The organism is Methylobacterium sp. XJLW (assembly GCF_003254375.1).
GTDB lineage: Bacteria > Pseudomonadota > Alphaproteobacteria > Rhizobiales > Beijerinckiaceae > Methylobacterium > Methylobacterium fujisawaense.
The window spans coordinates 4,358,355-4,413,738 of sequence record NZ_CP016429.1 but is presented as its reverse complement, the minus strand read 5'-3'; the positions used below and the strand labels follow the sequence as shown (position 1 = coordinate 4,413,738).

The window sequence follows — 55,384 nt, the reverse complement described above, 5'->3', positions numbered from 1 at the left end:
CTCGGCGGCAGCGACCTTGCTGTCGGTTCCCATCGGCTGCGGCGCCTCGTCGGCGATGTGGGTGCCGATGGCGAGCGGATGGGCCATCACCTCGTTGAGCTTGGCCACGTCGAGCTCGCCTTCCCAGCGGCTGACCACCACGCAGGCGACGCCGTTGCCCACGAGGTTGGTGAGCGCGCGGCACTCGGACATGAACTTGTCGATCCCGAGCACGAGGGTCATGGCGGCCACCGGGACCGGGCTGTTGGGGATCGCCGAGAGGGTCGCCGCCAGGGTGATGAAGCCCGCGCCGGTGACGCCCGACGCGCCCTTCGAGGTCAGCATCGCCACCAGGATGATGGTCGCGTACTGGCTGATCGACAGGTCCACACCCACGGCCTGCGCCAGGAACAGCGTGGCCAGCGTCATGTAGATGTTGGTGCCGTCGAGGTTGAACGAGTAGCCGGTCGGAACGACGAGGCCGACCACCGAGTCCGAGGCGCCGAGCCGGCGCATCTTGGTCATGAGCTGCGGCAGCACCGTCTCGGAGGACGAGGTGCCGACCACGATCAGCAACTCGTCCTTGATGTAGGCGAGGAAGCGCAGGATCGAGAAGCCCGCGATCCGGGCGATCGTCCCGAGCACCACGAGCACGAACAGCAGCGCCGTGATGTAGAAGGTGCCGACCAGCCACGCGAGATCGTAGACCTTCTGGATGCCGTACTCGCCGATCGTGAAGGCCATGGCGCCGAAGGCGCCGACGGGGGCGAGCTTCACGATGATGCCGATGATCCGGAAGAAGATCTGGCCGGCGGTGTCGATCGCCCGGTTTACGCCGGCCGCCCGCTCTCCGAGGTTCGTCACCACGACGCCGGTGAGGATCGAGATCAGCAGCACCTGAAGCAGGTCGCCGGTGGCGAAGGGATCGAGGAAGCTCTTGGGGATGATCGCCAGGATGTGGGCGACGGTGGAATCGGCGGCCGCCTTGCTGGCGTAGGTCGCGACCTTGCTGGCGTCGAGCTTCGACGGGTCGGCGTTGAACCCGGCGCCGGGCCTGATCACCTCGCCGACGATGACGCCGATCAGGAGCGCGATGGTGGAGACCACCTCGAAATAGACCAGCGCCTTCAGCCCGACCCGGCCGACCTTCTTCAGGTCGCCGATCGACGCGATGCCGTGCACGATGGTGCAGAAGATGATCGGCGCGATCATCATCTTGATCAGGCCGATGAAGGCGTCGCCGAGCCACTTCATCGATTTGCCGGTGGCCGGGTCGTACCAGCCGAGCAGCACGCCGAGCGCGATGGCGATCAGGACCTGGATATAGAGCACCTTGTACCAAGGCTCGCGGGGCGCTGCGGCGGGAGCCGGCGCGTGGATTGCCTGTGCCATGTCCATCCCGTGCGACGACCGCGCACCCTCCCATTGTGCCGGCACGCTAGCGATTATCATCCGGCGCCTCAACGCCTGCACGGTTATGGGCCGGGAACCATCCGTGACAAAAATCTGTCGATCCCGGCCGAAGTCACTTCTCTCGTCTGACAAGTGCGCGCAGGCTGAGAAGCGTGGCTGTTTCTGGTCTCCGGCGGACTGAGCCGGCCAATCGACGGCATCCGGTGATCTCTGGAGAGTGTCCGTGGCTGGATTCCACCGGGCCCGAACGGCGTTCCTGGGCGTGCTGCTCACCGGCATCCTGATCGAGCCCGCCTCGGCCGGCGTCGTCGCGCGGATCGACCAGTCGCGGCAGCGCATGCGCGTCTATGTCGACGGTTATCCGGCCTATGAATGGCCCGTGTCCACGGCCCGTCGCGGCTACGTCACGCCCAGCGGACGGTTCCGCGTCGGGCTGATGGCGCCGATGTGGCGCTCCCGCAAGTATCACGGCTCTCCGATGCCGCACGCGATGTTCTTCCGCGGCGGCTACGCGATCCACGGCACCTATGCCACCGGAGCCCTCGGACGCCGGGCGAGCCACGGCTGCATCCGCCTGTCGCCCGGCCATGCCGCCGCCCTGTTCGGCCTCGCCCGCAGCCGCGGCGGAGCGACGGTGGTGATCCGCGATTGAGCGACCGGGCCGCCTCACCCCTGCCCCAGGCCTGAGCGGAGATGCGGCTTGCGTCGCAAGCCGTCGGCACCCGGCACAGAGGCCCGGATCCCCCGGGACCGCCCGAGGAGGGCCGGGTCCCGAAACGCGGACGGGCCGCAGCGCGATCTGCGCTGCGGCCCGTTTGCTTGACGCCTTATCGTGGGCTCAGGTCTGCTGCTGGGTCCGGCGGGGCCGGACGGTCCAGCGCTCGAACATCGAGGCGGGATCCTCGCTCTTCGCGTCCTTGTTCTCCGCCGCGTGATCGGGCTGCTGGTGGATCGCAGCACCGAGCGCCTGGGACAGGCTCTCGATGACGTCGTCGATGCGGGCATCCCCGTGCAAGGGGTCCCCCGGGCCGGTCGGGGCGGCGGGCGTCTCGGCGGGCGCGGCCGCCTCCGGCGCGGGCTCCGGCTGAGGCTCCGGCTCGGGGTGATGCTCGGGGGCCGGTTCGGGCGGGCGCGCGGCCGCAGCCGGCTCCGGGGCCGGAGGCGCCGGAACGACCGGCGCGGCGGCCGGGGCAGCCGCGGCGGCCGGCGTCACGGCCCGGCGCATGGCGCTCGTCGCACCCTCGTCGGACTCGGCGTTCCGGCTGCTGCTGCCGTAGCGGCCGAAGCCGAACCGGGGCTCGATCAGGTCCAGCACCGCGTCGAGCGCGGCGTTGCTCAGCGCCACCTCCTCGGCGGCCGGCACGCCCTGGATCGCGAGGGCCTGCCGCTCGAAGGCCGGCTCGTTGCTGACCTCCCGGCCGAACCAGCTCGGGGCATGGAAGGCCGCGGCATCGCCGTCATTGTCGAAGGTGATGCTGATCAGGTCCAGGCTGCCGGGTGTGACGTAGCGGTCGATGGCGATCTCGCGGCCGCCGGCATTCAGGGTGGTGCGGTCGTAGGCGGCCTTCCCGGGGCAGACGTCCAGCAGGGCGTCGCCGTGGGCGCGCGGCACGTCGGTGCGCTCCTCGACCGGGATGCCGTCCGCCCCCTTGTTCACCAGGACCAGCTGGCAGACTTGGCCGTCGACACGCACATAGGACGCGCGGCCACCCTGCGGGGCGAAGTGCCCCTCGGTGATCCGGGCGCCGCCCCGCTCCTTGCGGATCAGGCGGACCAGGGACGGTGCGACCAGAAATCGGCGAACGGTGCTCATGAACTCAAAACCCCTCCCGCTTGGTCGGCAGTGCGCCGATCCGGCGGACAGCCCTCAGCGCCGCCGGGCCGCACGGAAGGGTGCAAGTGGAACCGACCCGCACGGCGTATAAGCTGGACTGCCACACCGTATTCGTCAGAGCCTGACCGCTTCCGTCGCCAATCACCGGACAGCGACAACCTGAGACTATAGAGCGCTAAGCAAAAACGCGACGAAATCAAGACCGGATCGGGTCGAGGCTCCGGCCGCGGCGCCTTCTATCCCCGATATCCCGGCTTTTGAGCCCGAATTCCGAACCCAGGTTAGGCCGGAACGCGCCTCATTCCGCGGGCTCGAAATTCATCGCCGCGCCGTTCATGCAGTAGCGCAGGCCGGTCGGAGCCGGGCCGTCGTCGAAGACGTGGCCGAGATGGCCCTGGCAGCGGGCGCAGTGGACCTCGGTGCGGACCATCCAGTGGCTGCGGTCCACCGTGGTCTCGACGGCGCCCGGCAGGGGCTCGAAGAAGCTCGGCCAGCCGGTCCCGGATTCGAACTTGGTGCCCTGCTCGAACAGCGGCTGCCCGCAGCCGGCGCAGGTGAAGGTGCCGGCGCGCTTCTCGGCGAGCAGGCAGCTCGTGCCGGCCCGCTCGGTGCCGTGCTCGCGCAGGACCCGGTACTGCTCCGGCGTCAGCGTCGAGCGCCATTCCGCGTCGCTGCGGGTGTCCGGGCTGGTGGTCGGCGTGTCGGCCATGGCGATCTCCCTTTTCGCGAGGCTATATAGGGATTGCGCACGGTTTTCGGCAGTCCCGGAGCGTATCGCAATGCCGCGTCCGGCACCGGCGAGGCCGCGGTCAGGCGGCCGCGCCGACGGTGTCGGCCATCCGCGCCCGGCGCAAGCCCATCGGCAGCGGCGCGCCCGTGGTGGTGTCGCGGGCGGTCTGGTGCTCCAGCTCGGCGTTGATCTCGCCGCCGAGCAGCACGATCGTCGAGGAGATCCAGATCCAGGTCATGAAGCCGATCACCGCGCCCAGCGAGCCGTAGGTCTCGTTGTAGGTGCCGAAGCTGGCGACGTACCAGGAGAACAGGAGCGAGGCGATGAGCCAGAGCAGGCCCGCGACCACGCTGCCGACCCCGACCCAGCGCCAGCGGGCATGTTCCCGGCTCGGCCCGAAGCGGTAGAGCACCGACAGGCCGCCGAGCAGGACGATCAGGATCGCCGGCCAGCGCAGGGCCGCGAGCAGCCACGCGGTCGAGCCGAGGCCCAGGAAGTTCAGCACCACCGGCACGACCACGATCACGTTGAGCGCGATGATGATGAACAGCAGAGCCCCCACCGTGAAGGTGAGGGACCGGAGGTTCAGCCAGAAGAAATTGCGCTTCTCCTCCTCCTCGTAGACCACGTTCAACGCATCGAACATCGCCTTCATGGCCGCGTTGGCGCTCCAGAGCGACAGCAGCAGGCTGGAGAAGAACGTGATGCTGAGGGATCCGCTGCCCTTGGCGGCGATGCGCTTGACCTGATCGCCGATGAGTTCGACCGCGCCGGACGGCAGGACCGCGTGAAGCTGGGCGAGGTGATCGTTGATGACGGTCACGTCGGCGAACAGGCCGTAGCAGGAGACCAGCGCGGCGATGGCGGGAAACAGCGACAGCAGCGAGTAGAAGGTCACCCCGGCGGCGACCGCCAGCACCCGGTCCTTGTTGAACTCCAGGTAGACCCGGACGGCGATGTCCTTCCAGCCGGACCGCGTCATCTCGGTGGGGCTGTCGGCGGCGCGGCCCCGCTCGGCCTGCGTCGCGGCGGTGAGCTGCGCGGCGCGCCCCGAGATCGAGCGCGCGCCCGCGGCCACACCCTTCTGCAAACCCCGATCGTCGGCCGTCGGCTCGCGGTCGCTGGGCGGTTCGCTCGCGGGGGGAGCCGCCGACACGCCGCGCCGCGCCGGCGCCGCCGCGAGGGCGACCAAAGCCGAGCCGAGCATCAGGATCCAGAGGATCGAGCCGGTCTCGGATGGTCCGGTCGAACGCGACGGTGACGGAGGCATATATCGGGGCCAGTGCGCGGAACTGCCGCGCTCGGGACTCCCAACGTCGTCGTGCCGTGGCCGTTCCGCGCATTTGGCGGGGACGCTGCGGCCCTCCGCGCGTTGTGCCCGTTATGCACGCTCAGCCCCGCCTCGGATTCTGCTGCAAGTTTGTCCTGGACGAGCCTCCCGGCACCCACGCCACCCTCAAGGCGGAGCGGGAGGCCACGCTGCACATGAACCTCACCAGCGTGACCATGGCCCATCTCACCAAGCTGGAGCCCGCCGCCCGGCGGGCCAAGCTCGCCGGCCTCGTCGCCCACAACCTCGCCGCGCTGGCCCGCCAGATCGCCTGGGTCGGGGCCCGGCCGCCCCTGGAGCGCCTCCTGCGCATGGCGAGCAACGTCCTGCCGGGCTACACCCACCCCATCGCGCAGGCGATCTACGCCGAGCCCGAGATGGCGGCGCTGGTCGAGCGCGGCCTCGCGGAGGCCGGAGCCCTCGCACGCCGGCTCGGCGTGCGCCTGAGCTTCCATCCGGGGCCGTTCTGCCTGCTGGCGAGCCGCAACCCGGCCGCCATCGCGAACGGCCTGTCGGAACTCGACTACCACGCCGAGATCTTCGACCGGATGGGCTACGGCGGCGGCTGGCACCCGCACGGCGCCCACATCAACATCCATGTCGGCGCCGGCGACCCCGGGGTCGCGGGCTTCCGCGAGACCCTGCCCCGGGCGAGCCGGGTGGCGCGCGACCTCGTCACCGTGGAGAACGACGAGAACGTCTTCGGCCTCGACGCGGTGCTGCAACTCGCCGACATCGTGCCGGTGGTGCTCGACCTGCACCACCACTGGGTCGAGAGCGGCGGCGCATACCTCGAACCGGACGATCCCCGGATCGCCCGGGTGACGGAGTCCTGGCGCGGCGTGCGGCCCGTGGCCCATATCAGCGTGTCGCGCGAGGCGGTCTCGTCCGACTGCGATCCGGACGCCCTGCCCGACTTCCCCGCCCTGCGCGGGGCCGGTCACGCGGTCCGGGATCTCGCGGCCCATTCCGACATGATGTGGAACCGGGCGGTGAACGATCTCGTCGCCCGCCATCTCGCCTGGGCGGATTTCGAGATCGAGGCCAAGGCGAAGAACCGCGCCTCCATGCAGATCGCCCGTCACATCCAGGCGCTGGAGCAGGCCGCGCCGATCGCGGCCGAATGACGGGGCGGTCTCGACGTCTCCGCCGGTCCGCTCTAGGCAATCCGACATGAAGACCGCCGATTGCGACATCCTCATCGTCCCGGGGCTTGGAGGTTCCGAGGAAGACCATTGGCAGGCCCGCTGGGCGGGCCGCCTCGCCACGGCGCGGGTGGTGGAGCAGGACCAGTGGCACGCCCCGACACCGGAGGCGTGGTGCGGGCGCATCGCCGAGGCGGTCGCAGCGGCGACCCGGCCGGTCATCCTGATCGCCCATAGCCTCGGCGTCGTGGCCTGCGTCGAGGCGGTGCCGCACTTCCCCGCGGGGGTGGTGCGCGGCGCCCTGCTGGTCTCCGTCCCGGACGTGGAGGAAAACCCCGACGTGCCCGCGGCGGCGCGCGTCTTCGCGCCGGTGCCGCGGGACCCCCTGCCCTTCCCGTCGCTTCTGGTCGCCAGCCGGACGGATCCCTATTGCCGCTACGAGCGGGCCGACGACTTCGCCCATGCCTGGGGCTCGCTGACGGTCGATGCCGGCGAATCCGGCCATATCAACGTGGCGAGCGGGCACGGGCCGTGGCCCGAAGGGCTGATGCGGCTCGCCGGGTTCCTGAAGGGTCTGTCCGTGTGACGGACCTGAATGGCAGGGCTGCACGGAACCCGCGGACGACCAGGCTCCGATCCCCGACGCGGCCACCGCATTAACGCGCTGTTTACCACCGCCCCCTTCAGTGGCGGTACGGGCGGTCCTTCGTCCCGAAGCCGCCCCTGGAGAGCACCGTGACGCGCAAAGAGCTTCTGGAACGACTCGAAGCGGTGCAGACCGCCCTCGGCCCCCGGGCCCAGAGCAACTTCAACAGCTCGCTGTTCAACGACGTGACGCTGCTCAAGCGGATCGAGGCCTTCGAGGCCAAGCTCGGCGAGCCCGAGAAGCCGAAGACCGCCGACTATACCGGCAACATGTTCTCCCGCATCGCCAACCGCCGCGCCGCCGCGGGCGCCAAGTAGCCCGCTACGATTTCGGCTCGGCCTCGGCCGAGCGCAGCAGCTCGCCGGCGACGTCGGCGAGCCGCGGCGGGGCCTCCCGCACGAAGGGCAGCGGACGGCAGACATTCAGGGCCGCGAGCCCGAACCGGGCGGTCATCAGCCCGTTGAGCACGCCCTCGCCCAGCTTGGCCGAGACCCGGGCGGCGATCCCGAGCCCCAGAACCTGCTGCATGACGCTCTCGCCCACCGCCATCCCGCCGGTGACGGTGAGATGCGCGAGCGCCGCGCGCCCCAGCCGCAGGAAGCCCAGGAAGCCCGGCCGGCCGCCGTAGATCGCCGCGATCCGGCGCAGCAGCCGCACCGCCGCGAACACCACGAAGGCCACGTCGACGATCGCCCGCGGGCTGAGCGCGGTCACCGCCGAGACCTGCTTGGCCGTCGTCGCGATGGCGTTGCGCGCCTGCCGGTCCAGCCCGGCCAGCAGCTCGTGCTCGGCGAGCCCGATCCGGTCGTCCACGTCGAGGATCGCGTCGGCGGCGGCGTCGATCCGGGCGCGGCCCGCCGACAGCGTGTCGCGGTCGGCGTAGAAGGTCGAGAGCGCCTGCACCACCGCCTGCGCGCCGGTGTGGTCGCGGGTGGCGAGGGCGTCCAGCGCCGACTGGCGCAGGCGCTCGATCTTCCGTTCGCGCCGCAGGCCGGCGAGTTCCCGGACCACGATCGCGAGCAGCGCCAGCGCGGCAAGTCCCAGAAGCGCGAGGGCCACCCAGCCGAGCCAGGGGGCGGCCTGGAACAGGTCGGCGATCATCCGCTCGACCGACAGGCCGACGCCGAGGGAGACGAGGCCGCCCACCGCCGAGAGGAACAGGGTGCCCCAGGGCGAGCGCGACCGCGGCGCCACCGGCACGGCGACGCCGTCGGCGGCATCGACGATCTCGAAGGGCTCGTCCACGATCCGGGCCTGGGGCGGCCGGGCGGCGAGCGGCGTCGTGATGACGCTCGGCTCGGCGGCCAGCTCGGGCGTGATCCGGAAGGCGCGGGGTTTCTGGCCGGAGGTCATGCTCGAAGGCTCCGCGGAGTCGCACACATCGTCACGCCAGACGGTCGCCGATCAGGAACTGCATCGCCCGGTCCAGGCGGATCTGCGGCAGGTGGCCGGGGCGGCCGAGCCCGTCGGGCCTGACCAGCGGCGGCCGGAAGCGCGGAAAGCGCAGCGAGCCCGGCTCCACCGCGCCCTCCAGCACCGCCTCGGCGCGGGCCGGCAGCTCGCCCGGGAAGATCGCGGCCTCGCTGTTGCCGTCGAAGACCTCGTCGCCCACCACCTCGCCGGCTTCCGGGGTGCCGGCCACCGCCCGCAGCGTGTCCGACCCGTCATGGACGGTGGTCTCGCGGGTGGCGCGCACGGAGGCCAGCGCCACCGTGCCCACCCGGGCGCCCGCCGCCTCCGTCCGCCGCATCGCCCGGGATACGAGAAGCCGCAGGAGGGCGTCGAGCCGGTCGTGGCTCGTCTGGTGGAGGTGGTCGGCCTTGGTGGCGGCGAACAGCACGCGGTCGGCCCGCGGCGCGAACAGCCGCGACAGCACCGTGTTGCGGCCGATGTTGAGGCTGAGCAGCACCGCGTCCAGCGCCTCCTCCAGCTCGGCCAGGGCGGTGGGGCCGGCATCGACCGCCGAGAGCACGTCCACCAGCACGATCTGCCGGTCGACCCGCTGGAAATGGTCGCGGAAGAACGGCGTCACGACCTTGGTCTTGTAGGCCTCGAAGCGCCGCTCCATCAGCCCCGCGAGGCTGTCGGGCGCGATCGCCTCGGGGAGCCGGTCGAGGGGCGCGAAGGTCAGCGCCGGGGAGCCCGCGAGGTCGCCGGGCATCAGGAAGCGGCCGGGCGGCGTCGTCGCCACCGCTTCCGGGCCGGCGCGCAGGCCCGCGAGGTAGGTCTTGAAGGCGTCGCTCGCCCGCTCGGCCGCGACCTCGTCGAGGGGGCCGTTCGGATCGAAGCCCTTCAGCGCCGCGAGCCAGGGCGCCGCCACGGCGGCGCGGCCGGGGCGGCGGGTGCCGCCGATCGTGGCCCGGGACCACGCCGTGTAGCTGGTCTCGATCAGGGCGAGGTCGAGGAGCCATTCGCCCGGGTAATCGACCACGTCGAGCATCAGGGTGGCCGGGCCGGTGCGCCAGCCGGCGGCACGCTCGTAGGCGATCTCCAGGCGGAACTGGCTGATCCGGTCGGTGGAGCGCGGCCAGCACCGCGCCTCGGTGAGCGTGGCGAAATGCTCCTCGAAGGGGAAGCGCGGCACGTCGTCGTCGGGTTGGGGCACCAGCTTGGCGCGGCGCAGGCGGCCCTCCTGCGCGGGGGCGAAGGCCGGCAGCGCGTGCGTCTCCACGAGGTGGTGGATCAGGGCCGTGGTGAAGACGGTCTTGCCCGAGCGCGCGAGCCCGGTCACGCCCAGCCGCAGGGTCGGCTGGACCAGCAGGTCGTGCGAGGCTTCGGCGAAGGCTTTGACGGCCGAGCCGGCGCGCGCGGCAAGGTCGATCAGGGGCACGGGCGGGCTCGTCGTGAGGGGAACAGGCCGGGCAGAGGTGGCGCGGCGGGGGCCGAACCGCAAGGCTTGACGCTAAGGCGTTGCACCGATGGCGGCGGGCGTGAGCGGCCTCAGCCGTGCGATCGCTCCGGCGACGAGGTCCGGGCCGGCCCGGAGCGTGCCGAGTTCCACCGCCGACATCACCTGCATCACCGGGGCCAGATTGGCGCGCGGCGTGCCGTCCGGCCCGAACAGGTCGAGGTCGTCGCCGGGCTTCAGGCCGACGCTGGCGCTGATCCGACCGGCATAGGCCTGGATCCGGACCTCGTCGCCGGTGCAGAGCGGGGCCGGCAGGCGCAGGTCGAGGACTGGCAGGCCGGCGGCGATCGCCGGCAGCAGCGCGGATTCGGCCACCATCCGCTCGGCACTCGGAACCCGGCTCGCCGTCTTCCGCTCGAGGAGCGCCGTCGGATCGGCGACGCTCCGGGCCGGCCGCGCCGGCTCGGCCGACGAGGCGATCCCGGCCGCGATGTCGGGCACCGGCTGAAGCATCGCCACGCGCGGCACGGCAGCTGGGCGGCGGGCGGGACGGCCGGCCATCCGGGCGAGGGGTGACCAGGGCTGCACCCGCAGGGCCGCTCGGCCCCGTGGCGCCCCGCCGGGGCGGTGCGCGGCGAGATAGCGGGCCCGGAGGGTCCGCCCGAGGCCCCGCGGCGCGAGGGCCGCCGAGACAGCGGGGGTCACGGCCGAGCGCCCCGGCCGCGCGGGTGCGGACGCGACGCGGCACTCCGCCGGCGCCCAGCGGCGCACGATGGCCAGCGCCGTACGCCGGCCGTAATCGCGGTAGTAGCGCCGCAGCAGGCTCGCGGCGGCATCGGCGCCGTCCTCGAGGGTGGCGAAGGCGGTGTGGCCCTCCCCGTCGGCGCCGATCTCGCCGGACCAGCGGGCGGACTTGATGCACCAGCCGTTGTTGAGCCGCACGCAGCGGGCGACGTAGGGCGGATCCTCCGCCAGCGAGGCCGTGACCGCCAGCGCCCGCGGCATCAGCTGCGCGCCGGTCTGGGCGTGCCAGTTTGAGACCGAGCGGGTGGCGGGATCGAAGCGCGGGGGCGGGCTTTCAGCCGGGGCGGAGGCCGCGGCGAGGGGCGGCAGGGCGTGCGCGAGGCCTGCCGCGCCGGCCTCGGCTCGGGGGACCAGGGTCGTCAACAGGATCAGCGCGTTCAGCAGCACGCGGATGGATCCTGTCGGCGGATCGGAGTCCCCACGCGCTCCCGCCCCCTGCACAGGGGCGCGGGAGAGCGCGTGCCTCCGACCGCGGCGCGCCCGTCCGTTTCCCCGCTCAAAGACATGGCCGTGCGCCGCCGCCGCCTCACGGGTTCAGCACCTTGAGCGCCGCCTCGTGCAGCCGCGGGTCGCCCGCCGCGATCACGCGCCCGCCGCCCGCGGCGGGACCGCCGTCCCAGGCCGTGACACGCCCCCCGGCCCCCTCGACGATCGGGATGAGGGCGACGATGTCGTAGGGCTTCAGCCCGGCCTCGACGACGAGGTCGATCTGGCCGGCGGCCAGCATGCAGTAGGCGTAGCAATCGGCGCCGTAGCGGGACATCCGCACCTGCCCCTCCAGCGACCGGAAGCGCTCGGCCTCCGCGCCCGCCGCGAACAGGCGCGGATCCGTGGTGGCCAGGATCGCCTGGGCGAGGTCCGCGCAGCGCCGTGTCCGCAGTGTCCGCTCGCCCGACGGCGCACGCAGGCGCGCGCTGCGCCCGTCCCCGGTGAAGCGCTCCGCCAGATAGGGTTGGTGCATCATTCCGCGCACCGGGACGCCGTTGCGGCTCAGCCCGATCAGCGTGCCCCAGGTCGGCAGGCCTCCGATGAAGGCCCGGGTGCCGTCGATCGGGTCGAGGACCCAGACGCATTCGGCGTCGGTGCGCTCCGAGCCGAATTCCTCGCCGAGGATGCCGTGGCCCGGAAAGGTCTGGCCGATCATCGCCCGGAGCACGACCTCGGCGGCCCGGTCGGCCTCGGTGACCGGGTCGAACGGCGCTCCGCCGCGGGACTTGTCGTCGAGGCCGAACTGGGCGCGGAAGAAAGGCAGGATCGCCTTGCCGGACGCGTCCGCGAGGTCGTCCATGAACCGTCCGAGTTCGACGACGCTCATCCGTTCCGTTCCCTGCTGTGCCCGAAGGCCGCCCGACCGACTGCCCGATCGACTGCCCGATCCCGACGAAACCGGGGCGCCCCCCCGCCCGTCAAGCCCCCCGGGCTCATGCGTCGGCCGAGGCCGGCAGACGCGGCGCCCCGCGTTCCGGGTCCGGGGCGCCGTCCGGCGCCGCGCCGGTTCCGGCTGCACCGGTGGCGTCCGCCTGCGCCAGGACCGCCTCGACGGCCTCGCGCAGCGACCCCACCTGCCCATCGGCCTCCGCGGCGCCCCCCGGTCCGCCGGCGAGGCGGCTCGCCCCGTCATCCTGGGCGAGCCACAGGCCGAGCAGGATCGGCACCCCGGGCAACCGACCCTTCAGCCGGCGGATCAGCCGGCGCAGATGGGTCGGCTCGCCGTCGAGGGCGAGGGAGACCACGCAGACCATGCGCGCCGTCCCCGGATCGAATCGCCCGATCCGCGCGGAAGCCGTCTCGGCGAAGGGGATCGTGCGGACGCCGAGGCCGCGCTTCTCCAGGATCTGTGCGAGGATCGCAGCCGCGGCCTCGTCCAGGAAGCCGCGGCCCGCGACGCACAGGACCGCGCCCGCGCGGGTCCAGTCCTCGGAGAGCGCCTCTGGGGTCGGACCCATCGGCAGCGCGCTGCAGGCGCCCTCCTCCCCGTCGCCGGACGCGGCCGCGACGGCGTCGCTCCGGTCGGAGAGGTCGGCGATCAGCTCGGCGAGGGCCGCGCGCATCGCCGCCTTCTGCCGGGCGGTCAGCACCCCCCGGGCCGCGTCCTGGGCGGCGAGTTCGAGGGCCTTGAGCACCACGTCGTCGTAATAGGACGAGAGCGAGCATTGCTGCAGGATCAGCTCGGCATGGCCCAGCACCTCCTCGGCATCGCCCGCCAGGACCCGCTGATAGAAATTCTGGACGGGGGTCAGGGCCGGCCGGTCGCCGAACAGCACGTCCAGGAATTCCAGACGCTCCACGTAGCGACCGAGCACGACGAGGCAGACGGTGAGCGGCGTAGAGAGCAGCAGGCCGACCGGTCCCCACAGCCAGGTCCAGAACAGCGCCGAGACCAGGACCGCGAAGGGTGAGAGCCCGGTGGATTGCCCGTAGACGATCGGCTCGAAGACCTGGCCGGTGAGCGGCTCCAGCACGACGAACAGGATCGCCACGGCGATCATCATGTTCCAGCCGGGATCGACCGCGGCGGCGAGCGCCATCGGCAGGAGGGCCGACAGGACGGCCCCCAGATACGGCACGAAGCGCATCAGGGCCGCGAAGATCGCCCAGAGCACCGGATTCGGCACGCCGATCACGTAGAGGCCGATGCCGATCACGATCCCGAAGGCGGCGTTGAGGGCGAGCTGCACCACGAAGTAGCGGCTGAGCCGCTTCGCGGCGTCGTCGATCGCCACGGTGGTCCGGTGCAGGTCGCTCGATCCCGCCAGCCGGATCATGCGGTCGCGCAGATCCTCGCGCTGCATCAGCACGAACAGCAGCACCACGAAGACGATGCCGACCGTCGCCAGCGGATGCATCACCGGCGAGAGCACGGTGGACAGCATCTCGATCGGGCCCGGCGGGCTCGCGGCGACCTCGACCAGGACGGGTTTCGGCGCGGCCTGGGGCTGCTCGGGACCCGGCGGCGTCGGCGGCGGTGTCGGCGGCGCGGGCGGCTGGCCCTCCGGGTTGTTCACCTCCTTGGCGCCGCCATGGAGCGCCCGCCCGATATTGGCGACGTATTCCGTGGCGTGTCCGACGGGCGAGTCGCGCAGCCCGTTGATCTTGCGCTCGATGGTGGCCCGGTAGCGCGGGACGTCGCCCGCGAGATCCGCCGCCTGGATGCCGATCAGGGTCGCCAGGGCGGCCACGATGCCCAGGGTCAGACCCACGCTGACGCCGACCGCCACCAGCCGGGGCAGCCGGAGCCGCCGCAGGCGGTTCACCAGCGGGGTGAGCACGAACGACAGGAGCAACGCGATCGCGATGGGGATGAAGATCTCGCGACCGAAATACAGGGCCGCGATGATGGTCGCCCCGACAACCACGGGCGACGCCATGGAGGCCCGCGGCGTCTCGGCCGCGGCGACGCGGGTCGGCCGCGGCGGAAGCAGAGGCGCCCTGGACCGGGCTGCCGGTTCGACCCCGACCGGGGTTTTGGTACCCATACGCTGATCCGCATCCCGTACGCGACGTGCGGGCCTCCGCCGGGAGCAACGGAAGCCACGCGCACGGGGAACGGCACGGGGGCTGAAAATGATCCCGCGGGCTGCGCCGGCCGTCTACGCCCCCGACACGCCGGCCCGCGCCACGTCGCCCGCATCCTTCAGTTCGGGCAGCGACCGGCACAGCTGCATCACCCGCTTGGCCTGCGCCTCCGGGAGGATTCCGGCGGCGAGATCGGCGAACTTCGCGTCCAGCTGCGCATCGGACATCGGCTTCTCTACGCTGCCGATGGCATGCTCGATGTACCGGTGGACGGTCCGCCCGTCGTTCAGCGTCACGGTCATGTCGACCTGCGCGGGCTCGATGCCGGGGGTGATCACCGGGACCACCTTCTGGCGCAGCGCCACCACGCGCGGATCGTTCACCGCCCGGTCGCTGAACTGCTTCTCGCCGCCCGCGCCCTCCACGAAGGCCACCGCCGCCGCGTGGTAGATGCTGAACTTGCCTTCCAGGCCTGTCTTCGGCGCGGTCTTGCCGGTCAGCTCCAGCACCAGCGGATGGACCTTCAGGTCGACGCGCTTGATGTCGTCCGGCCGGACGTGGTCGGCGTCGCGGATCTGGATCGCCGCGTCGATCGTCGGGTGCATGACGATGCCGCAGGCGAAGGGCTTGTAGGTGTTCAGCTGCGCCTCGTAGCGGCTGCCGAGGCCGTCGGTGATCTCCGACCAGTCCTGCTTGGTGGAGATCGTGTTCGCCCAGCCGCGCTTCGCCTCGATCATCCCGTCCGACGAGGTGAAGCCCTTCGCCGCCAGGATCGCGGCGAACAGGCCGTTGGAGGCTGCCCGGCCCGGGTTGAAGCTCTTGTTCATCGAGCCGAACGATTCGCGCAGGCCCACGGGCTGCGAGGCGGCGAGCCCCAGCGCGTAGACCATCTGCTGCTCGGTGAGGCCCATCAGTTTCCCGGCGGCCGCCGCGGCGCCGAACGGCCCGCAGGTGCCGGTGATGTGCCAGCCCGCATCGTAATGGTTCGGGTAGACGGCATTGCCGATCCGGCACTCGGTCTCGATCCCGACCACGAGGGCGTCGAGGAAGGCCCTGCCGGTGACCGGCTTCATCTCCGCATAGGCCAGGATCGCCGAGGCGACCGGGCCGGCGGGGTGGATGATCGTCTTCAGGTGGGTGTCGTCGAAGTCGAAGATGTGGCTCGACACGCCGTTGAGGAAGGCGGCGTTCAGGATGTCGAACCGCTCGGTCCGGCCGAACAGCCCGGCCTGGGGCGGACCCGAGAAGGGCTGCAGCGCCGAGACCGCCACGTCCACGGTCTCATGGTGCGAGCCGCCGATCGCCACCCCCACCCAGTTGAGGACGCTGCGCACGCTCTCGCGGCGGACCGGATCGGGCAGCGTGTCGTAGGACGACCCCAGGATCCATTGGGCGAGGATCTTCGTGACGTGCGGCGGCGGCGTCTTGGCGGCGGGCTTTGCCGCCTCGGCGGCCTCTCCGGCCTGCAGCGCGGGCGTCGCGAGGGCGAGCCCCGCGGCCCCGATGAGCGAGCGGCGATTCATCGACATGGCGTTCTCCCAGGCAGGGCCGCTCCCGGCGGCTCCGGTTGGTCGACATGATAATGAATTCGATTGTGTCCGGTCAGCCGGGGCGTTTCATCGCGCCCGGTCTGACACCGCTCTCAGACCAGCACCGGCAGCGCCTCCTGCTCGCCCACGCCGAAGACCCGCCGGTAGCGGGCGACCTCGTCGGCCGGGCCCTGCGCCTTGGTGGGATTGTCGGAGAGTTTCACGGTGGGTCGGCCCTTCGCCTCCGTGACCTTGCAGACGATGGAGACCGGATCGAGCTTGCCGTCCGGCAGGAGGCCGCGGAAATCGTTGGTGAGCAGCGTGCCCCAGCCGTAGCCGATGCGCATGCGCCCGTGGAACCGGGCGTGGATGCGCTCGATCTCGTCGATGTCGAGCCCGTCGGAGAAGATCGCGAGCTTGTCCCGCGGATCGTGCCCGCGCGCCTGCCAGAACCGGATCACCTCCTCGCCGCCCTCGATCGGATCCTTCGAATCGATGCGGATGCCGGTCCAGTCGCTGACCCAGTCGGGAGCATTGGCCAGGAATCCGGTGGTCCCGTAGGTGTCGGGCAGGATCACCAGCAGGTTGCCGCCGTAATCCTCCTGCCAGTCGGCCAGCACCGCGTAGGGCGCGGCGGAGAGCGCCCCGTCGTCCTCGGCGAGGGCGGCGTAGACCATCGGCAACTCGTGGGCGTTGGTGCCCACCGGCTCGACCTCCTGCCGCGCGGCGATCAGGCAGTTCGAGGTGCCGAGGAACGCGCCGCCCAAGCCTTCGGCCATGGCCTGCACGCACCAGTCTTGCCAGAGGAAGCCGTGGCGGCGGCGCGTGCCGAAATCCGCCACCGACAGGTCCGGCAGCTTCTGCAGCCGCTCGATCTTCTCCCAGACCCGCGTCATGGCCCGGGCGTAGAGCACCTGAAGGTCGAGCTTGCCGAGGCCCCGCAGCACGGCGCGCGCCCGCAGCTCGTTGAGGATCGCGAGCGCCGGGACCTCCCACATCGTGGTCTCGATCCAGGGACCGTGGAAGGTCAGCTCGTACTGGCCGTCATGGACGGCGAGCTCGTAGTCGGGGAGCCGGAAGGTCTCGAACCACGCCACGAATTCCGGCCCGAGGATGCGCCCCTGGCCGCGGAAGACGTTGCCGCGCAGCCAGGTGATCTCGCTCTTGCTCAGCCGCAACGTCCGGGCGTGATCGAGCTGTTCGCGCAGCAGGCCGGCATCGACCTCATCGGCGATGCGGATGCGCCGCGTGCGGTTGGTGATGCCGAAGGTGGTCTCGATCGCGGGGTGCCGGCGCAGGATCGTCTGCGCCATCAGCAGCTTGTAGAAATCGGTGTCGAGCAGCGACCGCACGATCGGGTCGATGCGGAAACTGTGATCGTAGACCCGCTTCGCCAGATCGAGCATTCTTTTCGCACTCTGCCGCGCTTCGATGGCGCAGAGCGCATGCCGAGCCCGCGCCCGTCAAGAAGACGGGCGGCCTCCTCCCGGAAGCCGCCCGTGCGAACGCCTGTCCTGAAGACCGATCCTCAGGCGAGGTCGACCTTCTTGGTCTCGGTCTTGGGGCTCTCGCCGGTGAGGGAGGCCTTCACGTAGCCGTAGAGGTGCAGCATCGTGCTGTTGGGGCTGTCCCAGTACTCGCCCTTCTCCGGATGGACGCGGATCAGCGCCACCTCGGGATCATTCTTGCCGTTGGGGAACCACGTCTTCAGGCTCTCATTCCACTTGGCGTCGATGATCGCCTGATCGCGGACGATCTCGGCCTTGCCGGCCACCGAGACGTAGTTCTGGCTCGACGGGTCGGAATAGGCGAGGTTGATCTGGTTGTCGCGGCTGATCTCCGTCGTCTTGGGCGAGTGCAGCTTGGTGAAGAACCACAGGTCGCCGTTCTCGTCGGCATCGTTGTTCCACATCGGGCGGCTGTTGAGCGTGCCGTCGGAATCGACGGTGGTCATCATGGCGATCTTCACGTCCTTGATGAGCTCGAACAGCTTCTTCGCGCCTTCGTGGTCGCGGTGGTTGCCCTGATGCATGAAAATGGTCTCCTACGCGTCGTGTCGGTCCCGGCGGGCCTCACCGAGAGGGGGGCCGCCGAAGGCTGCCCCGACAACGGATCAATCTCCCGTTGGTTCAGCTTGCCCGTGCGGTGACGGAGGTTCGGATGAAACGCGTTCGGATGATCGTCCGTGCGGCGGTGCCGCTGGTGCGGGTCACCCTCGGCCTCAGCCTGCGGCCGGCCGCGGCCGAGGTGCGCTTCGGCCCGGGCGTGCGCATCGGCGGGCATGACTTCTCGCACCGGCGCTATGGCAGCGTCCATATCGAGCGCGTGAAGCGCCTGCGTGGCCCCCTCGGCTGCCGCCGCCTGCGTCACGGCGTCTACCGGCGCGGCGACGGGACCGTGGTGCGCGGACCCATGGAAGACTGTAACCTCATCGCTCGACCGCGATGACCGAAGACGACCGCGGAGCGGCGTGAGGCCGATCCGGCCGGGACGGGCGTCGGGACGCAGGCGATCGGGCCGGTCGTCGATTGAGGACGCGGGGTCTGGTGTTCTCGGCCCGCTCGGTTACATGCACGGGCATACTTGTTTGCCCGCTGGAGGACATCTTGGCGATTACCCGCGACGACGTGCTGAAGGCGCTCGCCAGCGTCACCGTCGATGCCGCCGGCACCACCCTGCCGGGCTCCGGCCGGCTCTCCCAGGTCGTGGTCGATCCGAACAACCGGGTGATGTTCTCGATCCTGGTCGATCCCAGCGAGGCCGAGCGGTTCGAGCCGGTGCGGCGGCAGGCGGAAGGGCGCGTCCTGCAGATGCCGGGCGTCTCGGGCGTGTTCGCGAGCCTCACCTCCGAGCGGAGCCAGAGCCATCCGGCGCAGAGCAGCGCCGCCCCGCGCCCCGTGACGCCGCCGCCGGTCGCCCCGCCGCGGCCCGGCGCGCCGCCGAACCAGGGTCCGCAGATCGCGGGCGTGCGCCACATCGTGGCGGTGGCCTCCGGCAAGGGCGGCGTCGGCAAGTCCACCACCGCCTGCAACCTCGCCCTGGCGCTCCAGGCCCAGGGGCTGAAGGTCGGCCTCCTCGACGCCGACATCTACGGCCCGTCGGTGCCCAAGCTGTTCGGCCTCTCGGGCAAGCCCACCGTCGTGGACAACAAGGCCATGGAGCCGATGGTCGGCTACGGGCTCAAGGTCATGTCGATCGGCTTCCTGATCGAGCCCGAGACGGCCATGATCTGGCGCGGCCCGATGGTCCAGTCGGCCATCACCCAGATGCTGCGGGACGTGCTCTGGGGCGAACTCGACGTGCTCTTCGTCGACATGCCGCCCGGTACCGGTGACGCGCAGCTCACCATGGCGCAGGCGACGCCGCTCTCGGGCGCCGTGATCGTCTCCACACCCCAGGACCTCGCGCTGATCGATGCCCGGCGCGGCGTCACCATGTTCAAGAAGGTCGCGGTGCCGATCCTCGGCGTGATCGAGAACATGGCGACCTTCGTCTGCCCGAATTGCGGCCACGCCTCGCACATCTTCGGACATGGTGGCGCGCGCATCGAGGCGCAGCGTCTCGGCGTGCCGTTCCTCGGCGAGGTGCCCCTCGACATGACCATCCGGGAGACCTCGGATTCCGGCCGGCCCGTGGTGGCCACCGACCCGGACGGGCCGCACGCGAAGGTCTATCGGGAGATCGCCGCCCAGCTCTGGGCGAACCTGTCCGGTGCGCCGGCCGGGCGGACGGCGCCGAAGATCGTCTTCGAGTGAGACCGTGCCCGCCCCTCCGGTCCTGGGCCTGATCCTGGCCGGCGGGCAGGCGCGGCGGATGGGCGGGGGCGACAAGCCGCTGCTGCGCCTCGACGGGCGGACCCTGCTGGAGCGGGTGGTCGAACGGCTCGGGCCGCAATGCGGGGCGGGGCTCGCCCTCAGCGCCAACGGCGACCCGGCCCGGTTTTCCGGGTTTCCCGGGCCGGTCCTGCCGGATCCGCTGCCGGATCAGCCGGGCCCGCTCGCCGGCATCCTCGCCGGGCTGGAACACGCCGCAGGACATGGGATGGCGCGGGTGGTGAGCGTGTCGGGCGACGCGCCCTTCCTGCCGGAGGATCTGGTGGCGCGGCTATGCGCGGCCGGCCCTGAATCGGGCATTGCCCTGGCGGCCTCGGGCGCGCGGCGGCACTTCACGATCGCCCTCTGGCCAACGATTCTGCGCGACGACCTGCGGGACTATCTGGGGCGCGGCGAGCGCCGCGTCGGCGCCTTCATCGACCGCCATGGCGCAGCGGTGGCGTCCTGGCCGGTCGAGCCGGTGGACCCGTTCCTTAACGTCAACACGCCAGAGGATCTGGCCGCGGCGGAAGCGCTCGGACTCAGGTCAGGATCTGAAGGCCATGTTTCTGGACGATCGTCAGGAGCTTGAGCGCCATGCCGCTGGGCTTCTTGGCGCCCGTCTCCCACTTCTCGACCGTGCTCTCGCTCGTGTTGAGATAGCGGGCGAAGACCGGCTGACTCACGTTGAGGCTTTCGCGAAGCCGCTTGATCTGAGCTGGCTCGATCGCGGGCGGCGCGGTGAGGCATGCTTCGTCGAATCAGCGCATCGTCGCCATGTCGGTCACACCAGCCTCATGGAGGGCTGCGGCGGTCGCGTGAATCGACTCGAGGGCGTCACTTTTAAATGTCCGCTTCCCCACCATCGCAGATCTCCGTGATGTGCCCGGTCGAGACGAGGCGGGCGATATCCGCCTCCGAAGTCTTCTCAAGTGCCTTGGCTAGCTGACGGAAGGCTCTCAGCTCATCGTCATCGATGTTGGCGCGATCTTTCTTGGCGAAGAGGTACTGAGACAGCCAATAGGAGCCGACCTTGGTCAGGATGATGCTCCGGTGTCGGTTCCGGTTCAGGCGCTTCTTGAAGACACCGCCGCCCCGGTTGTCGGCTTGGCCCTTCACGACGTCTTTGATTGCCGCGCACAATTCCCGGTCGGCAATGCCGGCCTTTCGTGTCGCCTTGGCAAACCAGGCCGGCTTGAAGGTGCGCATTCCGGTATCGGACTCGGACACCGCGCGAGGCTGGCATCCGGGTCTTGCGCGGGGCTCACCCGCGCGCCTTGCGGGGCGCGCGGGTGAGGGACGATCAGGCGGCGCCGACGGTCGCCTTCACGATCTTGTCCGGCGAGCGCGGCGGCTCGCCCTTGTTGATCGTGTCGACCACGTCCATGCCTTCCACGACCTTGCCCCACACCGTGTACTGCTTGTCGAGGAAGCGGGCGTCGTCGAAGCAGATGAAGAACTGCGAGTTCGCCGAGTGCGGGAAGTTGGTCCGCGCCATGGAGCAGGTGCCGCGCACGTGCGGCTCGGCGTTGAACTCGGCCTTCAGGTCCGGCAGGTCCGAACCGCCCGAGCCGGTGCCCGTCGGGTCGCCCGTCTGGGCCATGAACCCGTCGATCACCCGGTGGAACGGCACGCCGTCGTAGAAGCCCTGGGCGGCGAGCGTCTTGATCCGCTCGACATGGCCCGGGGCGAGGTCGGGACGCAGCGCGATGACGACGCGGCCCTTGGTGGTCTCCAGTACGATGGTCTCGTTGTCGGCCATAGTCTTTCCTTCCGGTTGGGGGAACTGTATCGGCGCGCGCCGGATCCGGCCAGCGCCCGTAACGGGTGCGACGGCCCTCAGGCCGGCGGGCGGTAGACGAAGCGGAGCGCCACCGGCCGGCCCGCGATGGCCCGGCCCAGGCCCGCCGTGATGTGGACCGGGGTGCAGCGCGCCAGGGCGTCGAGGGTGCCGCGCACCAGAGCGGTCCGCTGATCGCCCGCGGTGCCCGCCGCGTATGTGACGCGCGGCGGGCCGATCAGGCTCCCGTCGCGCCGCAGCGCGAGCCGCACGGTGATCTCGATATCGCCGGCCCCGTCGCCCGGGCGGGCGAGGCCGCCCGGCGCCTGCCAGCAGGCGGCGAGCGCCGGATAGAGCTCGGCCAGGGTGTCGGCGGGCCGCGTCGCCATCCGCGACACCGGCACCGCGATCGTCGCGCGCAGGGTCTGGGGTAGGCTCAGCGGATAGCCGCCCCCCGGCTCGTCGGCGTAGCCGTAGAAGGGGGCGCCGTCATAGGCCGCGGCGGCCGCCGGGATCAAGCTCACCAAGAGGAGCGAGGCGGCGCGCCGACCCGGCATGCGGCCGCTACTTGGCCTTCTCGGCGAGGGTCATGCTGACGATCTTGTCGGGGTCCTGCACGGCGCCCCCGGGCGCGCCGGGGGCGGCCTTCTTGATCTTGTCGAGCACGTCGAGCCCGTCCGTGACGTTGCCGACGATCGTGTACTGGCCGTTCAGGAACGCCGCGTCGCCGAGGCAGATGAAGAACTGCGAGTTCGCCGAGTTCGGATCCTGCGAGCGGGCCATGCCCACGGTGCCGCGGCGGAACTGGGCCGATTGCGTGAATTCCGCCGGGATGTTCGGCAGGCTGGAGCCGCCGGTGCCGTTGCCCTTCGGATCGCCGGTCTGGGCCATGAAGCCGTCGATCACCCGGTGGAACTTGAGGCCGTTGTAGAAGCCCTGCGAGACCAGCGTCTTGATCTGCTTGACGTGCTTGGGCGCCAGGTCCGGCCGCAGCTCGATGGTGATCCGCCCGTCCTTGGTCTGGAGGTAGACGGTGTTGGCGTCGGCAGCCCAGGCCGCCGGGGCCGTGCCGAGCGTGAGGGCGAGCGCGAGGAGGGCGTGGCGTCGGTTCATCGAAGTCCTTCCAGTCTCAGGAATGGGCGGCGAAGCGCTGCCGGAGGCGCGCGGCCACGGCGGCGGGCACGAAGGGCGAGACGTCGCCCCCCATGCCGGCGATCTGGCGCACCAGCGTCGCGGTGATCGGGCGCACCTGGATCGAGGCCGGCAGGAACACGGTCTGCACCTCCGGCGCCATGGCGCCGTTCATGCCGGCGAGCTGCATCTCGTAGTCGAGGTCGGTGCCGTCGCGCAGGCCGCGGATGAACAGCGCGGCACCGCAGCGCCGGGCGGCCGAGACGGCGAGATCGTTGAAGGTCACGATCTCCAGCGTCGCGCCCTCCTCCTGCGCCACCGGCCCGCAGGTCTCGGTCAGGAGCGCCGCCCGCTCCTCGGCGGAGAACAGCGGCGCCTTGCCGGGATGCACGCCGATGGCGATCACGAGGCGGTCCACCAGCCGGCAGGCTTGGCGGACCACGTCGAGATGGCCGTTCGTGACCGGGTCGAACGAGCCGGCATAGAGGGCGGTACGGGTCATCGCGACCCGACCTAGAGCATTTTTGCGCGGGACGGAACCTCGGGGCGGGACGGCCGGAGCCTCATGCCTCCTCGGGACCGCCCTCGATGCTGCCCTCGATGCCGGGCTCCTGCCCGGCTTCGCCGTTGGTTTCGTCCTCGCCCTCGATATGCTCCACCGAGACGACCTTCTCGTCCTTGGCGGTGTTGAACACCGTCACGCCCTGCGAGGCGCGGCCGACGATGCGGATGTCGTCCACCGGCACGCGGATCAGCTGGCCGCCATCGGTGACCAGCATGATCTGGTCCGAGGCCTCCACCGGGAAGGACGCCACGAGGCTGCCGTTGCGGGCATTGACCCGCATCGCCGTGATGCCCTTTCCGCCGCGTCCCGAGGTCCGGTATTCGAACGACGAGGAGCGCTTGCCGTAGCCCCGCTCCGACAGGGTGAGCACGTATTGCTCGGCCGCCCCCATCTCGTTGTAGCGGTCCAGCGAGATCGCCGCGGCCTCGGCGCCGTCCTCGGCCTCCGCCTCGCCGTTCTCCTCCGCCTCGCCGGTCACGGCGCGACGCATCTTCAGGTAGCCGGCCCGCTCCTCCGCGGTGGCGTCGAAGGCGTTCAGGATCGTCATCGAGATGACCCGGTCGTCCTTGGCGAGCTGGATGCCGCGCACGCCGGTCGAATCGCGGCCCTTGAAGACGCGCACGTCCTCGACGGGGAAGCGGATGCACTGGCCGAGCGCCGTGGTCAGCAGCACGTTCTGGTCCGGACGGCAGATCTCGACATGGACGATGTGGTCGCCCGGATCGAGCTTCATGGCGATCTTGCCGTTGCGGTTCACCGTGGTGAAGTCCGACAGCTTGTTGCGCCGGACGTTTCCGCTCGCGGTCGCGAACATCACGTCCAGCGTCTCCCAGGACGCCTCGTCCTCGGGCAGCGGCATGATCGTGGTGATGCGCTCGGAGGTGTCCTGCAGCTGCAGGATGTTCACCAGCGCCTTGCCGCGGGCGTTCGGGGCGGCCATCGGCAGGCGCCAGACCTTCTCCTTGTAGGCCTGGCCCTGGCTGGAGAAGAACAGCACCGGCGTGTGGGTGTTGGCCACGAACAGGCGGGTGACGAAATCCTCGTCGCGGGTCGCCATGCCGGAGCGGCCCTTGCCGCCGCGGCGCTGGGCCCGGTAGGTCGAGAGCGGCACGCGCTTGACGTAGCCGGCATGCGACACGGTCACCACCATGTCCTCGCGGGCGATCAGGTCCTCGTCCTCGACGCTGCCGTCGAAGTCGACGATCTCGGTCCGGCGCGGGGTAGCGAATTGCTCGCGGACCTCGATCAGCTCCTGCTTCACGATGGTCTGGATGCGCACCCGCGAGCGCAGGATGTCGAGATAGTCGGCGATCTCGTCGGCGAGCGTCTTCAACTCGTCGCCCACCTCGTCGCGGCCCAGAGCCGTAAGGCGCTGAAGGCGCAGGTCGAGGATGGCGCGGGCCTGGGTCTCGGACAGGCGGTAGGTGCCGTCCTCGGCGACCCGGTGGCGCGGATCGTCCACCAGGGCGATCAGCGGCGCGATGTCGTGGGCCGGCCAGTCGCGGCCCATCAGGGCCTCGCGGGCCGTGTTCGGGTCCGGCGAGGTCCGGATCAGGCGGATCACCTCGTCGATGTTGGCCACCGCGATGGCGAGGCCGCACAAGACGTGCGCCCGCTCGCGGGCCTTGCCGAGGAGGAACTTGGTCCGGCGGGAGACGACCTCCTCGCGGAAATCCACGAAGGCCTCGAGCAGGTCCTTCAGGTTCATCAGCTCGGGGCGGCCGCCATTCAGCGCCACCATGTTGCAGCCGAAGGAGGATTGCAGCGGCGTGAACCGATAGAGCTGGTTCAGCACCACGTCGGCCATGGCGTCGCGCTTGATCTCGACGACGATGCGCATGCCCGTCCGGTCGGATTCGTCGCGCAGGTCCGAGATGCCCTCGACGCGCTTTTCCTTCACCAGCTCGGCAATCTTCTCGACGAGCGTCGCCTTGTTCACCTGATACGGGATCTCGGTGAAGATCAGCGCCTCGCGCTCCTTGCGCAGCTCCTCGACATGCGACTTGGCGCGCATGATCACCGAGCCGCGCCCCGTCGCGTAGGCCTGGCGCGTGCCGGCGCGGCCGAGGATCATGCCGCCGGTGGGGAAGTCCGGGCCGGGCACGATCTCGGTGAGCTGCTCGATGGTCAGGCCCGGATCGTCGATCAGGGCCACGCAGGCGTCGATCAGCTCGCCGAGATTGTGCGGCGGGATGTTGGTGGCCATGCCGACCGCGATGCCGCCGGCGCCGTTGACGAGGAGATTCGGGAAGCGGGCCGGGAGGACGGTCGGCTCCTCGCGCGACTCGTCGTAGTTCGGTCCGAAATCGACGGTGTTCTTGTCGATGTCGGTAAGCAGTGCGGTGGCGGGCTTGGCCAGCCGCGATTCGGTGTAGCGCATGGCGGCCGGCGGATCGCCGTCCACCGAGCCGAAATTGCCCTGCCCGTCGATGAGCATGAGGCGCATGGAGAAGTCCTGCGCCATCCGCACGAGGGCGTCGTAGATCGATTGGTCGCCGTGCGGGTGGTAGAGACCGATCACGTCGCCGACGATGCGCGCCGACTTGACGTATTTCCGCTCGGGCAGGTGCCCGGATTCGAAGGCGGAGTAGAGGATGCGCCGGTGGACCGGCTTGAGACCGTCCCGGGCGTCGGGAAGCGCCCGGCTCACGATCACGCTCATCGCGTAATCGAGGTAGGAGCGGCGCATCTCGTCGGTGATGGAGACGGGGCGGATGTCGCTGGCGGGCGGGGCGGCGCCAGTCGGATCGTTCTCGGCCAAGTCGATTTCCGTTCTGAGGCCCGGACGGGCGGTGCTCGCGGCGGCCAGGCGGCGCGCGATGCGCCGCAACGGCCTTACGGAAGAGCAGTGATATCAGACGGTTAAATAAGGTTTTCCGAGGCCGCCCGCAAGGTCGCCCGCGAGGCCGCGTCCCGGCCGGATCGGGCAGGGACGCGGAGGGCTTCGCTCAGTAGAACGTCACGTGCCGGGGACCGAAACGGCGGCCGTGCCAGACGTGGTGGCGGTGCCAGTGACGGCGGAAATGGTGGTGCCGGTGCCAATGGTGACGGCGGTGCCAATGGTGGCGGCGATGATGCCAGTGGCGGCGCCAATGATGGTGCCGGTGCCAGTGGCGCCGGTAGTGCCAGCGGGCCTGCTGCACGGCGGGGGCGGGCGCTGCGGCCTCGGCGCTCGCCGGGACCGGCAGGGGCGCCGCGCGCGCAGGCGCACTCGCCAGCCCGCCGAGCAGGGCGGCGAGGAGGACCAGGATTGGCCAGGGTCGCATCGTTTCTCTCCCGTGTGAGCACCCGTCCGAGTCCAGCGGATCCGGGCCGGCACGAGGCTCGCGCCGTCGCCGGAAACGGCCAAGGTCGGCAAACGGTTCGATCCGTTCTGACTGCGCAGATGCGCCGCCCTTGCGTGCGGCGGCAAAGCGCCCAGTTTCCGGACAGGCGCATCCGGGCCGTCCCCCGCCCGGTCCTTCGACGAGCCGCGTAAGACTCCCATGGCGTTCGCGTTCCCCGACTCCGTCCGCGCCCTCCTGCCGCGCCGCTTCAGGGATCGCCGTCCGCGGGTCGCCGTGGTCCGGCTCTCCGGCACCATCGGGGCGGTGTCTCCGATCCGTCCGGGCCTCTCGATCGGCGGCGTGGCGGGCAGCCTCGAGCGGGCCTTCGGGATGCCGGGGGTCAAGGCGGTGGCGCTGCTGATCAACTCGCCGGGCGGTTCACCGGCGCAGTCGCACCTGATCCACCGCCGCATCCGGGCCCTCGCCGAGGAGAAGCGTCTGCCGGTCATCGCCTTCGTGGAGGATGTCGCGGCCTCCGGCGGCTACATGATCGCCTGCGCGGCCGACGAGATCGTCGCCGATCCGACCTCGATCGTCGGCTCCATCGGCGTCGTCTCGTCGGGGTTCGGCTTCCATGGCCTGCTGGAGAAGCTCGGTGTCGAGCGTCGCGTTCATACGCAGGGCGAGGCGAAGTCGATGCTCGACCCGTTCCGCCCGGAGGATCCCGCCGACGTGGAGCGCCTGAAGCGCATCCAGGCCGACGTGCAGGACCTGTTCACCGGCCTCGTCACCGCCCGGCGCCCGACCCTGGCCCGCACCGAGAACCTGTTCACCGGCGCGGTCTGGACCGGGCGGCAGGCGCTGCCCCTCGGTCTCGTCGATGCGCTCGGCGACCTGCGCACCGCGATGCGCGCCCGCTTCGGCGAGACGGTCGACCTGCGCCTCGTGGCCGAGGCCCGGGGCGGCCTCGTCTCCCGCCTGCTGCGCCGGGGCGGCGCGCCGGGCGGGATCGAACTCGCCGAGGGGGCGATGGCCGCCGTCGCGGAGCGCGCAGCCTTCGCCCGTTACGGGCTCTGAGACGGGGCCGGAGGGCTTCGCGCTTCGGTGCCCTTCGGAGATCCGCTACCGCCCGGCACGCCGTGCGGAGACGCGGGCGAGCGCCGCGAGATCCTTCTCGCCGTCGCCGTGGCTGATCGCCTCGATGAGGCCGTCGCGCAGCACGCTCGCGAAGGGCATCGGCACCCCCGCGCCCTCGGCGGCCTGGAGGGCGAGCCGCATGTCCTTGGCCCCGAGCTTGAGGAGGAAGCCCGGCGGCTCGTAGCGGTTCTGCGCGATCGAGGCGCCGTAGCCCTTGTAGACCGGCGAGGCGAACAGCGTGTTGGTCATCAGGTCGAGGAAGTCGGCGCCCGGGACGCCGTGGCCCTCCGTGAGGGCACAGGCCTCCGCCATGGCCTCGATCGCCGAGATCAGCATGAAGTTGCCGGCGAGCTTGACGGCGTTCGCCCGCGCCGGGTCGTCGCCGAAACGCCAGGTCCTGGCACCCATGGCGTCGAGGAGCGGGCCCGCGCGGTCGATCAGGGCCGCCGCCCCCGCCGTCACGATGTTGAGCTTGCCGGCCTCCGCCACGTCCGGCCGCCCGAAGACCGGCGCGGCGATGTAGGGGACGCCCGCCCGCTCGTGCACGGCGGCGAGCTGCCGGGCGAGCGCCACCGAGATCGTGCTCATGCCGATGTGCAGGCCCGGGCGCTCCGGCCGGTCGAGCAGGCCGCCGGCCACGATCACGGCTTCGAGCGCCGCGTCGTCGGCCAGCATGGTGATGACCGCGTCGCCGGCGAAGGCTTCGGCGGCGCTCGCCACCGGGGTGACGCCGTCGATGCCGCGCGCGGCCTCGGGCGAGCGGTTCCAGGCGCGGACCGTGTGACCCGCCCGCGCGAGGTTGGCGGCCATGGCGCGACCCATCCGCCCCAATCCGATGAATCCAACGTCCATGCCGTGCTCCTCGACGCGCTCTGCCGCCTGCCAACCTGGGTAACCCCGCGCGGCGGTCAACGGCGCCCGGCCGGATTTGCGCCGATCGCCGGCCGTGGCAAGCTCGACCCATGCTGCAGAATCGCATCACCGACATCCCCGGCCTGCGGGTCGGTCACGCCACCGATCTGCGGCTTGCGAGCGGCGTCACGGCGATCCTGTTCGATGATCCGGTGGTCGCCTCCGTCGACGTGCGCGGCGGCGGGCCGGGCACCCGCGAGACCGACCTGCTCGATCCCGAACGCACCGTGGAACGGATCGACGCCCTCGTCCTGTCCGGGGGCTCGGCCTTCGGTCTCGACGCGGCGGCCGGGGTGACGGCGTGGCTCGCCGAGGCCGGGCGCGGCTTCCCGGTCGGCGGCATGCGGGTGCCGATCGTTCCCGGCGCGATCCTGTTCGATCTGCCCAACGGCGGCGACAAGGCCTGGGGGCGCTACCCGCCCTACCGCGAACTGGGCTTCGCGGCCGCCGCGGCTGCGGCCGCGGACTTCGCCCTGGGCTCCGTCGGGGCCGGGACCGGCGCGCGCACGGGTCGGCTCAAGGGCGGGATCGGATCCGCCTCGACGCGGGTACCGGGCACGGACTTCCGGGTCGGGGCCCTCGCCGCCGTGAACGCCTTCGGCAACGCGACCGTCGGCGACGGCCCGCATTTCTGGGCCGCGCCCTTCGAGGAGGGTGACGAGTTCGGCGGCCTGGGCGCGCCGGCCCACGTTCCCGCCGAAGCCCACGCCTTCCCGATGCGCGCGCTGCCCGGCGCCGCCACGACGCTCGCCGTGGTGGCGACCGACGCGGCGCTGACCAAGGCGCAGTGCCGGCGCCTCGCGGTGGCGGCGCAGGACGGCCTCGCCCGCGCCCTCGTGCCGGCCCATACGCCGCTCGACGGCGATCTGGTCTTCGCCGTGGCGACCGGCGCCGTGCCCCTCGCCGACCCGGTGGTGGACCTCGCTCGCCTCGGAGATGTCGCCGCGCGGGTCCTGGCCCGGACCGTGGCGCGCGGGGTGTTCGCCGCGACGAGCCTGCCGGGGCTCGCGCCGTCGCCGCCCCTGGCGGGTGCGGGGCTTCCGCCGGCCTGGCGCGACCTCTACGGCGCCTGATCCGCCATGCCCGCTCCGGAACGAAGCGGCAGGACCGGGGTTACAGGGCGCGGCCGAAGGCCGTGTCGTGGCTCGGATCGCGCCGGGCCGCGACCTGTGCCAAACGGGAGGAGTCCTCATGAAAATGACCGGCCTGATCATCGCCGCGTCCGTCGCACTGTTCGCCGGCGGCGCCCAGGCGATGCCCGTGGCGCCGCTGTCCGGCGGCGACGCCTCGGTCACCCTCGTGCGCGGCGGGTGCGGGTTCGGCGCGCATCGCGGGCCGTATGGCGGCTGCCGCCTGAACCGCGGTCCGCGTGGTGCGATGCGCCGCGCCATGACCGGCGCGCCCCGCGGCTGCCCGCCCGGCCTCTACCGCGGCCCGCGGGGCTTCTGCCACCGCTGAGCGATGGCGTCGGTGCCGCCCGCCGGGGCGGCGCCGACGCACGACGGCGTCGGGTCCGACTGGAGTGCCCCCGGGGCGAGCGGAACGGAACCGCACGCTGGCGAGACGCCGGGAGGCTCGGACCCGCGTGGCGGCTCGGACGCGGCCCCGAGCCCCGGGCTTACTGCGGGACCGGTGTCTTGCGCCCCGCGTGCCATGTCGGCGGCGGTGCCGGTCCCCGCGCTCAGGCCGGTCGTTTCGGTCTCGAGGCGGCGCGTCTGCGTGGAGGCCGGCTCGGGCATCTTCTGCGGATCGGTGGCCCGCCTTCGGAGGAGCCGAGCGGGACCGACGGTCCGACCGACTTCAGAGAGCGCCGCTCGCCCTTGCGGGCGGCGGCGATGACGCTGGTCGTTCCGGGCGCCCGATCAGGTAGCCCTGGACGGCATCGCAGCCCAGTCGCCTGAGAAGCGCCAGCTGATCCGCATCCTCGACCCCTTCGGCAAGGGTGAGGATGTTCATGTCGCGGCCCATCTGGGTGATCGCCTTGATCACCGCCATCGAGTGGTTGTCCGTCAGTGCGGCCGCTACGAAGCTGCGATCGATCTTGATCCGGTCCAGAGGCAGATCGCGCAGGTGAGCGAGGGACGAGTAGCCGGTCCCGAAATCATCCATCGCGATCTTCAGACCGAGCTGGCGCAGGGCGGAGAGGGTGTGGGCGATCTGACGCCCGTCCTCGACCAGCGCCGTCTCCGTCAACTCGATCTCCAATCGGTGCGGCGGCAACCCGCTCTCGGCCAGAGCTGCGGTGATGTGGGCGAGAAGCATCGGCGAGCGGAACTGGACGGCCGACACGTTCACGGCGACATGCTGATGCGGCTGCCAGCGGGTGGCTTGGCGGCACGCCTCGCCCAGCACCCAGGTCCCGATCGGCACAATCAGCCCCGTCTCCTCCGCCACCGGGATGAAGCTTGCCGGCGCGACGAGACCCCGCGTCGGATGCTGCCACCGGATCAGCGCCTCGAAGCCGACGACAGCGTCATCGGCGAGGGCCATGATGGGCTGGTAGGCGAGATGAAACTGCCCCTCCGTCAAGGCGATCCGGATGTCGTTCTCCAGGGTGTGGCGCTCGGCGACGGCCTCCATCATGCCCGATGCGTAATGCGCTGCGCGTCCTCGTCCGTGACGCTTCGCCTCGTACAGAGCGATGTCGGCGCGCTGCAGCAGCTCTTCCGGACTCGACCGATCCGCGTTGTCGCTCAAGCCGATGCTGCAACCGACCATGACCGTGAGGTCGTTGAAGGCGTAGGGCTTCTCGACGTCCACGATGATGTCTTCGGCCAGGCGGCTCGCTGCATCGGCATCCGCCTGTGTGACCACGGCCATCTCGTCGCCGCCCAGGCGCGCCACGAACCCTGACGCGCCCGCTAGGGCGCGAAGGCGCGCGGCAACGGTGACGAGCAGGCGATCGCCGACGCCGTGACCGAACGTGTCGTTGACCGCCTTGAACCGATCGAGATCGATCAGCAGGAGCGTGAAGGCCTGTCCGGTCTCATGAACGAGCGCCATGTGTTCGATGAGCGAGCGGCGATTCGCCAGACCCGTGAGGGGATCACGGTAGGCGAGGTGCAGGATCTCTCGCTGCGCCTGCTTCTCCCGCGAAACATCGTCGAAGGTCAGCACCGCGCCATCGTCGATGGGCTGACAGGCGATGGACAGGATCCGGCCGTCGTCGAACGTATGCTCGACGAGCGTCTCCTCGCTCCGGGCCATCCAGGTCCGATGATTCGCCAGCACCCGCGCGATGCGGGTTTCGTCCCAAGCATTGGCGCGGCCGGTCACATCCAGAAACGTCGATAAGCTCATGCCTCGGGCCATGCTTCCCGGCGGCAGGTTGAGCATCGTGCACAGTTTCTCGTTGTACAACTCGACGACTTCGGCGCCGGAAACCTTCAGGATCCCGTTCGACATGTTCTGCAATGTCGTCGCCAGGATTCGCGCGTGCGTGGCCTCCTGCCCCTCGAAGCGCTTGGCAACCAGCAGGGCGAGCAATGTGCCGAGCAGGAGGATGGCGGCGCCCGCCGCGGCGAGGGCAGCGAGTTGGACCTGCATGATCGGCAGGAGCTGATCGGACCGCGCTCCGACCAGGGTGGTGCCGGCGATGGAGATGAAGTGCGTGCCGCAGACCGCGGACACGATGAGAAACAGGGTGACGAGCGGTGGACGGGCATGTCGCGCCACGGTCCGAGCCAACGCCATACAGATGCCGCCGATGAGGCTCGCCAGGATGTCGAGGTCGGGCGATTGCGTTTGGCTGCAGCCCCTCAACGCGGCCATGCCGATGAGGTGCATGCCGCCGATCCCCAAGCCCGCCGCCGCGCCGGCTGCTGCGCGCGTCCATGTCCGCGCGCATTGCGTCGACAGGGCCAGCGGCCCGCCGACCGCGACAATGGCCACGGCCGCGGAGCCCAGGGTCGTCGCTGCCTCGTAATTCAGAAGGAGGTCGGTCCGGTACCCGAGCATCGCGACGAAGTGGGTGGTCCAAACGCCGGTCCCGGCAACCACGGCCGTTCCGAGTTGCCAGCGCCTCCTGACACGCGCCGAAGCGCTCTCCGCTTGCCGGATGAAGTGGACGAGCAGCCACGCACTGAAAAAGCAGATGACCATCGCCGCCAGGGCGAAACCGGCCGCCTGACTGTCCAGAAGGGCTGCGACGAAGAGATCCATAGGATCATCATGCACCACAAAGATGTGCGCAAACTAAATCATCATCGTGAAGAATTCTCTGGGCGTACCCCCACAGACGGCCGGGTGTAACAACTAAAAATTGAAGGTGTCGGGCAAGCTCGGATGTCTTGCCGAACGGCGTCAAAATCTGCCGGTTTCGACCGCCGGAGCTCCGAGTCTCCACGACGTCGAAGCTCCGGGCGTGAACGCGGCCGATTCGCTGTTCCGGAATACTGAGGACTACAGCCAGCCGCCCATACCGTCGGTAAAAGGCCGAAAGAATGTTTTCGCGCTTCGCGATGTCTCGAATTGTTCTCGAAGAAATGATCGGTCTCAATTTTCGTGAGAAGGCCTATCGCGCCGCCTGTGACATAGCGAATGCCGCGCCGGATCCGGCAGGTTTGGCCGGACCATGGAGTCTCGCGACGGCCTGGCTCTTTTTCCTGTCGCTATCTAACGCATTTATTGGCCGAAATTATAGTAATTAAGCCTAGTCGTTGTATTGAATGTCGGGCATTCGTCGGATGGATGTGATCGCCGCGCATGCGGCTGGAACGGCGACGTTGATGCGCGGGCCGGATCCTTGCCGGGACGCCAATCGCGCCGGTGCGCTATGGCGTGTGATTGGCCCGGATCTACAAAAGATCTTCGCCGTCCCCACCCTGCTCCGGGGCTGACCGGCGCAGGCGTGATCCTGCTTCCGCCTGCGGGTCGTCCCGCACGGGGCAGTGTCACGGCATCCCGGTCGATGCTGCCCGCGCCGTCCTCGCGCGCGGCCAAGCGAACCACGACCGAATGCGGCCTCCCGGTGTCGCGCAACCGGAGGACTTCGCCGCGCCCGCGAGGGGGCGGCGGCGTCTCACACCTCGGCGCGGGCCTCCTCCAGCAACTGCGCCAGCCCGGCATCCACCTCCGCGGCCAGCATCCGGCGCTCGGCGTCGGTGAGATCCTTGGCCCAGGCCCCGCTGCCGAACCCCTCCGTGCAGCGCGCCCGCTCGGAGGCGAAATAGGCTTCGGTCTCGGCCGGCCGCGTCTTCATGGCGTGGACGAGGCCGAACCACGCCGCCCGCTCCACCACCGCCAGCCGTGCCCGCAGGCGGATGGACACCGCCTTGTCCGCATCGATCCCGGAATCGCTCATGGTCTCTCTCCGCCCTCCTGCTCCGCGAGCTGCGCGAGCAGGCCCTGAAGCTGTCCCGGAACCGGCTCGTTCGCCGAACGCGCGTAGAGGACGCGCAGTTGCCGGCCGATCTCCGCGAGGCTCATGGAGCCCTTGGCGATCACCCGGTCGGCCTGCCGGTTCAGGCTCTCCTTCTCGGCGGTGGTGATCTCCTTGGCGGTCAGCACCACCACGGGCACGTCGCCATCGGGCCGCGAGCGGAGCGCCCGCAGGAAGCCGAACCCGTCCATCTCGGGCATCATCAGGTCGAGCAGGATCAGGCTCGGCCGGGCCTGGCTGAAGCGTTCCAGGGCGATCCGGCCGTTCTCCGCCTCGTCGACGGTCCAGCCCTCCCGGCCGAGGGAGCGGCGCAGGCGCTCCCGGGCATCCGCATCGTCATCCACCACGAGGACCCGTGCCTCGTTCGGCGCCTCGGGCCGGTAGCGCTCCATCAGGCCCTTGAGCCGGTCCCAGTCGATCGGCTTGACGAAATAGTCGGTGGCGCCGAGCGCCTGGCCGAGCCCCTGCTCGGCCACCACCGAGGTCATGATCACCGGGGTCCCGGCCAGTTCGGGATCGTTGCGCACGGCGTGAAGCACCGCCCAGCCGTCCATGCGGGGCATCTCGACGTCGAGCAGGATCGCCCGCGGCCGGAGCGCCCGGGCGAGCGTCAGGCCGGCGCGGCCGTCATTGGCGCTGCGGACGTGGAAGCCCTCGCGCTCCAGGAAGCGCTGGAGCAGCTCCCGGGCGGCCGGATCGTCGTCGACCAGCAGCACCGTCTCGTGCTCCTCGTGCGGCTCCACCGGCGTGAGAGCCTCGGCCTCGGCCGTCGGCGCATCCTCGGGGCTCAGGATCGCGGGCAGGCGGACCGTGAAGGTCGCCCCCGCCCCCGGAACGCTGGTGACGCCGATGTCGCCGCCCATCGCCTCGCAGAAGGCGCGGGTGATGGCGAGTCCGAGACCCGTGCCGCCGAACTGGCGGGTGGTCGAGTCGTCGGCCTGGACGAAGCGCTCGAACAGCCGCCCGATCTGGGTCTCGGTCATGCCGATCCCGGTATCGGCGACCGCGAAGGACAGCCAGTCCGCCCCCTCTTCCCGGTGCCGCCGCACCGTCAGGGTGATCGTCCCCTTCTCGGTGAACTTGGCGGCGTTGCCGAGCAGGTTCACGAGGCACTGGCGGATCTTGGTCTGATCCTGGTGCATGGACCCGAGATCGGCGCCCGCCCCTTCGCCGGCATCGAGGACGAAGCGGTTGCCCTTCTTCTCCATCAGTGAACCGGTGGAATCGCCGACATCGCGGAGCAGGTCCGCCACCGCGAAGGTCTCGGCCGAGGCGGTCATGCGGCCGGCCTCGATCTTCGAGATGTCGAGGACGTCGTTGATCAGCGACAGCAGGTGGCGCGCGGCCGCCTCGATCTTGCGCAGGTCGGGCAGGAGGGCGGCCTGGCCGATATCCTCCAGCTCCTCGCCGAGCATCTCGGAATAGCCGATCACCGCCGAGAGCGGCGTGCGCAGCTCGTGGCTCATGTTGGCGATGAACTGGCTTTTCGCCCGGTTGGCCGCCTCGGCGGCCTGGCGGGCGCGCTCCACGGCCTCCTCGGCCTCCTTCCGGTCGGTGACGTCGACGCAGGTGCCGACCCATTCCCGGAGGGAACCGTCCTCGGCGAGGACCGGCACGCCGCGCACCTCCATGGTGCGCCAGGCCCCGTCGTGGCGGCGCAGCCGGTACTCGACCTCGTAGAGCGCCCGCGCCTCCACGGAGGCGGCCCAGGCATCGGCCGCGTGACCCCGGTCCTCGGGATGGACGGCATCCAGCCAGCCCCAGCCCTGGTAGGCCTCCTCGGTCTGGCCGGTATAGATGCTCCAGCGGACCTGCGGCGGCATCAGCTCGCCCGCCGCGTTGGTGTTCCAGATCACCGCCGCCGAGGCGTCGACCAGCGCCCGGAACCGCTGCTCGGAATGGCGCAGGCGCTCCTCGATGGCGCGGCGGCCGGTGATGTCGGTGTTGGTCCCGTACCAGCGCAGGATCCGCCCGGATTCGTCCCGGTGCGGCAGCGCCTTCGACAGGAACCAGCGATAGGTCCCGTCCCGCCCGCGCAGGGGGAACGTGTCCTCCCAGGACCGGCCCAGGGTGATCGCGGCCCGGTAGCGCTCGGTCACCGCCTCGACGTGATCCGGGTGATGGACCGTGCGCCAGCCCCATCCCCGCATGTCCTCGAGGGACGTGCCGGTGAAATCGTACCAGCGCTGATTGTACCAGATGATCGTGCCGTCAGCCTCGGCGATCCAGGCGAGCTGCGGCAGCGTCTCGGCGAGGTTGCGGTAATCGGCATCCGTGACGGATCCTGGGCCGCTCTCAGTCTCGCTCATCGACCCGACGCTGTCCCGTCATCCGCCCCAGCGGCGGCCTATACCAGTATTCCTTATACACGCATCGCGTCCGGATCCGACCGCGGCGACGCCGCGGCCGGCAGGCGGCGAAACCGCAGGGCGTCCACCGTGTAGAGCGCGAGCGCCACCCAGATCAGCGCCAGCATGAGCGCCCGGTGCGGCTCGACGTGCTCGCCGTAGACGAGGACGCTGAGGAGAAGCAGGCAGGTGGGCGCCACGTATTGCAGCAGGCCGAGGGTGGTGAGCCGCAGGCGCACCGCCGCGGCGGCGAACCAGATCAGCGGCAGCGCGGTGGTCAGGCCCGTGAGCATCAGGAGCGCGCGGTCGCCCGGCGCGGACGGCAGGAACGGCTCGGGCGAGAGGACGAGCCAGACGATGGCGGCCGGCAGGAGCAGGAGGGTCTCGGCCAGGAATCCGACCAGCGCGTCGACGGCGACGATCTTCCGGGCGAGCCCGTAGAGCGCGAAGCTCACCGCCAGCGACAGCGACATGAGGGGCAGCTCACCGGCCCAGACCACCGCGACGGCGACGCCCGTCGCGGCGATGCCGATGGCCAGCGCCTGCGCCGGCCGCAGCCGCTCGCCCAGCACCACCCGCCCGAACGCCACGCTGACCAGGGGATTGATGTAGTAGCCGAGGCTCGCGTCGAGCAGGTGCCCGCTGCTGACCGCGTAGAGGTAGAGCAGCCAGTTCACGCCGATCATGGCCGCCGAGAGCAGCAGGAGCGCGTGCCGCTTGCGCAGCGGGAACGGCAGGTTCAGGCGGTGGCGCGCCGCGAGGACCAGCGCCAACGCGCCGGCGAACAGGCTCGACCAGACGATGCGCTCCGCCAGGATATGATACGGGGTGTAGGCCCCGAGCATCCGGAAATGCACCGGAACCAGGAGGCCCCAGCTCAGATAGGCGGCGAGCGCGTAGACGAGGCCCACGGCGTCCTCCCGGTCGACCCGGATGGGCGGCCGGGTCGGCGGGCTTTAGCGTGCCGGGCCAGTCCCTGTCAGGGGGTGCCGCGCAGGGCAGCCATCCGGCGGTCGCGGTCGGGTCTTCACGCCGCGCGGATCGTGGCGAGGAAGCGCCGAACCTCACCGCCGAGGTCCGCGGATTGGCGGGCCAGCGCGGCGGCGCAGGCCTGCACCCGATCGGCGGCCGTCCCGGTCTCTCCGGCAGCCGCGGCAACGGCCGCCATGGTGGTGGTCACCGCGCGGGTGCCGGTGGAGGCCTGCACGACGTTGCGGGCGATCGCCCGGGTGGCCGCCTCCTGCTGCGTCACCGAGGCCGCGACGCTGGCGGCGACCCCGTCGATCTCGCGGATCCGTGCGGTGATCGCGGCGATCACCGCGACCGCCTGATCGGTCACGCCCTGGATGCGGCCGATCTGTCCCGAGACGTCGCCCGTCGCCTGGGCCGCCTGCGCGGCGAGGTCCTTCACCTCGCTCGCCACGATCGCGAAGCCCCGTCCCGCCGCTCCGGCGCGGGCCGCCTCGATGGTGGCGTTGAGCGCCAGCAGGTTGGTCTGACGCGCGATGGCCCCGATCAGCTCCACCACCGCGCCGACCTTGGCGGCGGCGGCGCTGAGATCCTGCACGAGGGTCGCGGTCCGATCCGCTTCGACGACGGCGCTCTGAGCGAGGATGGCCGAGCCGCCGATCTGCCGGCCGATCTCCGCCACGGTGGTTTCGAGTTCCTCGGCGGCGGCCGCCACCGTGCCGACGTCGCGCGCGGCCGTCTCGGCGGCACCCGCGACCGCCGTGGATTCGCCGACGGTCCGCGTCGCCGTGACGGTCATGGTCCGGGCGGTGGTCTGGAGGGCGGCGATCGACTCCGACACCAAGCCGATGATGCGTCCCACCGTCAGCTCGAAGCCCTCGGCGAGCCGCAGGAGGGTCCGGCTGCGGTCGGCGGCGGCGTCCTCGGCCTGCCGCCGCGCGGCCTCTGCCTGCTCGACGGCCTTCCGCGCGACGAGGGCCTTGATGCCCGCGACGGCGCTGCCGATGGCACCGATCTCGTCGCTGCGCCGCGCTTCCGGGACCTCCGCGTCGAGCCGCCCGGCCGACATGGCTTTCAGAGCGGCCGTCAACCGGCCGAGGGGGCGGGCGACGCCGACATGCACCACCAGAACACCGATCAGGATGCTGGCGGCGATGCCGCCCGCCGACAGGCTGATCGCCCAGGACAAGGTCGTGCGGGTGTCCGCGCTGAGGGCCGCGGAACCCGTGCGGATCGACGTGCTCAGATCGTCCACGAAGGCGTCGAGGGCGGCAAACAGCGTCTTCTGGAGCGGATCCACCTGCGTGTGCGCCAGCGTCAGGGCCTGGGCGCTCATGCCCTTCTTGGCCATGGCGCACATCTCGCCGGTGAGTGCGATGTAGGTGCCCAGGAGCGTCGCGATCCGGTCGGTCCGAGCGTCAAATGTCGGGGCGTTCCGGCGCACGCCGTCGAGGAGGCGTGCGGCTTCGGCCGGAAGGGGCTCGAACGCGGCGCCGATGCGGTCCGACGCGTCCGGATCGGCCTCGCCGAGGGTGCGGAAGGCCACGTAGCTCATCTGATAGACCACGCCTCCGAGGCGTGCCGCCATCGTGGCCGCCGTGGCGTCGTTGCCGAGATAGGCGCTGTAGGCCGCATCGGCCACGGTCATCCGTTTGGAGATGTACCATAGAAAGCCGACCGCATTCACCGCGATGAAGGCGAACGCGAAGGCGATCTTGACGGCAATGGGGAACTTGAAGTGGCGACGCACTGGGAAAAACTCCGCGCTGCCGCTGCTTATGTGTTAGCGGATGGCGAAGTCGATTGCGAACGCGGGGCTTGGGACGGATCGGACATCGAATGGGATTGTCGCACAATCTTTCATCCGGGACGTGTGGATTGATTTCGCGTTCAACCGTCGGCGCGTCGAATCGCGGCACGTTCCGCGTGTTCGGACGAGTGCGCCCCGGCGGGCCGTCGCGCGCGCGACATCTTCCCCGCGCGGCGGCACTCTTTCAGGGGGCCAGCCAGCCGCCCTGCCATGCCGACCCGCACCGGTGCCAGGCGGCCCGCCGGTGACCGCGGCGGTCGAGGTAGAGGAAATCCAGGCGCTCCACCCGGACCAGCACGGCGGCGAAATGCGGCCGTCCCAGCGCCCCGGCCGCGGCCTCGTCCGGCAGGGCGTAGGCGTCCCCCGCCGGCAGGGCCGTGCCCGGGCCGGGTTCGCTCCCGTAACAGACCCGGCTCATCGCCCGGGACCCGGCCCAGGCCGCCTCGGCCACCGCGTCGTCGACGTGCAGCGCGGCGCGCCCCTCGATGCGGATCTGGATCTTCGTCGCCTCGTCGTAGGCCGTGAGCGCGCAGGCCGGGTTCGCCAGGATCTCGGCGGCCTTGTCGGAGCGGCGGTCGCAGTGGAACCGGAGGGTTCCGGCATCCCGGTCGGCGGCGCGCAGCACCACCGTGCGCAGCCGCGGGCCGCCCGCCGCGCCGAGCGTCGCCACCACCGGCAGGTGGAACCCGCTGCGGCCGTGCGCGGCGCCGTCCGCCAGATGGCCCCAAAGCGCCGCGAACGTCGCGTCCAGGTCGTCGTAATAGGCGGGCAGCGGCGCGCGGCTCATGGGCTGCCGCGCCTCCGCCGCCGCTCGCGGAAGATCAGCGCGAGGTTGCGCAGGTAGATCCCGGTGGAGAGCCCCTGGCCGATGATGATCACCGGCTCGCGGCGCACGAACCCGTAGACCAGGGTCATCAGCCCGCCGAGGATCGACAGGAACCAGAACGACAGCGGCATCACGCTCCGCCCGGCCCGCTCGCTGGCGATCCATTGCAGGATGAAGCGCGAGCCGAACACCACCTGTGCGACGATGCCGAAGACCAGCCAGAAGTCGAGCCGGGTGACGAACACGTCGTAGAAATAGGCCGGCAGATCGTGGGCGAGCTGGATCAGCATCCGACGTCCTGGTCTGCGGGTTGGCCGGCCGGGTCGACGATCTCCTCGGGCCGCGGATCGGCACGCTTGCGCCGGATCAGCCACCAGACCCCGGCGAGATCGAGGAGCCCGACCCAGAGGCGGTCGAACAGGCCGTAATTGGACACCCCCGTCATCCGCGGCCGGTCGACCACGTCGCGGTGGACCACCGAAAAGCCCTCCCGGGCCACCAGGGCCGGCATGAACCGGTGGAGGGCGTCGAAATACGGCAGCCTGAGATACACGGCGCGCCGGAACACCTTCAGGCCGCAGCCGGTATCGCGGGTGGCGTCGTTGAGGATCCGCCCGCGGACGCCGTTGGCGATCCGGGACTGGAGCATCTTGAACGGGCCATCCTTGCGGCCGCGCCGCTGACCCTGGGCGAGGCCGGCGCCGGGCCCCGCCGCCTCCAGGGCTTCCAGCAGGGCGGGGATGAAGGCCGGATCGTTCTGGCCGTCGCCATCGAGGGTCGCGACGATCGCGCCGCGGGCCGCGAGAACGCCGCTGCGCACCGCCGCCGACTGGCCGCCGCTCCGGGCGTGGCGCAGCGCCCGCAGCCAGGGGCGCCCGGCCCGGGCCGCCGCGAGGGCCGCCGGGGTGCCGTCGGTGGAGCCGTCATCCACGTAGATCAGCTCGAAGGCCAGCCCCGCGCAGGCGGCCTCGATCTCGGCCACCAGGGGCGCGATGTTGCCGGCCTCGTTCTTGACCGGCACGACGACGCTGAGATGGGGATTCGCGTTCACGGGGCCACCGCGTAGGCCGTCACGAAGACCCGGCGGCCGGTATTGAGGTTGAAACCCTCGACCTCCGCCAGGGGGGCGGGTGCGCCGCGCCCCACCGGCCAGGCCGCGTTGAAGTCGTCGCGGTCCCGGGATTCCACGAAGAGCAGGCGGCAGCCGCCGCCTTCCAGGAAGGATCGCGCCGCGGCGCCGTCGGGCGGCAGGGCGAGGCCGGTGCCGATCAGGAACACGAGGCTCGGCTCGCGGTAGCCCAGGCTCGCTACCTGTGGGTTCGGGCAAGGCACCCGGTCGCGCAGGGCCGCGAGCCGGGGCGAGACCTTCAAAGCCGGCAGCGAACGCTGCGCCACGCCGAGCACCGCCGGACCGAGCAGGGCCGAGGCCAGGACCCCGAGCGCGAGGGCGCGCTCGGCGGATCCCTGCGCGAAGGCGAGCCAGGCCAGGATCGCGACCGCGCAGGCGGCGGCGAGCAGGGGCAGAGCCGGCCACGGGATGGTGTGGGCGTCGAGGCGCCAGCCCGCGAGGCAGAGGCCGAGGCTGAGCGCGACCGGGATCGCCGGCACCAGCAGGGCCGTCAGGCGCGCGCCCCGCAGGCGCGGATCCAGCGCTCCGCGGGACAACGCCAGCACGGTGAGGATCGCGAGCCAGGGCATCAGCGGCAGCACGTAGTGGGGCAGCTTGGTGGGCACCGCCTCGAAGATCAGCCATGCCGGCAGCACCGCGGCGATGAGGAAGGCCACGGCGGGCTCCCGCCGCGCCCGCCACGCGAAGGGCAGGCTCATGGCCGCGAAGGCCGCCCCGGGCCAGAAGGTGGCGAAGAACACGAGCGCGTAGGCTCCGGGTGGCCCCCAGTGCCGCTCCGCCGCCCCGCCGACCTTGCCGAGCATGTCGTGCCCGACGGCCTCGGCGTAGAAGGCACCGCCGCTCTTCCAGGTGATCGCCGCGAACCAGGGCGCCACCAGCAGGAGCGTGAGGGCGAGGCCCGGCCAGGGCCGGAGGGGCAGCAGCCAGCGGGCGGATCGCGCCCGAAGCGACAGGCCGAGCGCCGGCAGCGCGACGAAGAGCGGCACCATCGGCCCCTTCACCAGGATCCCGACCGCCATCCCGAGCCAGAATGCCGCAAAGGTTGATCCGGAGGTCGGCCCTGAGGTCGGTGTGCCGTCCCGCGGCGCCAGCCACGCGCGGGCGAGTGCGGCGAGGCTCGCGGTGGCGCAGGCGGCGAGCAGGGCGTCGGTCTTGGCGAGGTGTGCCTCGGCCGAGAGCATCAGGCAGGCGCCGTAGAGGGCGGCCGCCAGCAGTGCGGGCCGGCGGGGCAAGAAGGCCAGCGCCCCCCAGTAGGCGAGCAGCACCGAGGCGATGGCGCCGATCAGCGAGGGGATGCGGTACAGGGCGATCTGGGTGCGGGCCCCGGGCACGCCCAGCGCCTCGCCGGCCGCCACGGCGGCGGCCTGGGCCCAGTAGATCCCCACCGGCTTCTTGTGTCGCGCCTCGCCCTGGAAGCGGATATCCACGAGGTCGCCGCTCTCCAGCATCTGCTTCGAGGCCTGGGCGAAGCGCGGCTCGTCCCGATCCATCGGCTGCAGGGAGATCTGGCCCGGCAGGAACAGGATCAGGCACAGCGCCAGCAGGGCGGCGACGGCCCGGCCATGGGTGAGGCTCAGCGCGTCGAGTCCGCGGCCGATCCGGTCGACTGGGGCGAGGCGCGGAGCGCCGTCGGCGGAGAGGCTCGTGGTCATGCCGGGCCGGTCAATCAGGATCGGGCGGGAAGGTCAAATGCAGCCGCGTCGTCGCCGGTCGCCCCCCGCCGTCGGCGCCCCGATCCGCCTACGTGGCGGCCCGCAGGCGCGCGAAGCCGGCATCGAGGTCGGCCTTGAGGTCGGCGGTGTCCTCGAGGCCGATATGGAAGCGCAGGGCCGGTCCGCCGGGCGCCCACTTCGTGGCGGTCCTGTAGCCGGCACAGTCGAACGGGATCACGAGGCTCTCGAAGCCGCCCCAGGAGAAGCCCATCCCGAACAGCTGCAGCCCGTCCAGCATGGCGGCCAAAGCCACCTCGGGCACCGGCTTGAGGATCACGCCGAACAGGCCCGAGGCGCCCGCGAAGTCGCGCGTCCAGATCGCGTGGCCGGGATCCTCGGGCAGGCCGGGATGGAGCACCCGCAGCACCTCGGGCCGCGCCTGGAACCATCGGGCCATCTCCAGCCCGGCGCGGCCGTGCTCGCGCAGGCGCAGGTTCATGGTGCGCAGGCCGCGCAGCGCCAGGAAGATGTCCTCGGCGCCGGCGCACATGGCGAAATGGTCGAAGGTGCGGCGCACGGCCGGGTAGTAGCGCGCGTTGGCGGAGGTCAGGCCGATCAGCAGGTCCGAGCCGCCGCTCAGGTACTTGGTTCCGGCCTCCACGGCGATGTCGACCCCGCGCTCATGCGGCGGGAACAGCAGCGGCGTCGCCCAGGTGTTGTCCATGATCACGCAGGCGTCGCGGGCGTGCGCGACCTCGGCGATCGCGGGAACGTCCTGCATCTCGAAGCTCTGCGAGCCGGGGGCCTCGACCAGCACGGCCCGGGTGTTCGGGCGCATCAGGTCCGCGATGCCGGCCCCGATGATCGGGTCGTAATAGGTGACCTCGACGCCGTAGCGCGCCAGCACGCCGTCGCAGAACTGGCGGGTCGGCCGGTAGGCGGAATCGGTGACGAGGAGATGGTCGCCCGCCGAGACCGCGGCCATCAGCGCGACGGTGAGCGCCGCGAGGCCCGAGGGCGTCACGACGGTGCCGGCGGCGCCGGCGAGTTCCGTCCAGGCGGTCGTCAGCGCGTCCATGGTGGGCGTCGCCGAGGTGCCGTAATTGTAGCGCCCGCGCCGGTTCTTGATCGCGTCGTAGGTCGGATAGAGGACCGTCGAGCCCCGATAGATCGGCGTGTTCACGAAGCCGTGCTGCTCGCCCGGATCGCGGCCCGCATGCACGAGGCGCGTCGCGGGCGCGAAGGTCTGCTGGGCGTCGGGCGAAGGCTTCAGGGACATCGAGGCTCGGTGATCGCGTTGCGGTGCACCGCACGAAGCGCGCCGCATCCGGCGAGGTCAAGCCGGACGCGGCGTTCCGCAGCCCTGAGACGTTGTGTTTGCCGCGCTCACGGGGTCTCGGGCGAATCGGAGACGGCGGCCTCCTCGTAGGCCTCCATCCAGGCGGCACGCTCCTGGGAGCCTTCCGGATAGGGGCATTCGCTCACGGGTTTTCCGTAGAGGCGCGCGTTGCGGCCCTGGATGAACGGGCTGTCGCTCGCGGTGGCCTGGACGTTGGTCAATATCGCCTCCCGAAGACTTGAGGGTGGGGCTTCGTTAACGGCCGCGCCGTAAATCTGTTGCCGTCTCAAGTCGCGTCCCGGGTCGTTGCGTGCGTATCCTGCGTTCCCTCCTCGGCGCCGTCCTCGTCCTCGTCTCGACGGCGACCGTCGCCCTCGTCAGCGCCGATCGGCTCGCCCATCTGGCGCCGGCGCCCGTGGTCCGCGCCGCCCAGGCCGAGCCGTCGGCGACGGGGTCGATCCCGGCTCCGGTCAAGGCCCCGCCCGCGCCGAAGCCGGCCGTGCCCAGCATCTCGAACGGGTTCGACACCGAGCGGCTCCACGCGCTGATGCGCGGCGACCCGATCCTGACGGGCCGCTGAGCACCGTCACGCCTGTCCCGCCCCGGATCGCATCCCGAGGCGCCGGAGCGCGGCGGCGGCCGCGAAGCAGCCGTCCGGCCGGCCGCCGCTAACGCGCCGTGCGGAACACCTGCAGGTCGAGGTCGCGGACCTTCTTGCGCAGGGTGTTGCGGTTGACGCCGAGCAGTTCCGCCGCGCGGATCTGGTTGCCGCGGGTGGCGGCGAGCGCCGCGCCGATCAGCGGGCCTTCGATCTCCCGCAGGATCCGGTGATACAGCCCGGGGGGTGGCAGGGTGTCCCGATAGCCGGAGAAATAATCCGAGAGGTGGCGCTCCACCGCGCTGGACAGGCTCTCGGACTCCCCGTTGGCCTTGCGGGCCGCGCCGTTGGCGGCCGGGGCCGCGGGCGTCGCCAGCGGAAGGGTGTCGAGCTCGGCCTCGATCACCGGGCCGGTGATCGTCTCCTGCGGGTAGAGGGCGGCCAGCCGGCGGACGAGGTTCTCCAACTCGCGGACGTTGCCCGGCCAGCGGTAGCGCTTGAGACGCTCCATGGCGTCCCCGTCGAGGGTCTTCCGGGTCAGGCCCTCGCGCTCGACCAGCACGAAGAAGTGGCGGACGAGGTCCGGCACGTCCTCGGAGCGCTCGCGCAGGGCCGGCAGCCGCAGGGGCACGACGTTGAGGCGGAAGAACAGGTCCTCGCGGAAGATGCCCTGCTGGATCGAGACCCGCAGGTCCTTGTTGGTGGCCGCGATGATCCGGACGTTGGTGCGGATCGGGACGCGCCCGCCCACGGTCGTGTACTCGCCCTGCTGGAGGACGCGCAGCAGCCGGGTCTGCGCCTCCATGGGCATGTCGCCGATCTCGTCGAGGAACAGCGTCCCGCCCTCGGCCTGCTCGAACCGGCCCGCGGAGCGCTGTAGGGCCCCCGTGAAGGCGCCCTTCTCGTGGCCGAACAGCTCGGATTCGATCAGGTCGCGCGGGATCGCCGCCATGTTGACCGGCACGAACGGGCCGGTGCGGCGGCGGCCGTAATCGTGCAGCGCCCGGGCGACCAGCTCCTTGCCGGTGCCGGACTCGCCGGTGATCATCACGGTGAGGTCGGTCGGCATCAGCCGGGCCAGCGCCCGGTAGATCTCCTGCATGGCGGGCGAGCGCCCGACCAGCGGGATGTCCTCGTTCTCGGGGGGCGCCCCGGCCGGCGCCGCGCCGCGGGGACGCGAGAGCGCCCGGCCGACGATGGCGATCAGCTCCTTCAGGTCGAAGGGCTTGGGCAGGTACTCGTAGGCACCCCGCTCCGAGGCGCGGATCGCCGTCATGAAGGTGTTCTGCGCGCTCATGACGATGATCGGCAGCTCCGGCCGCACGCGCTTGATGCGCGGCAGCAGGTCGAACACGTTCTCGTCGGGCATCACCACGTCGGTGATGACGAGGTCGCCCTCCCCCTGCGCGACCCAGCGCCAGAGGGTGGCGCAATTGCCCGTCGAGCGAACCTCGTAGCCCGCCCGTGACAGCGCTTGGTTGAGCACGGTGCGGATTGCGGCGTCGTCGTCGGCGACGATGATGTGGCCGTTCGGCATGACTCTCTACTCAGACCTCCGACGGGGGGCCGGATTCGGGGATCGACATCACGGATCGACCGCCGATTCGCGCCCGTCCCGGGCACTCGACATCGGCAGAAGGATGCGGAACGCCGTGCGGCGCGGGGCAGGATCGCATTCGACGATCCCACCGTGATCGCCGACGATCTTGGCCACCAATGCAAGACCGAGGCCGGAGCCTTGTGCCTTGGTGGTGACGAACGGATCGAACAGGTCCGGCAGCAGGTCGGCCGAGATGCCCGGGCCGTTGTCGCGCACGGCCACCTCGATCGGCAGGCTGACCCGCTCGCGGGAGCCCGGTACCTGCAGGCGCAGGCCGGTGCGGAAGGCGGTCGACAGGGTGATCTCGCCCTCGACCGCGTCCGGGCCGATCGCCTCCGCGGCGTTCTTCACGAGGTTCAGGATCACCTGGATCAGCTGGTCGCGGTTGCCGAGAACCGGCGGCAGCGACGGGTCGTAGGTCTCGATGAAGCGGATATGCCGTGCGAAGCCCGACTGCGCCGAGCGCTTCACCTGATCGAGCACCCCGTGAACGTTGACGGCACCGCGATCCGAGGGGCGCTCGTCGCCGAACAGCTCCATGCGCTCGACGATGCGGACGATCCGGTCGGATTCGTCGCAGATCAGGCGGGTGAGCAGCCGGTCCTCCTCGGCGCCGGTGCTCTCCAGGAGCTGCGCCGCGCCGCGGATGCCGGCGAGCGGGTTCTTGATCTCGTGGGCCATCATCGCGCCCAGCGCCACCATCGAGCGCGCCGCCCCGCGATGGGTGAGCTGGCGGTTCATCTTGTCGGCGATGGTCCGCTCCTGGAGCATCATCACCACGGCGTCGCCGTCGTCGCCGAGCGGCGTCGCGAACACGTCGACGCTGCGCTCCAGGCCGAGGCGGGGCTGGGTCAGCTCGACCCGGTACTCGCTGACGCTGGCGCGCCGCCGCCGGACCTCGGCCACCAGGGCGATGATCGGCGAGGCGAAGGGGATGATGTCGCGGAGCCGCCGGCGCTGCATCAGCCGCGCCGAATAGTCGAAGAAGGCCTCCGCGGCGTGGTTGCAGTGGAGGATCTGCTCGTCGCCGCCGATGGTCAGGACCGGCAGCGGCAGGGCGTTGAGCACGGCCTCGGCGGCGGTGTCGCGCCGGCTGCCGGTCGCCTGCGGGAGGGAATCGTCGCTCACGCGGCCTCCTGGACAGGATCCGCCGAGCCTGCAAAGGCGCGGGCCAGCAGGGCCTGGGCCGTCGCCGGATCGGTGGTGGTGAGCAGCGCCGCGCGCTCGGCCGGGTCCAGCGCCCCTCCGGTCTCGGCATAGGCGGCGAGGTGCTTGCGCGCGTGCCGCACGCCCATGTCCCGGCCGTAGAGCGACAGGAGCCCCGCATAGTGCTCGGCGGCCAGGGAGGCCTGATCGGCCCGCGCCGGTTGGGGCATCGGCCGCCCGGCCAGGGCCGACGCGATGTGCCCGACCAGCCAGGGCCGGCCGGTCGCCGCCCGGCCGATCATCACCCCCGCCGCCCCGGACGCCGCGAGGCAGGCCCGGGCGCTGGCGAGGTCGGTCACGTCGCCGTTGGCGATCACCGGGATCGACACCGCCGCGACCACCGAGCGGATCGCCGCCCAGTCGGCGCGGCCCTTGTAGAATTGCTGCCGGGTCCGCCCGTGGACGGTCACGGCGTTGAGGCCCAGCCGCTCGGCGCGGGCGGCGAGATCGGCGGCGTTGCGGTTCGCGTCGTCCCAGCCGAGGCGCATCTTCACGGTCACCGGGACCGACACCGCGCCCCGCACGGCCGCGAGCAGGCGCTCGGCGTGGTCGAGGTCGCGCATCAGCGCCGAGCCTGACGCGATCCCCGTGACGATCTTGGCCGGGCAGCCCATGTTCACGTCGATCACGTGGGCGCCCCCGGCCTCCGCCAGACGGGCCGCCTCCGCCATCGGGGCGGCCTCGCAGCCCGCGAGCTGGACCACGTGCAGGTCGACGCCGGAGCCTTCCGCGCGCAGGGTGGCCTCGCCGGAGCCGCGGGTGAGTTCCCGCGCCGCCACCATCTCGGAGATGACCGCGTCGGCGCCGCAGCGGCGGGCGATGCGGCGCATGTGCAGGTCGGTGACGCCCGAAAGCGGGGCAAGCAGGCAGAGCGGGGCGGCGTCTGCCGCTCCTGCCTTCGCACCTTCGCGGCGCAGCGCGCTCAAATAATGGTCAGTCGTCATTCTGCACAACAATGAGGCAAGCCCGGCCCGCTGGCAAGCGGGACCGCGCGTTGATTTCGGGCCCTCCCCCGCTTAAACGACGGGCACCCTCTGCGGCAGGCTTCCGGCGGCAGCGCTGGCCCGCGCGCCGGCCGCCCCTCCGCTCCTCAGGCCCTCACGAGTTCGTCGCCCATGTCCGCCACCGGCACGCCAGCCATCGGACCCGCCAGCGCGGGAGCCGGCGTCGCCGCGGTGGTGGTGGCCGCGGGCCGCGGTATCCGCATCGGCGGCGGCACGCCCAAGCAGTACCGCCGGGTCGGCGGACAGGCGGTCCTCACCCGCACCCTGGCGGCCCTCGCCGCGGATGACGGGATCGCGCGCATCCAGCCGGTGATCGCCGCCGACGCGGCGGACTTCTTCCGGAACTGCCTGGACGAACTTCCACCCGCAATCCGCGCGAAGATCACGGCGCCGGTGGCGGGCGGGGCGACCCGCCAGCTCTCCGTGCGCGCCGGGCTCGAAGCCCTGGCGGTCGGGTCGGCGCCCGAGATCGTTCTGGTCCACGACGCGGCGCGCCCCTATGTGGACGCCGCGCTCATCGCCCGGGCGATCGCGGCGGGGCGGGATCACGGCGCGGCCGTACCCGGCGTCCCGGTGACCGACACGGTCAAGCGCGTCGTCGATATCGCGCCCGGCATCGGCCGGGTGCACGAGACGCCGCCCCGGGAGCACCTCCGCGCGGTGCAGACGCCCCAGGCCTTCACCTTCGGTCCGCTGCTCGCCGCCCACCGGGACGCCGCCGCGCAGGGCCTCGACGGCTTCACCGACGACGGCGCGCTCGCCGAATGGGCCGGCCTGCCGGTGGTGGTCTTTGCGGGCGACGTCGCCAACCGCAAGATCACCCAGCCCGCCGACCTGATCGAGGCGGACCGCGCCTTCGCGACCGAGACCACCGAATTGCCAGCGCCGGGAGCCCGCGCCATGACCACCTACGTGACCCGCCTCGGCACCGGCTTCGACGTGCACGCCTTCACCACCGGCGACCATGTCTGGCTGGGCGGCGTGAAGATCCCCGCGGATCGGGGCGTCCTCGCCCATTCCGACGGCGACGTGGCGCTGCACGCCCTGACCGATGCGCTGCTCGGCGCCATCGCGGACGGCGACATCGGCACCCATTTCCCGCCCTCCGACGAGCGCTGGCGCGGGGCGTCCTCGGACCAGTTCCTGGCCCATGCCTGCGGGCTGGTCCGTGCCCGCGGCGGCCGCATCGACCACCTCGACATCACCGTGCTGGCCGAGGCGCCGCGCATCGGGAAGCACCGCGAGGAGATCCGCGCGCGCATCGCCGCCATCGCGGGCGTGCCGCTCTCGGCGGTCTCCATCAAGGCGACGACCACCGAGAAGCTCGGCTTCGTCGGCCGGGCCGAAGGCCTCGCCGCCCAGGCCGCCGCGACCGTGCGGCTGCCCGAGGAGGACGGTCCCGCCCTCGATGCGCAGGCCGAGACCGCGATGCGGCAGGGCTGACGTCGTCGGCGCGCCGGCGGCCCATCGAGCCCGAAGCCTCGGGTGTGGATCGGCGGCGCGACCCTCGGAGGCGCTGCCCTGGGTGGCGTTGCGACGGTCTGCCGTCGGCGGCCGAACGTCAAAGGCGGACTTCGCATCACGGGCTCAGGGACCGTCGTACGCCCCGTCCGTGACCTGTTCCATCCACGTCACCGCCTCGCCGTCCAGGCGCTCCTGGATGGCGATATGTGTCATCGCCGTGGACGCGGTCGCTCCGTGCCAGTGTCGCTCGTTCGGCTCGAACCAGACGACGTCGCCCGGTGCGATCTCCTCGATGGGGCCGCCTTCACGTTGGACCCACCCGCGCCCGAACGTGACGATCAGCGTCTGGCCGAGCGGGTGTGTGTGCCACGCCGTGCGCGCACCCGGCTCGAAGGTCACGCTCGCCATGGCAACCCGGGCCGGATCGGGGGCGCTGTGAAGTGGGTCGATCCGGACCGTGCCGGTGAACCACGCGGACGGTCCCTGACCCGACGGCTGGCTTCCGCTGCGCTTGATGTCCATCGAATCGATTCTCCTGCGTTCCGGACGTCGCCTAGAGCGACCAGCCTCCATCGACCGAGATCGACGCGCCGGTCACAAACGAACCGAGGTCCGAACACATCCATAGGACGGCGTCCGCGATCTCCTCGGGCTTGCCCAGTCGCCCGACCGGCTCAAGAGCGATGGCTTTCTGGATGTCGCCGCCGGTGAAGCGGTCCATCATCGACGTCTCGATGTTCCCCGGCAGGACGGCGTTCACCCGGATGTTCGACTTCGCATAGTCGAGGGCGGCGGACTTGGTGAGGCCGATGAGCGCGTGCTTGGAGGCGGCATAGCTCGCCCCTCCCGCCACGCCCCTGATGGCCGCACCGGACGCGGTGTTCACCACCACGCCGCTGCCCTGGCGCAGCATCTGAGCGATCTCCTGCTTCATGCACAGGAATGTGCCGCGCAGGTTGACGTCGAGGATCCGGTCCCACTCATCCAGAGCGATCTCGTGGACCGGAGCGGCCTTGTTCTCGATGCCTGCATTGTTGAAGGCGCAGTCGAGGCGGCCGAACTGCGCGACGGTGCTAGCCACCGCTGCTTCCACGTCCGCCGGGACCGACACGTCGCAGCGGATCGCCAGCACCGCGCCGCCGTCCGCTTCGATCTCGGCCCGCAGCTCCTCCAGCGGCGCCTCGGTGCGGTCCGTGATCGCGACCTGAGCCCCCTCCCTCGCGAAGGCGATGGCGGTAGCCCGGCCGATGCCGCTGGCGGCGCCCGTGACGAAAGCGACCTTTCCTGGGAAACGGCGCATGTCCTGATGTCCTCGCTGACCTCGATGAGGGGCCTGACGTAGACATCGCGCAGCGTTCGGGTCAGCCGTGTCCCCTTCAATGAGGCGATGAGCGGAGTTCATCGCCGAATGGCATTGGCCTTACAGGCCAAGCGGTCTCACCTCGCGGATCAGGTCGACGAGGAGCCGCAATCCCGTCGGCAACTGGCGACGTCCGGGATAGTAGAGGTGGAAGCCGGCCCCCGCGACGACCCAGTCTGCCAGCACGATGCGTAGCTCGCCGCGGGCGACTGACGGTCCGACGCAGGGTTCCGGAAGATAGGCAAGCCCGCCGCCCGCCGCCGCCAGGGTCAGGGCGAATTGCGTGTTGTCGAGCGTGACCGCCCCTGGAACGTCGAGCGCGATCGTCTCGCCCTCCCTCTCGAACTCCCATCGGTAGAGGCTGTCGTCGCCGAGGCGGATGCGCAGGCATCGGTGAGCCGCGAGGTCGCGGGGATGATCGGGCGTCCCGTGGCGCTCAAGGTAGGACGGCCGACCGACCACGACCCAGCGCAGATCGGCCGACAGGCGCTGTGCCACCATGTCCTGGGGAACCGTTCCGCCATACCGAATGCCCGCATCGGCTCCGGCGTCCACCACGTCGAGCAGGTCGTTGGACACCCGGACGTCGATCTCGACCCGCGGATGGCGTACGTGGAAGAGGGGCAGCACAGGGGCGAGCAGCAGCGTGCTCGCATGTTCGAGCACATTGAGGCGGATCCGGCCTGTGGCTTTGGCCGGCTCGCGGTGCTGATTGAGCAGGTCGAGTGCGCAGCCGATCGCTGCGAAAGGCGCATCCAGGGACGCGAGCAGATCTTCCCCTGCCGCGGTAAGGGTGACGCTGCGGCTGGTGCGGTTGACCAGCCGCACGCCGAGGCGCGCCTCCATCGATTTGAGCGCGTGGCTCAACGCGGAGGCGCTGACGCCAAGCTCCAGGCCCGCACGCCGAAAGTTGCGATGGCGCGCGATGGCGAGGAAGGTTCCGAGATCGGCGAGCTCGGTCCGATTGATGCGCATCGAGGCAGTGGAAGGCCGGCGCGCGGGAAAGCAAGTCGTGCCGCATCCCGACTGCGCCGTGTCGAAAGCGGCCTCCGAGGCTGCCGAGCCGCGCGACCGCCGGCCCTAGGCCACCCGCAGCAGCAGCGCGATTGCCGCGATGGCCAAAGCCGCCATCGTCAGCAGGATGCCGCCGCCTCGGCAGGCGAACTGCCGCGGGGAGTTCGGGGGCGCGAACATCCCGATCGGGTGCAGGATCCGGCCGACCAGCAGGGCGATCAGCAGGGCCTGGACCAGAGTGTGCCCGCCGCCGCCCGCCTCCAGAAGGCCGATGACGATGAGCGCCAGGGGCACGTATTCCGCGAAATTGGCGTGCGAGCGGACGCGCTTGAGCATCGTCTCGTCGCCCCCGTCCCCGAACAGCACGTTGCCGGAGACGCGGCTCGCCATCACCCAGCCCGAGAGGCCGAGGTACACGAGGGCGAGCAGCCCGGCAAAGACGGCCGTGGTCGCGGGGAAGATCATGGATGGGTGTCTCCGATGGCGGCCGCCGGTCCTTGAGCCGGGCTCGGCCTTGGGTCACAACACGAGATAGGGCGCGGCCGCCCGACGGGAGCCCGTTCGCGATGATCGAAGACGCAGAGCTTCTCGCGCGGGCCGAGGCGCTGGTGGCGGCCTTCACGGCGGCCCGGCGCACCATCGCCACGGCCGAATCCTGCACGGGCGGGCTCGTGGCGGGCCTGCTGACCGCGGTACCGGGTTCCTCGGCCGTCGTGGAGCGCGGGTTCGTCACCTACTCGAACGAGGCCAAGGCCGAAGCCATCGGCGTGCCGATGGATCTGATCCGCCAGCACGGTGCCGTGAGCGCGCCGGTGGCGGGAGCGATGGCCGCGGGCGCACTCGCCGCATCGCGGGCCTCCGTCGCGGTGGCGATCACCGGCATTGCCGGACCCGGCGGCGGCAGCGCCGAGAAACCGGTCGGACTCGTGCATTTCGGCCTCGCCCAGCGGGAGGGCGGCATCCGCCTTCTGGAGCGTCGCTACGGCGATCTCGGACGCGCGGGCATCCGCTGCGCCGCGGTCGCCGACGCCCTCGGCCTTCTGGAGGAGGCCATTCGCGGCTGACCGCAACCCGGGAGGGACGTCCATGGACAGGGTGACGACGCGCCTCTGCATCGTCGGCGGCGGCCCGGCCGGGATGATGGCCGGACTGCTCTTCGCCCGCGCCGGGATCGACGTGACCGTCCTGGAGAAGCACGCGGATTTCCTGCGCGACTTCCGCGGCGACACGATCCACCCCTCGACCCTCGACCTGATGGACGAGCTGGGCTTCACGGAGCGCTTCCGCGCCCTCCCCCAGCGGCGCGTCGAGACCTTTTCGGGCGTCGTCGACGGACGCAGCTACCGGGTCGCCGATTTCAGCCGGCTGCCGACCCGGAACCGCTTCCTGTCCTTCATGCCGCAATGGGACTTTTTGGATTTTCTGGCCGGCGCGGCGGCCCAGTATTCGGGGTTCCGGCTGCTCCGCCGGACCGAGGCCCGCGATCTCATCGAGGCGGATGGTCGGATCGCGGGCGTGCGGGCCGATGGGCCGGATAGGCCGGTGGAGATCCGGTCCGATCTCGTGCTCTGTGCGGATGGCCGTCACTCGCGGATGCGCGCGCGCGCGGGCTTTACGCCCCGGGCCTTCGGGGCGCCGATCGACGTGCTGTGGTTCCGCCTGCCGCGCCGGGATGGCGACCCGGAGGCGGCGGCCGGACGGTTCGGTCCGGGGCGGATCCTGATCACCCTCGACCGGGGCGACCTATGGCAATGCGCCTACGTGGTGCCGAAGGGCGGCGACGCGGAGCTCCGCGCGAAGGGCCTGCCGGCCTTCCGCGCGGCGGTGGCGGCGATCGCGCCGTTCCTGGCCGACCGCACCGCGGCCATCGCCGATTGGGACGACGTCAAGCTCCTGACCGTCACCGTCGACCGGCTCGACCGCTGGTACCGACCCGGGCTGCTCTGTATCGGCGATGCCGCGCACGCGATGTCGCCCGTGGGCGGCGTCGGGATCAACCTGGCGATCCAGGATGCGGTGGCGGCGGCCAACCTCCTGGTCGAGCCCCTGCGGGCCGGCCGGCTCTCGGAGGCCGATCTCGCCCGGGTCCAGGCCCGGCGGATGTTCCCGGTCCGGGCGACCCAGGCGCTCCAGCGGATGATCCAGTCCCGGGTGATCGCCGCGTCCCTCGCGGCCGATGCGCCGTTCCGGGCGCCCCTGGCGCTGCGCCTCCTCGATGCCCTGCCGCGACTGCAGGTCCTGCCGGCGCGGATGATCGGCATGGGCGTGCGGCCCGAGCACGTGCGTGCGCCGCTGCGCGCCTGACGCCCCTTCCCCGAACGCGGCGGAGCCATCCAGGGCCGGCCCTGCGGGCTTCGCGGCGCGTTGACGGTGCGGCCTATGCTCCGGCGCCGTACATCCGGTTGGCGCGCCCCTCGAAGGCGTCGGTGAACTTGCGGAAGGCCCGGTCGAACATCGTGCCCATGAGGAGCCCCAGGGTGCGGCTCTTGAACTCGTAGGTGATGAAGAAGTCGACGTTGCACCCCCCGTTCGGCGCATCCTTGAAGAGCCAGCGGTTTTCCAGATGCCGGAACGGACCGTCGATATACTCGGCCACGATCTTGAGGTTCGCGGGATCGAGGGTGACCCGGGTGGTGAATCGCTCGCGGATCGCCTTGTAGCCCACGCCCATCTCGGCGATCAGCACTTGGCCGCCGTCGGGCATGTCCTGGCGGCGGATGATCCGCAGGGATTCGCAGAGCGGCAGGAACTCGGGATAGCGCTCCACGTCGGCGACGAGGTCGTACATCTGCTGCGGCGTGTGCTTCACCGCGCGGGTGACCCGGAAGGACGGCATGGTGTTGGGATTTCCTCAGGCCGAGAGCGCGGGCGACAGTTTCGCGAGGCGGGCCGCCTGAAGGCGCGAAAAGTCCTCGCCGGCGTGGTGCGACGAGCGGGTGAGCGGTGTGGCCGAGACCAGCAGGAAGCCCTTGGCGTAAGCGGTGGTCTCGTAGGCCTTGAATTCGTCGGGCGGCACGAAGCGCACGACCTCGTGGTGCTTCTTCGACGGCTGTAGATACTGGCCGATGGTCAGGAAGTCGACGTCGGCCGAGCGCAGGTCGTCCATCAGCTGGAGCACCTCGTTCCGCTCCTCGCCGAGCCCGACCATGATGCCGGACTTGGTGAAGATCGTCGGGTCGAGCTCCTTCACCCGCTGGAGCAGGCGCACCGAGTGGAAGTAGCGGGCGCCGGGCCGCACCGTCAGGTACTTGGCCGGGACCGTCTCGAGGTTGTGGTTGAACACGTCGGGCTTGGCGGCGACGACGACC

54 protein-coding genes and 1 pseudogene (2 of these 55 only partly in view) are annotated in these 55,384 nt (G+C 71.1%); 14 read left to right on the top strand and 41 right to left on the bottom strand.

The annotated features are described in order from the left end of the window. Positions 1-1,371 carry the 5' portion of a dicarboxylate/amino acid:cation symporter gene (locus A3862_RS20545; RefSeq protein ID WP_043354440.1) on the bottom strand. Its footprint begins 3 nt before the window's first position, so 1,371 of the gene's 1,374 nt are visible here — the first part of the coding sequence; it begins with the start codon at positions 1,369-1,371; the stop codon falls past the left edge of the window. Positions 1,372-1,615: 244 nt separating this feature from the next. Here A3862_RS20545 and A3862_RS20540 point away from each other — a divergent pair, with 244 nt between their 5' ends. After that, positions 1,616-2,044: a L,D-transpeptidase gene (locus A3862_RS20540; RefSeq protein ID WP_236961407.1), complete on the top strand. Its 429-nt coding sequence runs from the start codon at positions 1,616-1,618 to the stop codon at positions 2,042-2,044. A 186-nt stretch (positions 2,045-2,230) separates the two neighbouring features. Here the strand turns inward: A3862_RS20540 and A3862_RS20535 are convergent, their stop codons facing one another. From A3862_RS20535 to A3862_RS20525, 3 genes are all read right to left on the bottom strand, one after another. Beyond that, positions 2,231-3,205 (bottom strand): hypothetical protein, encoded by a 975-nt coding sequence (locus A3862_RS20535; RefSeq protein ID WP_075380212.1) that lies wholly within the window; start codon positions 3,203-3,205, stop codon positions 2,231-2,233. A gap of 319 nt (positions 3,206-3,524) precedes the next feature. Continuing rightward, complete coding sequence (gene msrB, locus A3862_RS20530; protein ID WP_043354431.1) at positions 3,525-3,935, bottom strand: peptide-methionine (R)-S-oxide reductase MsrB; 411 nt, start codon at positions 3,933-3,935, stop codon at positions 3,525-3,527. A 100-nt stretch (positions 3,936-4,035) separates the two neighbouring features. Beyond that, entirely contained in the window at positions 4,036-5,226 is a 1,191-nt protein-coding gene (locus A3862_RS20525) for a YihY/virulence factor BrkB family protein (protein WP_043354433.1), read from the bottom strand. 113 nt (positions 5,227-5,339) lie between these two features. Between A3862_RS20525 and A3862_RS20520 the strand changes: the two genes are divergently transcribed. The 3 genes from A3862_RS20520 (at position 5,340) to A3862_RS20510 (ending at position 7,394) form a co-directional block, all read left to right on the top strand. Continuing rightward, positions 5,340-6,413 (top strand): UV damage endonuclease UvsE, encoded by a 1,074-nt coding sequence (locus A3862_RS20520; protein WP_043354434.1) that lies wholly within the window; start codon positions 5,340-5,342, stop codon positions 6,411-6,413. Between the two features lie 46 nt (positions 6,414-6,459). Next, the gene (locus A3862_RS20515) at positions 6,460-7,017 is read left to right on the top strand and encodes an RBBP9/YdeN family alpha/beta hydrolase (protein WP_043354436.1); all 558 of its coding nucleotides are present in this window, start codon (positions 6,460-6,462) and stop codon (positions 7,015-7,017) included. A gap of 149 nt (positions 7,018-7,166) precedes the next feature. Then, positions 7,167-7,394, top strand: coding sequence for a hypothetical protein (locus A3862_RS20510; RefSeq protein ID WP_012319110.1), 228 nt, complete (start codon positions 7,167-7,169; stop codon positions 7,392-7,394). Positions 7,395-7,398: 4 nt separating this feature from the next. On the opposite strand, the gene A3862_RS20505 is transcribed toward A3862_RS20510, so the two are convergent. The 8 genes from A3862_RS20505 to A3862_RS20470 all read right to left on the bottom strand — a co-directional run bounded on the left by A3862_RS20505 (position 7,399) and on the right by A3862_RS20470 (position 17,806). After that, positions 7,399-8,430, bottom strand: coding sequence for a YcjF family protein (locus tag A3862_RS20505; protein WP_043757359.1), 1,032 nt, complete (start codon positions 8,428-8,430; stop codon positions 7,399-7,401). Positions 8,431-8,461: 31 nt separating this feature from the next. After that, the gene (locus A3862_RS20500; RefSeq protein ID WP_043354447.1) at positions 8,462-9,907 is read right to left on the bottom strand and encodes a YcjX family protein; all 1,446 of its coding nucleotides are present in this window, start codon (positions 9,905-9,907) and stop codon (positions 8,462-8,464) included. A gap of 72 nt (positions 9,908-9,979) precedes the next feature. Continuing rightward, positions 9,980-11,116 carry a hypothetical protein gene (locus A3862_RS20495; RefSeq protein ID WP_111473924.1) on the bottom strand — a complete coding sequence of 379 codons (1,137 nt, stop codon included), beginning with the start codon at positions 11,114-11,116 and terminating at the stop codon, positions 9,980-9,982. A gap of 139 nt (positions 11,117-11,255) precedes the next feature. Beyond that, positions 11,256-12,044, bottom strand: a complete 789-nt coding sequence (hisN, locus tag A3862_RS20490; RefSeq protein WP_111473923.1) for a histidinol-phosphatase — start codon at positions 12,042-12,044, stop codon at positions 11,256-11,258. A 106-nt stretch (positions 12,045-12,150) separates the two neighbouring features. After that, positions 12,151-14,205 (bottom strand): AI-2E family transporter, encoded by a 2,055-nt coding sequence (locus A3862_RS20485; RefSeq protein ID WP_043757365.1) that lies wholly within the window; start codon positions 14,203-14,205, stop codon positions 12,151-12,153. Positions 14,206-14,319: 114 nt separating this feature from the next. Continuing rightward, entirely contained in the window at positions 14,320-15,774 is a 1,455-nt protein-coding gene (locus A3862_RS20480; RefSeq protein ID WP_043757369.1) for an MmgE/PrpD family protein, read from the bottom strand. A 113-nt stretch (positions 15,775-15,887) separates the two neighbouring features. Further along, positions 15,888-17,180, bottom strand: coding sequence for a nicotinate phosphoribosyltransferase (gene pncB / locus A3862_RS20475; protein ID WP_043757370.1), 1,293 nt, complete (start codon positions 17,178-17,180; stop codon positions 15,888-15,890). Positions 17,181-17,302: 122 nt separating this feature from the next. After that, positions 17,303-17,806, bottom strand: a complete 504-nt coding sequence (locus A3862_RS20470; protein WP_043352302.1) for a pyridoxamine 5'-phosphate oxidase family protein — start codon at positions 17,804-17,806, stop codon at positions 17,303-17,305. A 143-nt stretch (positions 17,807-17,949) separates the two neighbouring features. Here A3862_RS20470 and A3862_RS20465 point away from each other — a divergent pair, with 143 nt between their 5' ends. The 3 genes from A3862_RS20465 to mobA all read left to right on the top strand — a co-directional run bounded on the left by A3862_RS20465 (position 17,950) and on the right by mobA (position 20,178). After that, entirely contained in the window at positions 17,950-18,222 is a 273-nt protein-coding gene (locus tag A3862_RS20465) for a hypothetical protein (protein ID WP_043757373.1), read from the top strand. 158 nt (positions 18,223-18,380) lie between these two features. Beyond that, positions 18,381-19,529, top strand: coding sequence for an iron-sulfur cluster carrier protein ApbC (gene apbC / locus A3862_RS20460; RefSeq protein WP_043757376.1), 1,149 nt, complete (start codon positions 18,381-18,383; stop codon positions 19,527-19,529). A 58-nt stretch (positions 19,530-19,587) separates the two neighbouring features. After that, the gene (gene mobA / locus A3862_RS20455) at positions 19,588-20,178 is read left to right on the top strand and encodes a molybdenum cofactor guanylyltransferase MobA (protein ID WP_236952986.1); all 591 of its coding nucleotides are present in this window, start codon (positions 19,588-19,590) and stop codon (positions 20,176-20,178) included. Here mobA and A3862_RS20450 read toward each other — a convergent pair. The 8 genes and pseudogenes from A3862_RS20450 to A3862_RS20415 all read right to left on the bottom strand — a co-directional run bounded on the left by A3862_RS20450 (position 20,129) and on the right by A3862_RS20415 (position 26,328). Next, positions 20,129-20,452: pseudogene (locus tag A3862_RS20450) on the bottom strand (helix-turn-helix domain-containing protein). The gene mobA and the pseudogene A3862_RS20450 overlap by 50 nt on opposite strands. Further along, positions 20,430-20,795, bottom strand: a complete 366-nt coding sequence (locus tag A3862_RS20445) for a type II toxin-antitoxin system RelE/ParE family toxin (RefSeq protein WP_193376724.1) — start codon at positions 20,793-20,795, stop codon at positions 20,430-20,432. Before A3862_RS20445 ends, A3862_RS20450 begins: the two are co-directional and overlap by 23 nt. Positions 20,796-20,889: 94 nt before the next feature. Next, positions 20,890-21,348 (bottom strand): peptidylprolyl isomerase, encoded by a 459-nt coding sequence (locus A3862_RS20440; protein ID WP_043352288.1) that lies wholly within the window; start codon positions 21,346-21,348, stop codon positions 20,890-20,892. 77 nt (positions 21,349-21,425) lie between these two features. Further along, positions 21,426-21,923: a hypothetical protein gene (locus tag A3862_RS20435; protein ID WP_043757380.1), complete on the bottom strand. Its 498-nt coding sequence runs from the start codon at positions 21,921-21,923 to the stop codon at positions 21,426-21,428. Between the two features lie 7 nt (positions 21,924-21,930). Next, positions 21,931-22,479: a peptidylprolyl isomerase gene (locus tag A3862_RS20430; RefSeq protein ID WP_043757382.1), complete on the bottom strand. Its 549-nt coding sequence runs from the start codon at positions 22,477-22,479 to the stop codon at positions 21,931-21,933. A 16-nt stretch (positions 22,480-22,495) separates the two neighbouring features. Beyond that, complete coding sequence (gene coaD, locus A3862_RS20425; RefSeq protein WP_043352282.1) at positions 22,496-22,999, bottom strand: pantetheine-phosphate adenylyltransferase; 504 nt, start codon at positions 22,997-22,999, stop codon at positions 22,496-22,498. A gap of 61 nt (positions 23,000-23,060) precedes the next feature. Continuing rightward, on the bottom strand, positions 23,061-25,823 hold the full coding sequence (gene gyrA, locus A3862_RS20420; RefSeq protein WP_043384503.1) for a DNA gyrase subunit A: 2,763 nt from the start codon (positions 25,821-25,823) through the stop codon (positions 23,061-23,063). 187 nt (positions 25,824-26,010) lie between these two features. Next, the gene (locus A3862_RS20415; RefSeq protein ID WP_078947154.1) at positions 26,011-26,328 is read right to left on the bottom strand and encodes a hypothetical protein; all 318 of its coding nucleotides are present in this window, start codon (positions 26,326-26,328) and stop codon (positions 26,011-26,013) included. Positions 26,329-26,547: 219 nt separating this feature from the next. Here A3862_RS20415 and A3862_RS20410 point away from each other — a divergent pair, with 219 nt between their 5' ends. After that, positions 26,548-27,405 (top strand): S49 family peptidase, encoded by an 858-nt coding sequence (locus A3862_RS20410; protein WP_043757384.1) that lies wholly within the window; start codon positions 26,548-26,550, stop codon positions 27,403-27,405. 45 nt (positions 27,406-27,450) lie between these two features. Here the strand turns inward: A3862_RS20410 and A3862_RS20405 are convergent, their stop codons facing one another. After that, on the bottom strand, positions 27,451-28,317 hold the full coding sequence (locus A3862_RS20405; protein WP_043352276.1) for an NAD(P)-dependent oxidoreductase: 867 nt from the start codon (positions 28,315-28,317) through the stop codon (positions 27,451-27,453). A 110-nt stretch (positions 28,318-28,427) separates the two neighbouring features. On the opposite strand from A3862_RS20405, the gene A3862_RS20400 reads away from it, so the two are divergent. Together A3862_RS20400 and A3862_RS20395 are read left to right on the top strand one after the other, a co-directional pair. Next, positions 28,428-29,450, top strand: a complete 1,023-nt coding sequence (locus tag A3862_RS20400; RefSeq protein ID WP_053609792.1) for a P1 family peptidase — start codon at positions 28,428-28,430, stop codon at positions 29,448-29,450. 118 nt (positions 29,451-29,568) lie between these two features. Next, the gene (locus tag A3862_RS20395) at positions 29,569-29,835 is read left to right on the top strand and encodes a GCG_CRPN prefix-to-repeats domain-containing protein (protein ID WP_051044832.1); all 267 of its coding nucleotides are present in this window, start codon (positions 29,569-29,571) and stop codon (positions 29,833-29,835) included. A gap of 342 nt (positions 29,836-30,177) precedes the next feature. Here the strand turns inward: A3862_RS20395 and A3862_RS20385 are convergent, their stop codons facing one another. The 11 genes from A3862_RS20385 to A3862_RS31600 all read right to left on the bottom strand — a co-directional run bounded on the left by A3862_RS20385 (position 30,178) and on the right by A3862_RS31600 (position 44,051). Next, on the bottom strand, positions 30,178-32,538 hold the full coding sequence (locus A3862_RS20385) for a bifunctional diguanylate cyclase/phosphodiesterase (protein WP_111473921.1): 2,361 nt from the start codon (positions 32,536-32,538) through the stop codon (positions 30,178-30,180). Positions 32,539-33,397: 859 nt separating this feature from the next. Then, positions 33,398-33,679: a hypothetical protein gene (locus A3862_RS20380; RefSeq protein WP_043757390.1), complete on the bottom strand. Its 282-nt coding sequence runs from the start codon at positions 33,677-33,679 to the stop codon at positions 33,398-33,400. Further along, positions 33,676-36,066 (bottom strand): PAS domain-containing hybrid sensor histidine kinase/response regulator, encoded by a 2,391-nt coding sequence (locus A3862_RS20375; protein ID WP_043757393.1) that lies wholly within the window; start codon positions 36,064-36,066, stop codon positions 33,676-33,678. Before A3862_RS20375 ends, A3862_RS20380 begins: the two co-directional genes overlap by 4 nt. Before the next feature lie 53 nt (positions 36,067-36,119). Beyond that, entirely contained in the window at positions 36,120-37,016 is an 897-nt protein-coding gene (gene rarD / locus A3862_RS20370) for an EamA family transporter RarD (protein ID WP_043352599.1), read from the bottom strand. A gap of 116 nt (positions 37,017-37,132) precedes the next feature. After that, positions 37,133-38,824, bottom strand: a complete 1,692-nt coding sequence (locus A3862_RS20365) for a methyl-accepting chemotaxis protein (protein ID WP_236961405.1) — start codon at positions 38,822-38,824, stop codon at positions 37,133-37,135. A 244-nt stretch (positions 38,825-39,068) separates the two neighbouring features. Beyond that, positions 39,069-39,671 (bottom strand): pyridoxamine 5'-phosphate oxidase family protein, encoded by a 603-nt coding sequence (locus tag A3862_RS20360; RefSeq protein WP_043349369.1) that lies wholly within the window; start codon positions 39,669-39,671, stop codon positions 39,069-39,071. Beyond that, positions 39,668-40,000: a lipid-A-disaccharide synthase N-terminal domain-containing protein gene (locus A3862_RS20355; protein ID WP_043349371.1), complete on the bottom strand. Its 333-nt coding sequence runs from the start codon at positions 39,998-40,000 to the stop codon at positions 39,668-39,670. The genes A3862_RS20360 and A3862_RS20355 overlap by 4 nt, the downstream gene beginning before the upstream one ends. After that, entirely contained in the window at positions 39,994-40,761 is a 768-nt protein-coding gene (locus A3862_RS20350; protein WP_043757399.1) for a glycosyltransferase, read from the bottom strand. The genes A3862_RS20355 and A3862_RS20350 overlap by 7 nt, the downstream gene beginning before the upstream one ends. Continuing rightward, positions 40,758-42,491 carry an ArnT family glycosyltransferase gene (locus A3862_RS20345; RefSeq protein WP_043757402.1) on the bottom strand — a complete coding sequence of 578 codons (1,734 nt, stop codon included), beginning with the start codon at positions 42,489-42,491 and terminating at the stop codon, positions 40,758-40,760. The genes A3862_RS20350 and A3862_RS20345 overlap by 4 nt, the downstream gene beginning before the upstream one ends. Positions 42,492-42,579: 88 nt before the next feature. Further along, on the bottom strand, positions 42,580-43,770 hold the full coding sequence (gene metC, locus A3862_RS20340) for a cystathionine beta-lyase (protein WP_043757405.1): 1,191 nt from the start codon (positions 43,768-43,770) through the stop codon (positions 42,580-42,582). Positions 43,771-43,877: 107 nt separating this feature from the next. Continuing rightward, a complete protein-coding gene (locus A3862_RS31600; RefSeq protein WP_164706383.1) occupies positions 43,878-44,051 on the bottom strand; it encodes a ribosome modulation factor in 174 nt (57 codons plus the stop codon). Between the two features lie 89 nt (positions 44,052-44,140). Between A3862_RS31600 and A3862_RS20335 the strand changes: the two genes are divergently transcribed. Continuing rightward, a complete protein-coding gene (locus tag A3862_RS20335; RefSeq protein WP_111473920.1) occupies positions 44,141-44,410 on the top strand; it encodes a hypothetical protein in 270 nt (89 codons plus the stop codon). An 88-nt stretch (positions 44,411-44,498) separates the two neighbouring features. Here A3862_RS20335 and ntrC read toward each other — a convergent pair whose 3' ends face one another. Genes ntrC through dusB form a run of 3 tightly spaced genes read right to left on the bottom strand, consistent with a single transcriptional unit; the run spans position 44,499 to position 48,178 of the window. Further along, positions 44,499-45,965, bottom strand: a complete 1,467-nt coding sequence (gene ntrC / locus A3862_RS20330) for a nitrogen regulation protein NR(I) (RefSeq protein ID WP_043384440.1) — start codon at positions 45,963-45,965, stop codon at positions 44,499-44,501. Between the two features lie 48 nt (positions 45,966-46,013). Then, positions 46,014-47,156 carry a two-component system sensor histidine kinase NtrB gene (locus A3862_RS20325; protein ID WP_111473919.1) on the bottom strand — a complete coding sequence of 381 codons (1,143 nt, stop codon included), beginning with the start codon at positions 47,154-47,156 and terminating at the stop codon, positions 46,014-46,016. Further along, positions 47,153-48,178: a tRNA dihydrouridine synthase DusB gene (gene dusB / locus A3862_RS20320; RefSeq protein ID WP_043757410.1), complete on the bottom strand. Its 1,026-nt coding sequence runs from the start codon at positions 48,176-48,178 to the stop codon at positions 47,153-47,155. Before dusB ends, A3862_RS20325 begins: the two co-directional genes overlap by 4 nt. A 171-nt stretch (positions 48,179-48,349) precedes the next feature. On the opposite strand from dusB, the gene A3862_RS20315 reads away from it, so the two are divergent. After that, positions 48,350-49,681, top strand: coding sequence for a bifunctional 2-C-methyl-D-erythritol 4-phosphate cytidylyltransferase/2-C-methyl-D-erythritol 2,4-cyclodiphosphate synthase (locus A3862_RS20315; protein WP_043757413.1), 1,332 nt, complete (start codon positions 48,350-48,352; stop codon positions 49,679-49,681). Between the two features lie 144 nt (positions 49,682-49,825). On the opposite strand, the gene A3862_RS20310 is transcribed toward A3862_RS20315, so the two are convergent. From A3862_RS20310 to A3862_RS20295, 4 genes are all read right to left on the bottom strand, one after another. After that, positions 49,826-50,224 (bottom strand): (R)-mandelonitrile lyase, encoded by a 399-nt coding sequence (locus A3862_RS20310; RefSeq protein WP_043757415.1) that lies wholly within the window; start codon positions 50,222-50,224, stop codon positions 49,826-49,828. Positions 50,225-50,255: 31 nt separating this feature from the next. After that, positions 50,256-51,002: an SDR family NAD(P)-dependent oxidoreductase gene (locus A3862_RS20305; protein ID WP_043757417.1), complete on the bottom strand. Its 747-nt coding sequence runs from the start codon at positions 51,000-51,002 to the stop codon at positions 50,256-50,258. 120 nt (positions 51,003-51,122) lie between these two features. Beyond that, positions 51,123-52,037, bottom strand: coding sequence for a LysR family transcriptional regulator (locus tag A3862_RS20300; protein WP_043757421.1), 915 nt, complete (start codon positions 52,035-52,037; stop codon positions 51,123-51,125). 105 nt (positions 52,038-52,142) lie between these two features. Next, positions 52,143-52,541: an MAPEG family protein gene (locus A3862_RS20295; RefSeq protein WP_043757423.1), complete on the bottom strand. Its 399-nt coding sequence runs from the start codon at positions 52,539-52,541 to the stop codon at positions 52,143-52,145. Positions 52,542-52,642: 101 nt separating this feature from the next. Between A3862_RS20295 and A3862_RS20290 the strand changes: the two genes are divergently transcribed. Both A3862_RS20290 and A3862_RS20285 read left to right on the top strand, forming a co-directional pair. Beyond that, complete coding sequence (locus tag A3862_RS20290) at positions 52,643-53,140, top strand: CinA family protein (RefSeq protein ID WP_043757425.1); 498 nt, start codon at positions 52,643-52,645, stop codon at positions 53,138-53,140. 22 nt (positions 53,141-53,162) lie between these two features. Further along, on the top strand, positions 53,163-54,380 hold the full coding sequence (locus A3862_RS20285) for an FAD-dependent oxidoreductase (protein ID WP_043757428.1): 1,218 nt from the start codon (positions 53,163-53,165) through the stop codon (positions 54,378-54,380). A gap of 73 nt (positions 54,381-54,453) precedes the next feature. On the opposite strand, the gene A3862_RS20280 is transcribed toward A3862_RS20285, so the two are convergent. Next, positions 54,454-54,912 carry a type II toxin-antitoxin system RatA family toxin gene (locus A3862_RS20280; protein ID WP_043352527.1) on the bottom strand — a complete coding sequence of 153 codons (459 nt, stop codon included), beginning with the start codon at positions 54,910-54,912 and terminating at the stop codon, positions 54,454-54,456. A 15-nt stretch (positions 54,913-54,927) separates the two neighbouring features. Continuing rightward, positions 54,928-55,384 carry the final stretch of a lipoyl synthase gene (gene lipA / locus A3862_RS20275; RefSeq protein WP_043757429.1) on the bottom strand. The gene runs 527 nt beyond the window's last position, so only the last 457 of its 984 coding nucleotides appear in the window; its start codon lies beyond the right edge, outside the window; it ends in the stop codon at positions 54,928-54,930.

Excerpts from the sequence above, each read along its gene's own strand:
- A3862_RS20535 (WP_075380212.1), bottom strand. The coding sequence starts at position 3,205 with ATGAGCACCGTTCGCCGATTTCTGGTCGCACCGTCCCTGGTCCGCCTG.
- msrB (WP_043354431.1), bottom strand. The coding sequence starts at position 3,935 with ATGGCCGACACGCCGACCACCAGCCCGGACACCCGCAGCGACGCGGAA.
- A3862_RS20525 (WP_043354433.1), bottom strand. The coding sequence starts at position 5,226 with ATGCCTCCGTCACCGTCGCGTTCGACCGGACCATCCGAGACCGGCTCG.
- A3862_RS20520 (WP_043354434.1), top strand. The coding sequence starts at position 5,340 with ATGCACGCTCAGCCCCGCCTCGGATTCTGCTGCAAGTTTGTCCTGGAC.
- A3862_RS20515 (WP_043354436.1), top strand. The coding sequence starts at position 6,460 with ATGAAGACCGCCGATTGCGACATCCTCATCGTCCCGGGGCTTGGAGGT.
- A3862_RS20505 (WP_043757359.1), bottom strand. The coding sequence starts at position 8,430 with ATGACCTCCGGCCAGAAACCCCGCGCCTTCCGGATCACGCCCGAGCTG.
- hisN (WP_111473923.1), bottom strand. The coding sequence starts at position 12,044 with ATGAGCGTCGTCGAACTCGGACGGTTCATGGACGACCTCGCGGACGCG.
- A3862_RS20485 (WP_043757365.1), bottom strand. The coding sequence starts at position 14,205 with ATGGGTACCAAAACCCCGGTCGGGGTCGAACCGGCAGCCCGGTCCAGG.
- A3862_RS20480 (WP_043757369.1), bottom strand. The coding sequence starts at position 15,774 with ATGTCGATGAATCGCCGCTCGCTCATCGGGGCCGCGGGGCTCGCCCTC.
- pncB (WP_043757370.1), bottom strand. The coding sequence starts at position 17,180 with ATGCTCGATCTGGCGAAGCGGGTCTACGATCACAGTTTCCGCATCGAC.
- A3862_RS20470 (WP_043352302.1), bottom strand. The coding sequence starts at position 17,806 with ATGCATCAGGGCAACCACCGCGACCACGAAGGCGCGAAGAAGCTGTTC.
- A3862_RS20465 (WP_043757373.1), top strand. The coding sequence starts at position 17,950 with ATGATCGTCCGTGCGGCGGTGCCGCTGGTGCGGGTCACCCTCGGCCTC.
- mobA (WP_236952986.1), top strand. The coding sequence starts at position 19,588 with ATGGGCGGGGGCGACAAGCCGCTGCTGCGCCTCGACGGGCGGACCCTG.
- A3862_RS20445 (WP_193376724.1), bottom strand. The coding sequence starts at position 20,795 with ATGCGCACCTTCAAGCCGGCCTGGTTTGCCAAGGCGACACGAAAGGCC.
- A3862_RS20440 (WP_043352288.1), bottom strand. The coding sequence starts at position 21,348 with ATGGCCGACAACGAGACCATCGTACTGGAGACCACCAAGGGCCGCGTC.
- A3862_RS20435 (WP_043757380.1), bottom strand. The coding sequence starts at position 21,923 with ATGCCGGGTCGGCGCGCCGCCTCGCTCCTCTTGGTGAGCTTGATCCCG.
- A3862_RS20430 (WP_043757382.1), bottom strand. The coding sequence starts at position 22,479 with ATGAACCGACGCCACGCCCTCCTCGCGCTCGCCCTCACGCTCGGCACG.
- coaD (WP_043352282.1), bottom strand. The coding sequence starts at position 22,999 with ATGACCCGTACCGCCCTCTATGCCGGCTCGTTCGACCCGGTCACGAAC.
- A3862_RS20415 (WP_078947154.1), bottom strand. The coding sequence starts at position 26,328 with ATGCGACCCTGGCCAATCCTGGTCCTCCTCGCCGCCCTGCTCGGCGGG.
- A3862_RS20410 (WP_043757384.1), top strand. The coding sequence starts at position 26,548 with ATGGCGTTCGCGTTCCCCGACTCCGTCCGCGCCCTCCTGCCGCGCCGC.
- A3862_RS20405 (WP_043352276.1), bottom strand. The coding sequence starts at position 28,317 with ATGGACGTTGGATTCATCGGATTGGGGCGGATGGGTCGCGCCATGGCC.
- A3862_RS20400 (WP_053609792.1), top strand. The coding sequence starts at position 28,428 with ATGCTGCAGAATCGCATCACCGACATCCCCGGCCTGCGGGTCGGTCAC.
- A3862_RS20395 (WP_051044832.1), top strand. The coding sequence starts at position 29,569 with ATGAAAATGACCGGCCTGATCATCGCCGCGTCCGTCGCACTGTTCGCC.
- A3862_RS20385 (WP_111473921.1), bottom strand. The coding sequence starts at position 32,538 with ATGGATCTCTTCGTCGCAGCCCTTCTGGACAGTCAGGCGGCCGGTTTC.
- A3862_RS20380 (WP_043757390.1), bottom strand. The coding sequence starts at position 33,679 with ATGAGCGATTCCGGGATCGATGCGGACAAGGCGGTGTCCATCCGCCTG.
- A3862_RS20375 (WP_043757393.1), bottom strand. The coding sequence starts at position 36,066 with ATGAGCGAGACTGAGAGCGGCCCAGGATCCGTCACGGATGCCGATTAC.
- A3862_RS20360 (WP_043349369.1), bottom strand. The coding sequence starts at position 39,671 with ATGAGCCGCGCGCCGCTGCCCGCCTATTACGACGACCTGGACGCGACG.
- A3862_RS20355 (WP_043349371.1), bottom strand. The coding sequence starts at position 40,000 with ATGCTGATCCAGCTCGCCCACGATCTGCCGGCCTATTTCTACGACGTG.
- A3862_RS20345 (WP_043757402.1), bottom strand. The coding sequence starts at position 42,491 with ATGACCACGAGCCTCTCCGCCGACGGCGCTCCGCGCCTCGCCCCAGTC.
- metC (WP_043757405.1), bottom strand. The coding sequence starts at position 43,770 with ATGTCCCTGAAGCCTTCGCCCGACGCCCAGCAGACCTTCGCGCCCGCG.
- ntrC (WP_043384440.1), bottom strand. The coding sequence starts at position 45,965 with ATGCCGAACGGCCACATCATCGTCGCCGACGACGACGCCGCAATCCGC.
- dusB (WP_043757410.1), bottom strand. The coding sequence starts at position 48,178 with ATGACGACTGACCATTATTTGAGCGCGCTGCGCCGCGAAGGTGCGAAG.
- A3862_RS20315 (WP_043757413.1), top strand. The coding sequence starts at position 48,350 with ATGTCCGCCACCGGCACGCCAGCCATCGGACCCGCCAGCGCGGGAGCC.
- A3862_RS20310 (WP_043757415.1), bottom strand. The coding sequence starts at position 50,224 with ATGGACATCAAGCGCAGCGGAAGCCAGCCGTCGGGTCAGGGACCGTCC.
- A3862_RS20305 (WP_043757417.1), bottom strand. The coding sequence starts at position 51,002 with ATGCGCCGTTTCCCAGGAAAGGTCGCTTTCGTCACGGGCGCCGCCAGC.
- A3862_RS20300 (WP_043757421.1), bottom strand. The coding sequence starts at position 52,037 with ATGCGCATCAATCGGACCGAGCTCGCCGATCTCGGAACCTTCCTCGCC.
- A3862_RS20295 (WP_043757423.1), bottom strand. The coding sequence starts at position 52,541 with ATGATCTTCCCCGCGACCACGGCCGTCTTTGCCGGGCTGCTCGCCCTC.
- A3862_RS20290 (WP_043757425.1), top strand. The coding sequence starts at position 52,643 with ATGATCGAAGACGCAGAGCTTCTCGCGCGGGCCGAGGCGCTGGTGGCG.
- A3862_RS20285 (WP_043757428.1), top strand. The coding sequence starts at position 53,163 with ATGGACAGGGTGACGACGCGCCTCTGCATCGTCGGCGGCGGCCCGGCC.
- A3862_RS20280 (WP_043352527.1), bottom strand. The coding sequence starts at position 54,912 with ATGCCGTCCTTCCGGGTCACCCGCGCGGTGAAGCACACGCCGCAGCAG.